Origin of the sequence: Tolypothrix sp. VBCCA 56010 (assembly GCF_050875635.1) — a bacterium.
GTDB lineage: Bacteria > Cyanobacteriota > Cyanobacteriia > Cyanobacteriales > Nostocaceae > Hassallia.
On record NZ_JBPAOH010000059.1, the window covers coordinates 1 to 40,822 of the forward strand.

Genomic DNA, 40,822 nt, shown 5'->3' on the forward strand with positions numbered 1-40,822 from the left:
CGATGCATTAACAATGCAAGCCGATGCATTAACAATGCAAGCCGATGCATTAACAATGCAAGCCGATGCATTAACAATGCAAGTCGATGCATTAACAATGCAAGTCGATGCATTAACAATGCAAGTCGATGCATTAACAATGCAAGTCGATGCATTGCAAAAGCTTGCCCGATTTAAAAACTTTATCTTACTGATAGTTTTTTAGTTGCAATGGGTACATTAAATGTACACTATACCACTGTATACATCTATGACTATCCAAGATACAACACGCCGTTTGCGCCCTCAAACCATTAGTCAAGATATTGACTCATTCCACGGTTTGCAAACCGTCAGCACCTACAACACAACTCGTGCTGATGCCTCTACTGCAAACTTACAAGAAGTTTATCAGGCGATGTTGATTTCTCAACAAACCGAAACCGAGAAACTAGCTTTATACCGTGCTGCTGCCGATGCTGCTCGATTAGCAGAGTGGGAATTTCATAATGCTGTATTAGCGATGAAAGAAGTCGTGCGCGGTCAATATGGGTCAACAAGAAGGGTGTGGGGTTGCATGGTTAGGGTGTAAGGGAGAAGACGGCGCACTTCGGGGCGTATGATTAAGAGACCAACGCAATCGTCTTAAAAGACGGGGCGTATGTTTCCCACTGGTTGTTGGGGCTATCTCTTTCCCTACACCCCACACCCCACACCCTACACCCCGCCCCAACGGGGCTTGGTCAGATAGCGATCAAGCTCAAGCGGTGGGACTGAAGAAAAAATCAGAACGCAAGCGTCCTTCCCGCAAAAAGCCAGTTGCGATGGCGTAACCGCCCGCTGGAAGCGATCGCAAGTTATACCTAGTTGTGTTCAAACATATTAGTTTTGGCAGGCAGGGGAGGCAGTGCGGTCTTGGGGTTTCACCAAGTGGAGCAACTGCCGTGAAGCAGAGGAGCTTTCTAGCAAGGGGAGAAATACCACAGATGATTGCAACTTGGTATTAATCAACTTAATTGAACGTAAGTTCGACCAACACAACGGTAGTACGATCGCGACCGCCTGTAGCTGCCATTAACCAGATATCCGATTGCTTGATGTGGATCGTCCCTAGAATCGGGGTTGCAACTCAGAAGTCAGATATCTCGTTTCACTGTTTACTTTGCGGCTTGCTGTTTGCGCCGACGGATGTAGGCACAAGCGACACCTGCAAGCGCTAGACCTGGAATTGTGGTCGGTTCAGGAACAGCACGCGTGTTCGTTTCATTTGCGGTAGATAATCTCAAGGTAAAATCGACAGGCGATCCATCGCTGACCGTGCGCTCAATGCGAAACACTTGACCAGGGTTGACGCGCGCGCCTGTGAATGTTGCAACGGAGTTGTTTTCAGATAGCGTGACCGTGTAAAGGTTTGAAGTAACAGTGCCAAACTGAGCATCAGGGCTTAACAGACGATACACAATATCACCGACAGAGACATCCAAGTTATTCAGGTTATTGTTAATCCTTAGTGCAGGTCCCGATCCCGTCGTGAGAATAGGACTAACATATGGCAGGGACGTATCTCCTAGCTGGGTGAAAGTGAAGACTGGTTCACCCAAGGGAGGCGCTGGGAGAACGTCTAAGGCTTGATTGACGAGCGAGACTGCTCGTGCAGCCGTTGCAGTGCTAGCTAAGGTAGCTAATGCTATAATAGTCAAGAGTGCGAACTTTTCGGTTTTCACGATTTTGAATGGACTCCTAATTAGAACTACAATCATCAAAGCTAGCCAATTGAACTTGAAGATGCACAGGATGGAAGGGAGGGATTTAATTGGCGGTCATCAGCACAAAATTTCCTACTCAAGGCAGCTGGAAAACTGAGCGATCATTTAAGAAAACCAGATTAATTTTGTAAAGATAACTAGATATCTATGGTTTTCCTACTAATTTACACTCACCACAGCATCCTTAAAAATCACTAGTATCATAATAAATTCACTAAGCTTTTTGTTGTCTTCTTTACTGGCTTCACAAAAACTTTAAATGTGACTTTTTTGCTGATTCTCAATCGTAGCGCTTGCCTGGGTCTCTCCAGTTGAGCACATTCATATCTAGCAACCTTTTTGGGCTTTGTTATCCGTAGAACTCACATCTCATTACTCCGTGACCTTTGCGCCTGGAGTGGTAGCCTGCGGCAAGCCGAAGAAGGCGCGTCTACAATTTTACATAACCCGTGCGTAAGTCCTGTTGAGTTTGGAAATTAGCGATCGCTAATCGTATGATTGAGCTTTTATCGTTTCGGCGTTGCAGTTGATCAGACATGCGATCGCGCAATTCCTTAAAGCTCAACGGCAGCAATTAATCTCTTATGCGGACGTAACTACAGTGATTCCGAGCTAACAGTACCAAATTATACTTTAGTCGTCATCAGCCCTGAGACTTCTACTGATTCGCAAAAGAAACTACAGGATATCATTGCCGCGTATGAACTTCTTGCTCGTACTGGTAATGTAGCGATCGCCGATCGTCTAATTTCGCTTTCATCGTTTGGGCGATCGCATTTTCTATCTACAGCAACTTGTCTAGTGTAATAGGCAAATCGCGGACGCGCTTGCCTGTTGCGTGATAAACTGCGTTGGCGATCGCCGCAGCAGTTCCGGTAATGCCAATTTCACCAATTCCCTTGATGCCAAGCGGGTTAACGTGTGGATCGCGCTCATCGACGAACAACACTTCAATTGCCGGAACGTCTGCATTTACTGGCACATGATATTCAGCTAAATCATGGTTGACAACACGTCCTCGGTTGGGGTCGATGACAGTATGTTCCATTAACGCCATGCCGATGCCGTAGACAATCCCGCCGACGAGTTGACTATGGGCTGTTTTAGCATTCAGCAAGCGTCCAACACCAAAGGCTCCCACCCAGCGCGTTACTCGCACTTCACCCGAATCAGGGTTAACCCGCACTTCTGCAAACTGTGAGCCAAACGAATGCATGGAATACTTCTCTTTTTCCTCTCCAGGCTTGGCATCTGCACGCGCTTCAATCATTTTCATTTTATGCCGTGCCAGAATTGCCCCATAAGTTTCGCTTGCAGACGATTTATTCTTTAAGAAAAGGCTGCCATTCTCGGCAATTATATCCTCGGCATTTGAGCCGTAGAGGGGCGATTTTTGATCGGCAAGTGCCAATTGCATAAGCTTACTGCGAGCTTGAGTTCCCGCCAAATGCACGGACGAGCCTACACTAGCGGCGGTTTGTGAGCCACCGGAAACGGGGGTTTCTGGTAAATTCGTATCACCCAACTCGATGCGGATTTTCTCAACTGGTATACCGAGCGCTTCAGCCGCGACCTGAGTCATTACCGTATAAGTCCCCGTGCCAATATCCTGCGAGCCGGTTCGGACAACGGCTGTACCATCTGCCATAATTTGAGCGATCGCCGATGCCGGAGAACGGTTAGTAGGGTATGTAGCCGTAGCCATCCCCCAACCGATTAAATAATTGCCATCTCGCATCGAACGCGGCGTAGGATTGCGCTTTTGCCAGCCAAACCGCTCTGCTCCTACTTTGTAACACTCTCTGAGTGACTTGCTCGACCAAGGCAGATTTTTACTGGGATCGACTTCAGCATAGTTACGCAGACGCAACTCGACGGGATCGATCTTCAGCGCATAAGCCAGTTCGTCCATTGCCGATTCTAAGGCGAACGAGCCTGAAGCTTCTCCCGGCGCACGCATGAAGGTTGGTGTTCCCGTATCGAGCTGAACTAGACGGTGGCTGGTTTCGATATTCGGGCAAGCATAAATCATGCGTGCGCTTTTACCAACCGGTTCAATAAATTCATCAAAGGTTGAAGTCTGCGAAGTACCAGAGTGTCGCAGTGCGGTTAATTTTCCCTCGCGGGTTGCACCTAGAGAAACTTGTTGAATTGTCTCCGGTCGAAAGCCAACAGGTCCATACATCTGTATCCGTCCCAACACCAGCTTAACCGGGCGCTTAACCTGCCGTGCCGCCATTGCCGCTAAAGGCACATGCGACCAAGCCGACCCTTTGCAGCCAAAGCCACCGCCGACATAGTAAGACATAGTGCGGACATTCGCTGGCTCAATTCCCAATACTCCGGCAACTTTTTCTTGAGCCTGAAAAATCCCCTGAGTTGCGTCATACAGCAGCAATTGATCGCCTTGCCAAACTGCTGTTGTCGCATGAGGCTCCATCGGATTGTGATTTTCCACCGGGGTGGTATAAGTTTGCTCGACGCGGACAGCAGCACTTGCTAGTCCCTGAGTGACATTGCCATGAGACTTATCCGGCGGCTCGTTTCTGGGAATTTTACCCTTAGGCAAGTATGCTTTAGCGAGGTTCTCCCTCATATTTATGGTCGGCTTTTCTTCCTCATAGCGAACTTGCACCAGCGAAGCCGCGTGCATAGCTCGTTCAAAGGTATCCGCAACCACGACACCGATGTGCTGACCGCTATAAAGTACAATGTTATCTTGCAGTACTTGCAGCTTGCGACCGCCTCCTTTATCTCCAAACGCCTTCGGTGCGTTGAGGTGGGTGATTACTGCTAGCACACCCGGTAAGCGCTCCGCTGCTTTTGTATCAATTTGGGCAATCTTACCTTTGGCGATCGTGCTTTGAATCGTTACGCCATAGGCAATTTTTGCTACCGGAAACTCAGCCGCATAGCGTGCGCCGCCAGTCACCTTAAGATGTCCATCGACTCGGTTAAGCGGTTTGCCGACAACTGTATTTTTATCTGCTGTATTCACGCCATCCCTCCCACCGTCGTCAGCGCCTTGACAATTGTGCGTTTAGCTAATTCGACTTTAAACCCGTTGTATTTTTGAGGTTTAGCTGTGGCGATCGCCGCCTTTGCTGCTGCTTCAAACGTTGCTTGGTTTACTGGCTTGTTAAGGAGCAATTTTTCTGCTTCATAAGCACGCCAAGGCTTTGTACCTACACCACCCAGGGCAATACGTGCGGCTCGAATGATCCCATTTTGAATATCTAATGCAGCCGCAACCGATGCCATTGCAAAGGCATAAGAGGCGCGATCGCGGACTTTCAAATAGTGCGATCGCCTAGCAAACGGTGAAGCAGGCAAGTCAACAGCAACAATTAACTCTCCGTGTTGCAGAACCGTTTCCCGTTCAGGTGTATTGCCTGGTACAAGGTGAAAATCGACGAGTGGGATACTACGCGCTCCGTTGGAACCGCGTGTTTGCACAACTGCATCGAGTGCTACCATTGCCACAGCCATGTCAGATGGATGGGTGGCAATGCAGCGATCGCTTCCGCCAAGAATCGCATGAATCCGGTTATAGCCCTCAATCGCCGGACAGCCGGAACCGGGAACGCGCTTGTTACATGGCATGGAAGTATCGCGGAAGTAGTAACAGCGGGTACGTTGTAGCAAATTCCCGCCGACACTTGCCATGTTCCGCAGTTGCGGTGATGCCCCAGATAACAACGCTTCTGATAGCACAGGGTAACGCTCGCGAATCATTGCATCATAAGCAACCTGGCTATTGCGTGCCATTGCGCCAATCCGCACGCCGTTGCCCTGCATTTCTATCTTGGTTAGCGGCAGTAGGTTAATATCAACCAACTCTCTTGGTGTCTGTACATTCAACTTCATCAAATCGATTAAGCTAGTACCACCGGCAAGATACGAGGCTTCAGCATCTGGAGTAACCAATGCCACAGCATTATCCGCTTGTCCTGCTTTCTTATAACTAAACGGCTGCATCTTTTTTTCCTTCTAAGACATCGCGCACAGCATTGACAATATTTGGATAAGCACCGCAACGGCAGATATTACCGCTCATCAATTCCCGAATGTCAGCATCAGATTTAGCGTGTTTTTCGTTCACCAAACCCACCGCCGAACAAATCTGTCCCGGTGTGCAGTAGCCGCATTGAAACGCATCGCGGGCAATAAACGCGGCTTGCATCGGGTGCAGTTTTTCTCCTTGTGCCAGTCCTTCAATGGTTGTAATTGCAGCGTCGGTGTGCATGATAGCAAAAGTCAAGCAGGAATTAATCCGCTGCCCGTCAACCAGCACTGTACAAGCACCGCACTGACCGTGGTCGCAGCCCTTTTTCGAGCCAGTCAGATTCAGACGCTCGCGCAGCACATCAAGTAGTGTCACACGAGGTTCGATTTTCAGCGCGTGTTCTACTCCGTTGATACGCAGTTTGACATCAACAAAACTACTTGGATCGGGGGATATCGCTGATGAAGTATTAGACTGAGGCTTTCGTTGAGCTTGAGTCTTTCTTACACAACTCTCCAATATAGCCCCCAATGAGCTTGCGATCGCAAGCTGACCAAACCGTCGGCGTTTAAACCTCAGCCTCATATCAACAATTTTTAGGTTTAGTAAGTGTAGCTCGAATGGTAGAAAAAATGTATTTGTAAAATACCTATCCCCAGGCTGAAGTTGTGTTGAAGACAAAGTTGTGATCATCATTACCCTAGAGGGTTCCCAAAAGTCAAGTCATTTGTTATACTTTTATATGAAATTTATGATAAATTGTTAGATCAGCTTCAAAAGATTTGCGATCGCATGGGATAAGTGCGTAGGATATGCTTTACTTTCAGAAGGGTGTAAAGACCCACGCGCACTTAACGTGGGATTGAAATAAGGACGCTGTATTTCATCGCACTGCGTGTCTCGATGGACATCTTTTTTTTTACGTGGCTGTTACCCAGAACTAAAGTTTTCTCTCCATCCCCCACACCCCACACCCTGCTTTTGTAATAGACAAGAAATTAAATATGCGTTATCCAGAACCTTTGTAGAAACGTAGCACTGTTACGTCTCTATAAAAGAGAATAGAATTGTTGCATCAAGCGATCGCTTAGGTTTGAGAGAAAGTCGCACACGGCGTTATATATTTAATGAGTACAATAGCGATCGCGCCCTTTTTGTTTGGCACTGTACAGTGCTTTATCGGCTGAAGCGATGAGTGTATCTGGTTTGATGTCGCAAGAGGGTATGACAGAAGTAATACCCAAAGTAACAGTGACGATATCTTTGATATCAGACTGTGCATGGGGAATAGCCAGATCGTGAATTGCTTGCTGAATACTTTGTGCTAGTTTGATCGCTTCTACTAAGTCAGTATTGGGGAGGAGTACCGAAAATTCTTCTCCTCCGTAACGCGCTAATAGATCAGCAGGATGATGAACCATCTGTTGCACTGTTTGCGCTATTCTGATTAGACAATCATCGCCTCCAAGATGACCATAATAGTCGTTGTAAGATTTGAATTTATCAACATCGAATAAAATCAGTGACAGGGGTTGTTGTTCTCGTGCAAGGCGTTTCCATTCTGCTTGCAGCCGTCCATCGAAGCAGCGACGGTTAGCCACCTGAGTCAAACCATCTAGATTTACCAGTTGTTCTAGTTTCTGATTCGCATCTTCTGCTTTTTCTTTAGCAATTACTAACTCTGCTGTTCTCTCGTGTACCCGTTGTTCCAAAGTTTCAAAAGATGTTTGTAACTGAAGTGCCATGTCGTTAAAGGATTTTGCCAGTTGACCTATTTCGTCTTTTGAAGTAATTTTGGCGCGGATATCTAAGTTACCTGCGGTAAACTGGAAAACTATATTGGTAAGGTAAATTATCGGCTTTGTTAGCAGTTGCCCAATCGCAAAAGCGATAATTGTCACTACTGAAGCGATAATTGTAAATAGAAACATTGTGTCACGAATTTGCTTTTTTACAGGTGCTAGGGCAATAGCAAGAGGCTGTGCAAACAACACAGACCAAGGTTTATATTTTAAACGAGCGATCGCAATCAGATTAAGCTGATTACTTGTTACTGACAAAGATGCAATTAAATACGACTGTTTATTATCTAATGCTTGCTTAATTTTCGACTCATTAGTTGCCAATTCTTTGATAGGATAATTCAGCAAACGTCCTTTTTGTTGTAGTCTATTTACAACATCAAAAGGCAGAGGCACAAGTGATTTAAAAATAAGTTGTGGCGCAGTACTATGTGCTAAATAAATATTATGTTTATCTAAAAGAATAGCAAATGATTTTGCCCCAGCCCTTTCAGTTTCTCGATTTACTAACTCCTGGACGACAGTAGCATTGTATGAAACACGCAATACACCCAATATATCTTCCTTGGCATTGCGAACCGGACTGCTAAAAAAGAGGTTAACAAGGTCAGGAATTGTTGGCGATCGCTTCATACTAGAAACAAAGCATAACCCAGTTTGCAGCGGTTTTTTAAAATAATTTTCCACTGATTCATCTTTGCCAATGTTCGATGTACGTGTATCCAATACATTTTTCCCGTTTAAGTCAAGTAAAGCATAGGAGATAATATTGAGCATATCTTTGCGACTGAGACGAATTAATGTTTCTGTCGCCAATTGCATTTCCGGGCTGTCATCTCGCTGTTTTGGAGGTAGGCTGAGGTAGCGTGCCAAACCTGGTAAAATCGCCTCTACGCGCACGGCATTGAGATTTCCATCAATAAAGGCATCTATTCTATTAGCGGTTTCGTTAGCCGCCGCAGATAGGGCTTGTTTTGCGTTTTCAGTTAGTGCTTTTTCAGTTGTCTGTTTGTTAATAAATGCCAAGAATAGCAAAGGAATCAAAGCAACAATGAGAAACGAAGCGATCAACTTTCTACGGATGCCACCCAAAAAATGCTGCTGCATGGCTTTAAACTAGGAGGGAGGATTCAAGAAGGAAGAATTGAACAAACTTTTTAACTCAGGAATGCGCGTCACGTTTCCAGAGCGAATAAAAAAGTCTGCATATATCTTGGCAGCTTTGTAGATGGAGTTAGGGTTGCTAGATTGAAGTAATTTTTGATTTTCAGCTAAATTAGTTAGGTTTACTTTGTCCAGAGAAAGTGTATTGCTAGGAATTTTTAAGGCTTTGCTGATGATCGCGTTTCCTTCTGGAACATTTGCTTTCCAGTAAGCAGCGGCTTGCAGCCATCCTCGCACAAATGCCCGAATGTCTTCGGGGCGATCGCGGATTGTTTCACCGCGAAAGATAATCATATCTAAAATCAAGCCAGGGGTTTGTTTGCTGGTAAATAAAACATGTCCCCCTGATTTAATAGCTTCAGAAAGATAAGGTTCCCAAGTGTGTCCGGCTTGAATAACATTATTTTTCAGACTTTGAGGAATTTCTAAAGCCTCTAATTTAAGCAAGTTTACATCATCGCTGGTTAAGTTGGCACTTTTCAACATCTCAGTCACAAAAACTTCGCTAAAACCGCCTAGATTTGCACCCAGCTTTTTCCCTTTTAAGTCAGCAACGGTTTTAATTTGTGATTGGGCAACTACCACATCTGCTCCTGTTGATTCATCCATAACTATTACGCTTTGTATATCAGGATTTGTGGCACTCAACATTATAAAACTTCCCAAGGATAATGTAATACCATCATATTTACCCGCATTGAAATTTGCTTGTTCCAATTGGATGTATTGTTTATGAATTAGTTCCACATCTACACCTTGGGCTTTGAAGAATCCTTTTTTTTGAGCAATGATACCTGGATACTCCCCAATAAAAGATGCAAATGCTACTTTCAAAGGAGGGTGTTTTAATTCGGTTGGTGGTGAAGCATTACAAGCAAATAGCAAACAGGCAGTAATGAGAAAAATACTAAGGTATCTAAGTAGTTTAAACATAGAATATTTGTCTAATTACCAGCTGTCAAAATCATATAGGAATTCTCCAAAGATTATTGAAAAAATATAAGTATGTGTAAGAAGGCAGTTTTGCGGGAAGAAAATCTACACCGCAAACTGCCTCGAAAATCCACACCCCAAAAGTTTGACTGCTGCTTATGTAGATTTGAGCAGTAGCGATCGCTATACAATGCCAGCTACTACCACAAGTAACCGCTATGATAGTTGAGGTCTGCTATGCTTTGACTAAATGAAAATAGAAGCATAGCGATCGCCAACATTTGAACGTTAACAATTAATCGCTTTGCAACCAGTTGACTTTACCACTCTCACAGCTGCAAGTAGCGAAATCCGCGCTAACTGGCTACCATCACGCTTAGAGCAAGTTTACCAGCGCGATCGCTATACTATTGCTGTGGCATTACGCACCTTGAAACAGCGGGGTTGGCTAGAAATTTCTTGGCATCCTCAAGCTGCTCATATTTGTATTGGCGATCCGCCACCCAGAAAACCTGATACATTTACATTTAGCCAGCAACTAGTACATCAATTGGGTGGTTTGGCGCTGGTAGCAATTGAAGCGATCGCACCTTGGGAACGTGTGATTAATTTACAATTTGCTCGTCGTCCAGGTGAAACTGCTTTATATCATCTGTACGCTGAAATCATGGGCAAATACAGCAACGTCATCCTCACCGATGCCAATAATGAAATAATCACCGCTGCCCATCAAGTTAGTCAGCAACAATCTACCGTCCGTCCGATCCAAACCGGACAATTTTACGAAACTCCACCCAAACTTACTAATACTATCCCCAGTTTGAGCGAATCTCAACAACGCTGGCAAGAACGAGTAAGCTTAGTCCCAGGAGCGATCAAGCGTCAGTTACTCAAAAGTTATAGCGGTTTGAGTGCAGCACTGTTAGATACTATGTTACAGGCAGCTTCGTTAGATCCAGAAGCAGCAACAGATACCCTGCAACCCGACGATTGGCAAAGATTATTTCAGCGCTGGCAAGAATGGCTGCAAGCTTTGGAAACGCAAAAGTTTCACCCAGCTTGGACAAATAATGGATACACTGTAATCGGTTGGGGTGGAGTTACACCAGCTAAAGATATTCAAGAATTACTTTACCGCTATTATACAGACGAGTTAAATAAACAGGTATTTTCTCAACTGCGCCATCAGTTGACTCAGAAGCTAAATAATATTTTGGCAAAATTACGCCTGAAGGCTGATACATTTAAAAAACGCTTGCAACAATCAGAACAAGCGGATGAATATCGCCAAAAAGCTGATTTGTTGATGGCGCATCTGCAAGAATGGGAACCAGGGATGAAGGAAATTACCCTAGCAGACTTTGAAAATAATAAACCTGTAGCGATCGCACTTCAACCCGATAAAAATGCGGTGCAAAATGCCCAAAGCCTTTACAAACAGCATCAAAAACTCAAACGTGTCAAAAGTGCTGTAGAACCGTTGCTGGCAGAAGTGAATGGTGAAATTGCATATTTAGAACAAGTAGAAATGGCGATCGCGCAAATAGACAAGTACCAAACAGTAGAAGATTTAGAAGCTTTAGACGAAATCCGCGACGAACTGATTGGACAAAAGTATCTAGAAGATCCAGAATATCGCAACCGCACTTTCAATGAAACCGCTAGCACTAACTTTCATCGTTACCGCACTCCCAGCGGTTTTGAAATCTTAATCGGTCGCAACAACCGCCAAAATGATTATTTAACCTTTCGTGTAGCCGGCGATTATGACTTGTGGTTTCATGCTCAAGAAATTCCCGGTAGCCATGTTCTACTACGTTTAGAACCCGGTGCGGTGCCAGAAGAAGCAGATTTGCAATTTACCGCCAATCTTGCTGTATATTATAGTCGCGCTCGTCAAACAGATCAAGCGCCAGTAGTGTACACTGAGCCAAAGTATGTTTACAAACCGAAAGGAGCCAAACCAGGAATTGCCATTTACAAACAAGAGCGCATCCTTTGGGGACAACCGCAATTAGTCAATGGGTAATGGGCATTGGGCATTAGGCATTGGGAAAAAAGAATTATTTGCCTCATCCCCCCCACTCCCCCACTCCCCCACTCCCCCTATATCCATTGAACTATTCTTAAAGACAGAGGCTGATTGTATTTTTTCTTATCTTTTTTTATTAAATCGCAATAAAAAAAGTGTGTTGACTGCTACAATATTGTGAAGAAAGATTGCTCGTGAAGTTTTGGGAACGCGCAATTGGGATTAACTCTTTTGAGAAGACAACGTTAAAACATTTTCAAGACCGGCTGTGGGAGGCTGGTCTTTTTTTCTACGACTGCGTTTTGAAGTTGCTATCTCATGCGCTTTGGAAATTCCGCCTTATTGCAGCTTAAACTGAACGAAATTTAGTGCAAATGTACTACACAACGTTTTAAGCCTTGCTTAGTACATTTGCGCTGGGGAAAGTTCAGTTTAGAAGCTGAAGGTAGTTCTCAAGGCACCAATTACAACATCATCGTTATTGTTGTTATGATCTGGTGCGGTTAACCAAATTACTCCTGGGGTGATGGAGATATTGTCACTCACTTGATATTGGTAGAAAGCTTCAATGTGATAGGAAGTATCTCTGTCTCTAGAGATTTCATTGATGCTGGAACTTGTTACTTTTGGTTCCATACCAAATATGATGCCAGCTAAGTTGCCTTTTTTACCGAGGTCTGGGAATCCTAAAGTTACAGCCCAGTTCCAAATATCAAGTTCTCCCCGGTCAACTAATCCTCCTTCTGTGGATAGGTTGCGTGCGTTGGTGTAGCCTACCCAACCACCCAAAACAAATTTATCGCTCAGACCTAAGGATGCTTCTATACCGTAGGAATTACTAGCAAATGGCACATTCACTTCGCCCGGTTCTCCAGTAACAGAAGGAGGAGGGACAAGTTGAGATCCAAGGAATGATATCGGATTTGCCCGATTGCTACCAGTACCTAATTCTTCATTGTAGGAATTGATGTAAGTAAAGCCAATCGTAAAGCGATCGCTTGGTTTAAATGTAAGCTGTGCCAAAGCCCCATAAGGTCCATTGAACAAGCCATTATCTGAGGTGGGGTCATTAGCTGTAGTCCCCAAATATCCTAACGAAAGTGATAATTTATCACCGAACTCTTGATTTATTCCCAACCCCGCACCATCCAGATGGTAATAAATTGGGTTACGCACGCCAAAGCTGGATAAAGCACCAGATCCACCATCTCCATCAAAGATATTGACAGTATTAGTAATATCGTCCGCCGCACCCGCATTGGCAAGAACAATCACCTCTGTCTTTTCGCCAAGGGGGAATTTGTAATACAATGCATCAATTAAAGCATCATTGCTAGCATCTTCACTAGTCTCACCAAAAAACAGGCTACCCTCTGGTGTGAAAAGGTTAGGGCTGACAATATTATTAGTCTGAATTCTGGTGAAAAGTTCATCTTTGCCTGTAAAGCTGGTAGTAAATTCTACACGCGCTCGCGCCCCTAGTGTTGTATTTTCCTCTACAATGTCTTCATCATTAACTCTTCTTCCACCCAAGACATCGCTGACTACAGCCACAACTTCGCCAGTCAGTTTAGTTGTAGTAGAAAATTGATTCGCTTCCAACTCAGCAGCTTTCACTTCCACTGCATCCACACGACCGCGCAGCGTAGCCAATTCCGCACTAAATTGTTCTCGCAGCCTTTGCAATGTGGCTAAATCTTCTTTTGTTACCAAATCAGTTGTAGCTGTAGCGATTAATTCATTAACTCGATCTAAACAAGCATTCAAACCTGCGGCAAACTCATACCTTGTCATCGCCCGATTACCGCGATATGTGCCATTCGGGTATCCGGCAATACAGCCATATCGTTCTACCAACGATTGCAACGCTTGGAATGCCCAGTCTGTAGGTTTCACGTCCGATAGTTGAGAAACTGAGTTCACCTGTGACATTTTTTGGTCTTCGGTGTTACTTTCAGTCACTAGCGGGTCAGTTATTTCCCTAGTGGCTGGAGTTTCTCCTCCCATAGCCCCAGAATTAACAAATAGCATCGCACCGAACACTGCTGGACTAGCCAACAAAGACTTCCATACTGTTTTCATTTTTCTCCTCACACCTACTACAGTCTTTCTCTGACAGCTGATTTTATTAATAAGTCTTCTCAGTTAATTTATCAGAGTTAGCAGACCCTTTAACAGGAAAAACCTATAAATTATCACTAATTAAGTAAAGCTTGAGGAAAAACAGCACCATACTATTGCCAAAATATAGCATATTCTGGTGCGTTAGCCTTTCATGCTTTGGCGGAGCCATCGCTCTTCTAAATATCTTGCAAACATACCGAGAATGAGAATTATTATTCTCATTTTGAGATAGAATAAGTCTCATTGTCAATACGCAAGCATCTTAAGGGGAGAAAACAGTGTTTGGGAATCGTGTAGTAAATAAAACAAAAAGATTAGTTGCTTTATTACTGTTAACAGTTGTCGGATGTAGCCAAGCGAACACGAATCAGGCTACAAATCCGGAACAGTCACCGAAAGTACAAGAGGCTGCATCTTCGGGAACAGGCAAAACTAAGGTAGTGACAACGTTTTTACCGATGTATATATTTACCAAAGCGGTGACTGGAGATGCAGCAGATGTAGAAATATTAGTGCCACCGGGTACAGAGGTGCATGAATACCAGGCTACACCGAATAATGTGAAAGCGATCGCTACTGCAAATGTATTGGTAAAAAACGGCTTGGGTTTAGAAGAATTTCTCGAAAATACAGTAAAAAATGCCCAAAATCCTAAATTAGCTCAAATTGATGCCAGCATTAATATTAAACCTTTAAATGAAATTTCTCCCGTAGAAAAAACCGCGAAAGAAGAACACGAACACGCTGAGGGGAACCCCCATGTTTGGTTAGATCCAGTTTTAGCTAAACAGCAAGTTATCAATATTCGCGATGGTTTAATTGCTGCTGACCCCGCAAATAAGGCTACTTATGAAGCGAATGCAGCCAATTATATCAAAGAATTAGAAAGTTTAAATAACGAATTTGAACAGACTTTAGAAAAAACTCCTAACTGTACTTTTCTCACTTTCCATGATGCATATCCATATCTAGCACAACGCTATAAACTTAAACAGCTTGCTGTAGTAGAAATTCCTGAAGATCAACTTGCACCAGCAGATGTGCAAAATGCAGTTAATGCAGTCAAAAAGTATAAAGTTAAAGCTTTGTTTAGCGAACCGGGAGTAGATAACAAATTGTTAACTAGCCTTTCCAAAGATTTGAATTTGACTTTACGTCCGCTGGATTCTTTGGAAACTGGTAAAACGAATCCGCAATATTATTTTGAAGCGATGAAAGCTAATTTGCAAACTTTAGAAACTGCTTGCAAATAAATTGGATGTTTAAATTAATGATTTATTCTTTGTTTGTTCTTACTCAATTACCAATTACCAATTCGCAATGACCAGTGACCAAGAAGTGACATTCCCCATTTTAAAAGTAGAGGGATTAACTGTATACCAAGGCAAAACAACTGCCGTGAGAGATGTTTCTTTTGAATTATTGCCAGGAACAAATACAGCCATAGTTGGTCCCAATGGTGCGGGTAAAAGTACTTTAGTACAAGCGGTTTTAGATTTGATTCCGCGCAGTAGTGGGACAATTGAAATATTTGGTCGCCCGATTACAAGACTAGGGCATTTACGTCATCAGTTGGGTTATATGCCGCAAAATTTCATATTTGATCGCAGTTTTCCGATTTCTGTTAGTGAGTTGGTAGGACTGGGATGGGTGAATGAAGAGGACAGGGGGGACAGGGGGGACAGGGGAGACAGGGGGACAAGGGGACAAGGAGAAAAGTCATTTTTTCATAGGTTGTGGAAACAAGACTCGGAAAAATCAGTAGCAGTAGCAGAAGCTTTGCGACGAACTGATGCTTACCATGTGCGGAATCAAGCTATTGGGACTCTTAGCGGTGGTCAATTAAAGCGAGTGTTGCTAGCTTATTGCTTGGTGGTATCAAGGAAACTGTTGGTATTAGATGAAGCTTTTGCTGGGGTAGATGTGCAAGGTGCGGCGGATTTTTATGCTTTGTTGAATGAATTAAAGCAGGAAGAGGGTTGGACGGTGTTGCAGATTTCTCATGATATTGATATGGTAAGTCGGCATTGCGATCGCGTTCTTTGTCTCAATCAAACTATTGTTTGTACTGGAAAGCCAGAAATTGCTTTATCACCAGAAAATCTGTTAGCAACATACAGTCCTGTTTTCAGTCGCTACCATCATCACCACTGAGTTAAAAGTTAGGAGGCGCCTTGGCGCGGAGTTAAAAGTCTGGAGTTAAAAGTTTGGAGTTATGATTTTATTTCTCACTCTTAACTCCTCACTCCTCACTCTTAACTCCTCACTCCTCACTCTTAACTCCTCACTCTTCACTTTCATCAAGGTGTTCTGCAACAGCTTGGTAAAGATGGAAAACATGGCTGTCGTGAAGTTGATAGAAGACATTGCGACCTTGTTTGCGATAACTGACTAAGCGCATTGCCCGTAAGTTTCGCAATTGATGAGAAACAGCAGATTAACTCATTTCTAATAATGCGGCTAAATCGCTGACACAAAGTTCTTCTTTGGCTAAAACAGAGAGAATTCGCAAGCGATTAGCATCCCCTAAAAAGCTAAAAAATTCTGCCATGCGTTGGGCTTTATCGCTACTAAGAAGCCATTCTTGTAGGGGTTGGACATTATCATCATTTATCTCGTCTTTTGAGTCGTTGTGTATATCTTTCGTATTGGGAAGAGAATTATTGACAGTATAAGCAACAGTATTTTTGGCTGACATAGCATGAAAAATTAAAGTGCAATTACTTTATGAGTCGAAAAATTATATACTTCCAGTATAACTATTACAAAGTATCAGAAATTACTAATGTATATAAGCGATGATTGCTTGTTGACTTGGCTAGCTGTCATTAATGGTAATGACTTGGTGACGTTGTTAGAATTTCCCTTTATGCAACGTGCGATCGCTGGTGCTGTTTTAATGGGAATACTTGGCGGTGTTTTAGGTAGTTTTGTCACCTTGCGTTCGTTATCTTTTTTCAGCCATGCTGTTGGTCATGCTGCTTTGGTAGGAGTAGCGTTGGGTGTGTTGTTACAGTTAAACCCCACTTGGATGCTACTACCATTTACTTTAGTTTTTGGCGTTGTTGTCCTCTACTTGATTGACAAAACCGATTTAGGTAGCGATAGCGTTCTTAGTATTGTCTTGTCAGGAGCATTAGCTCTAGGCGTAATTCTCACTAGCCTAATTCAAGGATATCGCGGCAACTTGATGAGTGTGCTGTTCGGCGATATTCTCGCCATCAATACCACAGATTTAATTTTGACACTGTTAGTGCTTGTCTTAAGTAGCATATTCTTACTTTCAAGCCTGCGCCAGCAAATTTTGTTGACCCTTAACCCCGCCGTGGCAAAGATTCAAGGCATTCCAGTACAATTGTATCGCTACGCATTTGTAGTATTGCTGTCATTAGCCGTTGCTGTGGCGATTAAAGCCGTCGGCGTTTTACTGGTAAATGCCTTTTTAGTAATTCCTGCCTCGATTGCGAAACTAATAAGTCATAACTTTAGCCGCTTTCTGGTAATGTCAGTTATTTTCGGCTCCACCACCAGCATCGCTGGCATAATCATATCGGGTCTTTTCAACTTTGCTTCTGGTCCAAGTATTGTTCTTGTGCAGTTTATCGTATTCGTAGCTGTTTTTAGCTGGGTGAAGTTGACTATGAAAGCGGCATAAATTTTTCTTTCCTTCAGCTAGTTGACGAACCCTTATTAGTTTGCTAATATTAATAATCGTGGCAAGCAAACGCCGCGCCGGGATAGCTCAGTTGGTAGAGCAGAGGACTGAAAATCCTCGTGTCACCAGTTCAAGTCTGGTTCCTGGCATAGATTATAGCAAAATAATGCTCTTGGCATAAGGCATAAGTGGCATAAATCTGACATAAGCCAATTTGTATCATAATACTGACAAAGGCTTATATGGATTGCACTTGAGAGAATCTGTATTATTACAAAAACAATAAGCAACTCTTATTAGCTACCACGGGATTAGGCAGTTACCTAGTCAGCTTTTTAGATGCCAGAATATATTTCTGGCATAACTGACATAAAAGACTACTCTTGTGCAAAATAGGCGAATATCCACGACTGACTACTCTATTGCTGAAATAGTACAAAATCACTAAATCCTTACTGCCTAGAGAAACGCACGATCGCTCAAAAGCTTTGCCCTCAGTCAGCGAAATATTATCCAGCCAAAGTGGTATTAACCCAAGTTGCTAGTTATTGATTCAGGTGATCGCTTTGTGCAATAAAATCCCCTCCAGATATGAAAAACGGAGGGGAATATGTTAAACGAAATAATTACTGTCTATGCTATTATCGATGACTTGTTAAAGGCGATTAGGCATAGTGAAGACTGTCGCCGAGAGATGAATGACGCAGAAATTATTACAACTGCCATCTGCGCGGCGATGTTCTTTAATGGTAATCAGAGCAAGGCTTGTAGCTATATGAAAGACCATAATTTGATATCTAATATGTTAGAAAAGTCACGATTTAACCGGAGATTACACAGTGTCTCAATGTTAATCAACGACTTGTTTCATCAAATAGGAATGATATTGAAAGAAATTAGTGATTCCACTGAATATCTTTTAGACTCGTTTCCAGTGCCCATCTGTGACAACATCCGGATCTTTAATGTAAAAATAATCCAGTCTGAGGAGTATACAGGTTACATCGCATCGAAAAAACGATATTTTTACGGCGTTCGAGTTCAGTTATTAACAACCAAAAATGGTATTCCTGCGACGGTTCGACGGACAGAATCTTCTGTCCGCCGACACGTCGCGTAGAATTTGTGTTTATGCCTGGTAATGCTAACGATGTACGTGCGCTATTCTGCCTTACCTTTAAATCTCCCAGCTGGTAGTGAACTTTATGGTGATTCAGCTTACACTGATTACACCATTGAGGTGACGAGTGAACAAACAAGTCAAATTTCTTTACAAGTCATGCGGAAAAAGAACTCCAAGCGTCAAGATCAGCCGTGGAATCAATATATTAAACAACATACTCGGCATTATATCGAAACTGTATTTAGTAGTATCACTTGTGTTTTCCCAAAATCAATACATGCAGTCACTTATCAAGGGTTTTTACTTAAGCTACAAGCATTCATTTTTTCTTTTACTCTTCAACAAGCTTTTATTGAATAAGTAATTTATACAACTGAAAATTATTTAAGTAGCTGAACAGTTGTAGCAAGTTAAATGCCCGGTGACGCGTAGCGCCATTGCCACCTTGTTGCAGGCGATCGCATGATTTGTTGTCAGCGATCGCATGAATTGAATGGTAACAAACACACATCCGTCGATAACCCGCAACTTGGGTTATTATTATCACCGAACAAATTTCTGCCGCTACATCTGGAGGATATCAAACTATTGCTGCAAAGGTAGCTTCGGGAGATATTTTGGCAGTCATTTTTTTGAGAGATTTTCAAAAAAGCATCAAAAGTGGCAAATCAAGAAGCGATGTTAAGGGTATGCAATATCAATCAGGTTATGGTTGCTACTAATTTACCTACAGCAGGAGCCATTGTCAGTTATATCCAGTTTTCTGGACGTATGTGAAGGAATTCTTGAAAAAGGCTAGAAACTGTAACTAAATCCTTGGACATCCCTTGACATCTTTTCCTGAATGGAGAACTTTTCAACGCAAGATTGCCGGCTTCTGCACCATGTTTGCTTCGACAAACATTTGCATGGTTTGTTCTGATAGGCGATCGCTTCCTTAAAGTGCAGCATTACCAATCGCCGCCGCGATTTGCAACTATTCTTAATTTTACTTTACCTCCAACGAATGCCTCATTTCATACTTAGTCATGAAATTGACCTTTATTTTTTATGTGCAAGAAATGAGTTATTCCACTTCTTTAAGCTAGTGCAACCTCTGGTCAGTTCTCCAGATTTTGATAAAAGCTTTGCTCGATAAAAGTTAGAAGATATATTTCTTAATAATCTGGCAACACTGTCTAATGATTGAACTTATCACTGTGTTCTCAGCGCGTCTCTACGGTTCACGCTCTAAGAAAAATAAGAAACTCATAGACGGTATAACTCAAGTAGTTAAGGAGGTGTCATAGTGCTATTAGGTTTCAAAACAGAATTGAAACTAAATAACCAACAACGCAAAGCATTGATACAACATTGTGGAGTAGCACGTCACGCTTGGAATTGGGGTCTTGCGTTAACTAAACAAATTCTCGACCATAACAAAGCAAATCCCGACTCTAAGATTAAGTTTCCTACTGCTATTGACCTGCACAAATGGTTGGTAGGATTGGTAAAGTCAGAAAATGAATGGTACTACGAAGTATCTAAATCCACACCACAACAAGCATTAATGGCATTAAGAGAAGCATGGAAACGATGCTTTAATAAAACTGCTGGTGTTCCAAAGTTTAAAAAGAAAGGTAAGCGCGATTCTTTCACACTTGAAGGTACAGTCAAAATATTAGGCAATAATAAGATTCAAGTACCTGTGATTGGTATCCTAAAAACTTATGAACGATTGCCTCAAGTATTAATTAAATATGCAACAATTAGCCGCCAAGCTGATAGATGGTTTATCAGCTTTCGTTTTGAAGTAGATTCTTCAGAATCAAGTCAAACAAGCGTTGTAGGCGTTGATTTAGGAGTCAAAGCATTGGCTACACTCTCAACTGGCGAGGTAATTCTAGGTGCTAAATCCTACAATAAATATGAAGCTAAATTGTCCAGAATGCAATGGTTGAACCGCCATAAAATTATCGGTTCGGCTAATTGGAAAAAAGCGCAATTACAGATTGCTATATTGCACAGGAAGATTGCCAACATCCGTAAAGATACACTCCACAAGCTCACCACATTGCTCGCCAAGAACCACGGCACAGTAGTGATTGAGGACTTGAATATATCAGCAAGTGCGATTCGTTGCTTAGTGAATCACGGTAATCAGCCCGTACATAACTAAGCCAGTGAAATCTAGATAACTAGACACTGAACTCTCAGACTGATGTGGGTGAAAGTCCCACCCGCAAGATTCATGCGTGACTCCTTATCTGCCCACACCGAGTAAGCTCGATTCTTACCGAGTGAAGCTGGGAACAGGGCACAATCAGACTACCGTTATGGGTGGACACTGGTGCTAACAGGGGGTTCCCACGGTGAAACCGAGCCTAGAAAAGTAACCTATACGTAAGCGGGACATATCCCTAGAACCCGACTTTATCAGAGCAAGACCCGCAGCATTGTTTCCTGGATAGCTGCAAGAATCATGGGTTTCTGATGGTTAAAATGGCTACACCTAATGGAACAACCAATCATCTGAGGGAACGAATAAAAACGAATCAAAGGTCTTGGGACGGTCGAATCCCAGGTAGGTAAGACGAGATACGGAACTCCTCTGATTTGGGTAGGATGCGGCGTAATTGCTGCAAGGTATTCAGAAAAACATCTAACGGAGTAGAGCATGATTAGGCACAGTCACCAGACTAGTGAATCTTGGAAGAATCTAAACTGGAAGAAATTCCGACGCGACTTATTTCGCCTGCAATGTAGGGTGTTCAAAGCTATTCGAGAAGGAAACAAGCGTAAAGCCTTGTCACTTCAAAAGCTTATTCTGAAATCCAAAGCAGCTAGATTTTTGGCGATTCGTCAAATATCGCAGCTAAACGCTGGAAAGAAGACAGCAGGAATCGACGGCAAAAAGTCTCTCACCTTTGAGGAACGATTGGAATTAGAGGAACTGCTGAAAGCATCCAGTAATGATTGGTATCACCAAAAGTTACGTAGTATTCCCATCCCTAAAAAGGACGGCAGTACCAGAATGCTAAAAATTCCAACTATTGCAGACCGAGCTTGGCAATGCCTTGTAAAGTTTGCACTAGAACCAGCGCACGAAGCAACATTCCACGAAAGAAGCTATGGCTTTAGACCAGGACGCTCGGCACATGATGCCCAGAAAATTCTGTTCCTAAATCTACGCTCATACAGCAATGGAATCAATAAACGAGTGATTGAACTCGATATTGAAAAATGCTTCGACAGGATAAGCCATACCACAATCATGGAGAACCTTATCGCCCCTAAAGGCATTAAGTCTGGCATATTCCGCTGCCTTAAAGCCGGAGTAAACCCAGAATTCCCCGAACAAGGTACACCACAAGGTGGCGTGGTAAGTCCGCTATTAGCCAACATCGCTCTCAACGGTATCGAAAGTATCCACCGATATCATAAAAACGGGTTCAGGATTACTAAAAATACCCCTGGAAAAAATATCGTAGAACCATCAATCCGCTACGCGGATGATATGGTTATCTTACTCCGACCAGAAGACGATGCAACAGAGATACTTGACAAAATCGACAAATTCCTAGCCAACAAAGGAATGAAGCTTAGTGAAAAGAAGACAAGAATAACCGCCGCGACAGATGGTTTTGACTTCCTTGGCTGGCACTTCAAAGTGCAAAGTAACGGGAAATTTAGAAGTACGCCTTCGGTGGAAAACTTCAAAAAATTCCGTCAGAAGGTAAAAGCTATTGTCAACAACTCGAATTATGGTTCTAAGCTAAAAGCTGAAAAGCTAGCGCCAATAGTTAGAGGATGGAGAAACTACCACCGCTTCTGTAAAATGGACGGGTCAAGGTTCTCACTTTGGCACATCAACAAGAGAACGTGGAAAGTGCTTAATAAGGAAAAAAGGAACGACAAAGAATCAACTACAAAGCTGATAAAAAAAGCGTTCCCTGAAGTTCCTTACTCCGAAAATAAACATGTCAATGTCGAAGGAAACAAATCACCTTTCGACGGAGACATGCCCTACTGGAGCGAACGCAGCAGTAAGTTATATGACGGAGAAACCTCATGAGTAAAAGGGTTATCCCTTAAGAATATCGGGAGCCGTGTGCAGCTTTCGCTGCACGCACGGTTCTAACAGAGAGGGACGGGGAATAATATCCCCTCTCGACTCTAACTGCTGGCTAACCACAAACTAGCCAAAGCGATAGCTGATATGAGTTTCTTTGAGTTCCGTCGCCAATTGACCTATAAGTGCCAGTTGTATGGTTCAAAATTGGTAGTGGTAGACCGATGGTTCCCAAGCTCAAAGACTTGCTCTAACTGTGGAACCAAAAAAGAAACACTCACTTTGAATGAGCGAGTTTTTGAGTGCGGTCATTGTGGATTCAGCCTTGATCGCGATTTAAACGCAGCAATCAATTTAAGTTTGTACGTATCCGGCAGTTAGTCGGTGAGAGCCTGTGGACTGGTGAGTGCCGACACTACCAGAATGAAGCAGGAATTAAACGAAGCTCAAAGTAATAAGCAATGAATATTGTTGATGAGCTTTGAGTAGGTTTTATATAACGGATATGTACCATCGGTTGCGTGGTGACGAACCAGGACTGACGGACTACTTTCCTTTATCCGAAGGCAGCGGCATTACAGCCAAAGACAGGACAAGCAATCCCAACAACGGCAAGATATACAACGCCTCCTGGAGTCAGTCTTTGATACCGATAGTTGACCAGGCAAGCGCTATAGAAAGCCTTACCCACTCTACAGGACTCGAAGATTACGGATACTGGTGGAAGAGAGTGGTAAAAGATTTATTACCTGAGGAGACAAAGATACCCTTCCGTAGGGGTCGGATTTGGCGTTAAGGAGATGACACCTGAGCGTAGTTGAAAATCTTCAGTTGGTGGAAGTCGCACACAAGTGCGATTTTCATGGGGAAAGGCTACGCACGAAACGTCCCAGCAGTCAAAGTATTTTGCGATCGCCTGTTTAAATTTCTCACACAATGAGATGGCGATCGCTCCCTTACCGATACAGTTTTAGTTGCGATAAGCGAAGCTTGCTGCCAAAGGCAGATCGCACTCCCACAGTTTCTCCACTTTTAAAATTCTCACGTTACCGGGTTTCTCTGGCTGAAATGTTTTTCACCAGAGAAATGATACGCCTTATAAATATTTTCTTCAATTTGGCTAACAAAAGTAGGAATAATTTTAATTATTAAGAGAGGTCAAATGATAGTTGACAGCTTTAATTTTCGCTATACTAAAACTATTTACAGGTGATAATTTACAGACTCCTGAACTCACTTTAAACTCAGTAATTGCTATTATCTGGTAACGCAAAGTACAGCGAATTTCATCTTATTTGAATACACGCTTAGGGCACAAAAGTGCTTTACAGCAAATATTGTCTGTATTTTATTAATTGAAAAATGCTGTAATTTGAAACTTGGTAAAGGAAATAAAAAAGCGAGCTAAAATTCAATATTTTTTCAAACATATAAATTAGTATTATTGAAAAATCAAACCAAATAAAAAAATAACCATAAAAAGGGGTTGAAAAGTAAACAATATTTCTCTAAATTAAATAAGGAATAAGGAAACGCCAAACTCTAATTTTGTTAGGGTAAAGCTAACCTGATTCAACGAAAAAAACAAAGGAGTAATATCATAGAAGACAAGAAGAAAAAAATACAGCCTAAAGTGACTGCTCCCGTGGTACGTTCCACTGGAACAAGCGGCATCATCAACTCCCAACCAAATGGCGGGGTAGAAGCTTCTTCTTCTTTATTGCGTAAGCCTGTAATCTTGCCCTAGCATCTTTGCTGGGCATGAAGCTGAGTAGAATCTCCGAAGAGCTACTCTTCTTAAAAAAGGTCAAGATTTTGTTTCTGCTTCTGTCAGGGTTTGATTAGGTGGCTTACTTTAGCTACTAATTGGATTTCTCAGAGCTGGTGCTGTCCTCTAGGGAAAGATTCTCTCAAGGGTGGCTAGGCTAGCAGCTAGTGCAACAGGCAGGACTGAGCGATCGGGTTCGGGTTCAAGTTGGTGACTATCACCAGCTGCCTTTTGCCGATCAAATTTTTGATGTTGTAATTTGTATCGAAACCGTCTTCCACTCCTACAATCCCCAACAGCTGTTTCAGGAGATATATCGAGTCCTGCGTCCTGGGGGAAAACTTTATATCAGGGAGTATTTTGTCATAGAGTCACCGCTATCAGAGCAACAGCAGCAGGATCTAGAAAAATTTCAACAGATTGCTGCTGGCGGTCAATTTCGCCGAATGAGTGAATTAACGGAGATAGCTAGCACAGCTGGTTTTCAGGAACTCCAAACGAGCAATATGACTGGAATTATCCCCAGTGATAGTCTCAGGATGGCGATCCTCTCTACCGAGTTCCCAAACTTGCCACTTTTCTTGGGAGACATTAAGGCTATCAAACCTACAGCCAGCGGGCAAACGTCAGCAGATTCTTCTCAATATCAGCAAACAGTCGCCGATTATTACGACCATAAGGCAGGCGTAGAATCAGAATTAACTGGTCTGACTGGTTCTAGTAACCTTTTCCTCGCCTACCGAGCCGGGATTCAACCAGGAGACTATGTCTTAGATGTGGGCTGTGGTGTAGGTCAGGCGGCTGTTGACATTGCTCAGAGTCTTTGCCGCCCCTCCTCATAGAGCAATTCAGTTGGCACGCTCCGAAGGCTATGAAGCGCAGATGCTACCAGGAATATCTGCCGAAGATTGTCTGTTTGCTGACATAGGAATAGATCCAGCAAGATATGGTTGTCAGAGCTACGAAGCAAATGACTTCGTAATCTATCGACGAGTATTTGATCGGCGAAGTACGCTAGTGCTTTGGCAAGTAGGAGTGGTCGGGCAAGTAGATTATCAAGGCAAGATCTATGATGCCAAGAAAGGGATAGATCTATTAGTAGAAATTCTTTTAGAGTCATATCCTGCCGATTATGAAGCGATCATCTATGAAGCCGCAGTTTTTGGACTATTTTTACCTCGGATTGAGCGAGTGGCGATTGCAAAATTAGGAGAGTCCGTCCTAACCGGTATCTCAACCTTAGTCATTCCCCCAGATCCAAGTTGGTCCATCTGTGATAGGTTAAGAAAACTGTGCGTTTGTCAAGGGGGGTAGAGGAAAAGGTGATAAATCCAGCTTGGGCACAGGCTTTCGGAGTGCTTTGACCACACCTAAGTCTTGATTTTCTTTTGCAGCAAAGTACTTAACTGGGTCTTTGGCTTTGCCCTTGTCGTAGGCAACGCTAAAATGATATAAACCGCGATAAACCATCTCCAAAGAAATGCGAGCAAAACAGAGAGATAATTCGGAGCGCGATCGCATCCCCTAAGTCAACTAAAACAGCATAAAAAAGCCAAGTAGCCCACACCTGTAACTTGATACCATTAATAGAGCCAGTCCACAAATAAGACAATCCTAATAAGCGTTTGACCGTGTGAAAAGCGTCTTCAATCCGCCAGCGTCGCCGATATAAATCAGCGACAACGTAGGTAGGTAAAACATTTGGGTCAAGAACAGAAGTAATGTAAGAATACATAGATTTACCAACTTTAATCTCTATAAAACGTAAAGTAAGGATTGGTGCACCACCTCGACCAGTACCAAGTTGAATCAATTGGTCTTTAACAGAATAATCATAAGTAAATACCTTTAATACTTTAATAGATGCTTTGGCTTTGAATCGAGTAATAAAGTGAATATTTTGATTAATAAGTTTTTCAAAAAATAGGAAATGATAAAATCCTCTGTCCAATAAAATTAGAGTTTTAGCAGTCAGTAAATTGAGAAGTACTGCCTCAAAATTAGTATCACTTGCTGATGGATTAGTATGAAACCAAATCTCGATAGGGAGTCGAGTCACCAAATCAATGACTGTACAAATCTTTCCGGCTAAGTGACCTGTTTTCAAGTCTTCTAGGCTTTTAAGCTTACGGAACAAAGCTTCCAATGTTGTTCCATCAGCTACCCAGATTTGTTCAAAGTTCCTCTGTGCAAACTTAATACTATCTGGTAGTGGACGTTGAGTACGTTGCTGCCAATTCTGTTGTAATTGAGGCAGTAAATCTTTAAAGACTCGTTCAAATAATTCGGCTGGAAAAACTAAAAATCTTTCAGCAAGTGATTGTTGAGCAATTTTAGTAGCACGACACCATAACAAATCTTCTCGTGCCAAAAGACGAGTTAATTCTTGAACAGAAGGAACTTGTCTCCATAGCAGTGTTAGTACTGCTGCTACCATGAAAGACAAATTAATTATACGGTCGCGTAATCCTAATTGCTTATAGTATTTTTGTTGAGTGTCAATTGCTGGAGTTAATAAAGCTTGTAAATGTTGAGCAATGACTTCGTTATTTATGGTGGGAGTATTATGTCGTTTGACATGGTCGGGATTACGCTTTGTTTTTTTAGACATCGTAGTGAGCCAAAAAAGTCATCACTTAGTTTGACATCTTTGTGCAACCTAACAATAACCTATTTATCCTGAAATCGTTTTATTCAAGATTAACGATCGCCCCCACCAAATTGGATTGCTTCCCCACTATTAATAATGATAATCTAAATAAGGGGAGGAGAGCCGAGCAATGCTCGGCTCTCCTCCCCCCGCTCTGAGCGATTATCATTATCAAAATTGTCTTTCTAATTCTTTAGAGGTATTGACAAAATGTAGATAACCTTAACCTATCACAGATGGGCTCGTAGGAATGCGATCGCAGATGCAGCGAAAGCGCTTGGTAAAAGTACTCGAACAATTAAGCGCATGGTAGAGAAGCTTGAAGAGGTAGGGGTTGCTACTCTAGCTGTTGGACGTAAGGATAAGGGACAATATCGTATTTCCCAACAGTGGCATGATTTTATGGGAGCAATGCGATTTTGTTAGATGACCCCAAAGAACATGCGATCGTTGAACGTTCTTTTCAGTACAAAAAAATATTTATGACAATTTTCATAGTATTAATACTTAAAAGCCAATAATGGTCGCTCCGAAGATCATCGGCGATCGTTGATTAGAATATTATGTGCTTGCTTATTGATAATGATAATCGAATAGTCGGGGGTAGAGGCGTCGCTCGCCTCTACCCCTTTCCTGGTGTATGATTATCATTTTCATATAGATTTATTTCTGTACAAGGACATATTGACAAAACGTACATACTTTTAATCTGTCAGGAAGATCACAAAAAAAGGTAGGATTCCCTTTTAGCAATAGTTTTAAGAAAGGAAAGCGCCTACCAATGACAAAAAATATATATGCAAGTTTAGATTTAACCAAATCATTGTCAGATTTTCAAGATGTGGTTACGAAACTTTTAGAATTGAATAATGTTAGTGAATGGGATGGGCGGATTCTTAAAGAAAGAGAAGAAAAAATTAGAGAAGCTGCCCTTATTTTAGCTGGTCAATGTATTGCTATATTGCTGTATAACCTTTCTCAATCTCAATCATTTCTTGATATAGCAATGGCTCAAACTCAAGGATGGTGGCAGTCTAAAACCCAAAGACATGGTTTGAGAAAAAGACAAATATTAACGGTAGGATGCGATTGAGAGTTTAATCAGACAAGTTGTCAATTTAAGAATGAAAGGTAACAGTAAATTTTGGTTAAAAGAGAATGCAGAAATTATGCTGCATCTTCGGTGCCAATGGGTAGCTGGAAGCTGGAATAATTTTTGCGATTCAATTTTAGCTTCTTTGATTAAACCCCAAACAGTTGGATAAATTTTATACTTGAAGCGGATTCGTTCCCGACTTTTTGTCAGAAAAAATACTTCAATCTACGGTTATTCAATTAGACAGTTTATTTAGATAAGAATCAAAATATTACCTATCCTCGCTTTTGGGAATATCTCAAAAGGATAAATTGTAGTGGAAGTATTTAGAAATTTAGTAATTTACTTTACTTGAAGTCTCTGTATCAAAATTAGCGATCGCTTGTTTTTTAGCCGACCTCACAAAATCGCATTGCTCCCTTTTAGAAGTATGAAAAAGAGGCAACAAGCTTATTAGGCAATATTCTCAGTTAAGTTTTATTACTTTACTCAGGCTTTTCAGAGTGCAAGACAAGCTATGCGGTCGGGTTAAGTTGAGACTGTCGGAACGATAAAGTTATGAAATTTTATGCAAACTATATCTTAATAGTACAAATATTCTATATACTGAAGATTAAATAAGTTCTGAGCGTATTAGCATCAGTTCAATTTGAGCAGAAAATAATAGTACATTATTGAATCTTGAAGATTGATAGCATAGTTTTTTGAAATATGCGAGTATGATCTGTAAGCTTTATATAAGGTACTGTCAGAGATACATCAGGCTAACATACTCACTTAATTTATGTGTTTGAGTGCTTTGAGAAATGCCAACTAACATCAGTTAGGTTTTCATTTTAATGTATAAAAAAGTTGTATCAAAATAAACAAATGGCCTTTGGCTAGTAAATTCACGCTTGTCGAGGTAAGTGGAGGATATGAGTACAGGGTTTTCAGCAGGTTCACAGGCACTTGGGTATCTTTTCCAAGCACGCTATGCCCTGTATTTAATTTTAAGCAATAAAGAAGAACTAGAGCTTGCAGTTGAGAGTTTAGATGATATTACGTTTTTTGAGAATGAAAATAATCCTCTAGAACTGTTACAACTGAAGCATCATACAAATGCTCAAGCCTCGTTAACAGACAGTAGTACTGACCTTTGGAAAACAATTCGTGTCTGGAGTACGCAACTGCAAGAAAAGAAAATTTCTTTACCTGATACCTTGCTGACTTTAGTCACAACTGCTGAGGCTCCAGAAAATTCTGCTGCATTTTTTTTGCGCCCTGTTAAAGAAAGAGACTCTAAAGGTGCTTTGCAAAAGCTTCTTGAGGTTGCTAATAAATCAAGTAACAAATCTCTAACTGCGTCTTTTGAAGCATTCAAGGCTCTAGATAATACACAACAAGAACTCCTAATTGACGCTGTTCAAATTATTGACAGTTCTCCAGATATTGTTGATATAACACCAAGAATTAAAGGAAAGTTAATCGCAGTTAGAAGAGAACATCGAGATGCTGTTTATGAACGGCTAGAAGGCTGGTGGTTCGCAAAAATTGTAAAGCATCTTCGTGATAATTCTGTAAATTTTATATCTGGGTTTGAAGTACGAGATAAAATTTGCGAAATTAACGACCAATTTAAACCTGACGCTTTGCCAATAGACTTTTTTGATTTAGAACTTACTGAGCAACCTGATATTTCACAAGACAATAGACGTTTCGTTGCTCAGTTAAAGGAAATTGCTGTTCATAACAAGCGAATTGAAAAAGCCATATCAGATTACTACAAAGCATTCGAGCAACGTTCTCGCTGGGTGCGTGAAGACCTACTTTTTAGTGGGGAAATTGAACAATATGAAAAAAGATTAATAGATGAGTGGGAGCGTTATATGCTTGCGCTCCAAGATGAGATGTCTGATAGTGATGATAATGAGCTTGAGTATCAAAAATTTGGTAAAAAAGTATTTAAATGGATGGAGCAAGAGGCTGACATTCGCATTCGTCCTCAAGTTACAGAACCATACGTAATGCGTGGAAGCTACCACATACTCGCAGACCAAAAACTACCCCGCGTATACTGGCATCCAAAATTTGTAGAGAGACTAACCCAATTACTAGCTACTACATAGGAGAGAAGTTTGTGCAGTCTTGGGAGCAGCGTCCACTTGAATATGCCAATCTTCTAAATCCGGCTTTTTGTTCGATTATGCTTCATAATGCCATCAAGGGCTATCAGAACGAAAAGAAGCAGGGTATGCCATATCCTCTTCTTTTTCTTGTTCTACCACTTGTCCTTCATAATTCAACGAGAAACGCTTTACCTAAAAAAATAGTAACGAAGTTACACATTTGGCTGCAAAGACATCCTGAAGCTCGTGTAGGATTTGGCGATCGCACAAGTAACTTAGTCCTGTATACAAAAGAAGCTTTAGGTTTTGGGATGCAAATTGGTATCATTAACATCTGTGACGATGGAAAATTTACTTGGGTAAATGGTAAATTAAAGCCTATTTCGGCTGTATCATGGTCTAGCGATACGGAACCAGCTATCTGCTACAAAAAAGCCGAATTTATTGGGCGTTGGCTTGCTCAAGCAGGAGAAGTATCAACAATAGATGACTGAATGGGCTAAACGACTACAACTAGAACATAGTGATTCTCCTTACCGATTCGATTTAGATAAATTAACTGTAATCGCAGACAGACCTGAGCGACCAATCCCTATGGGAAGAATGGGAGGAGGAGAAAACTGGCTTGGTTGTCACCTAATTACACTTCTTGCTTTGCACAAACATTTTGTTGATCGTAATCGCCCAGTTCCACGCTTTCTATTTCTGGATCAACCTACTCAAATTTATTTTCCATCAGAAGAAGCGTATCTCAGTTTACAAGGAACATCATCAGACGAAATGATTCGTGCTAATGCTGATATGGCAGCAGTTGAAAGGATGTTTGATTTTCTGTTTGATGTATGTGAAGAATTATCTCCACATTTTCAAATCATCATTATGGAACACGCAAACCTCGGTAATAATGAAAGATTTCAAAATGCTTTAGTAGAAGAACCTTGGACTGATGAAAGGGCATTAGTACCTGAAAATTGGTTATATAGAGGTCGAACTTAATAACTTCCCAGGGGGGAACGGTTCAACTCATCTTTATAGAATCTCCAATTAGGTAAAAACTTATTCATCAAAGCCACAAAGCGATCGCCATGATGACGTTCTAACAAATGTACCATTTCATGAACTACAACATATTCTAGGCAGTGCTTGTCTTTTTTGGCTAGTTCCAGGTTGAGCCAGATGCGTTTGGCTTGAATGTTGCAAGTACCCCATTTAGTTTTCATCAGTTTTATCCCCCAGTCCTCAACCTGAACTCCCATGTTCTTTTGCCACTTGGCGATTAATGAGGGAATTTCCTGTTTTAACTGCTGTCGATACCAGGACATCATCACTTGTTGGCGTTGCGCTTCATTACTTCCTTCTCTTACATAAAGGTCAATATATGTATTATTCCTAACTTCTACTTTGGGATTGCCCTGATAATAAATGACGTTTAGTAAATAGCGTTTACCTTGAAAATAATGGCTTTCACCAGAGACAAATTCTCTTGGTGACTGGCGTTCTTGTGTTTCAAAGCTAGCTTGATGCTTTTTAATCCAGGCTAGTTTGGAGATGGCAAATAAACGCACAGCTTCGTCATCTATGTGTAAAGGTGTGGCAATACGTACTCGACCATCAGGGGGGTACACTGCCAAGTGTAGGTTTTTAATATTTTTTCTGGCAACGTCTATGACCAGTTCCCCGATAGTAATTTGGTGCATTTTAATACTCACTTTGGCTTTTGACTATTTCAAAAATGCGATCGCAATCTTCCGAAGAATCTAAATATTGCTTAATAGCATTTTTTACTTCGCGCTCTTTTATTGTCTTTCCACGCCACCCATCCTTTTTGGTTTTGCGAATCGCGTCATCTATCGCTAGGGATAATTCTTCATCTTGATTAAGGTTGTCGTATAGAGCAATTTTTGCAGCAGAGTTCAATGATTGAGGATACTGTGAGGAGCTACTCGGTTGACCAACTTGTTTACTTAACTCAACAATTTTCTGCAAATAGGCTTTATAGTCTTGGCTGGCTGCTTTCCGTGCTTGGATTAACTCATCCAGCAGTGTGGACATTTTATCAAAATATTTCGGGTTGGTTGGTTGTTGATCGATAATGACTTTGCGTAAGTTGTTTTCGATGGTTTCTGCTACAGCTTTTTGGTTTTGTTTGATGCCTTTGGGTAATGCGTCAACTGCATTTGCACCGCGTTGGACAATCAACTGAATTAGTGTCATATCATCGAAGGTTGAAATTATTTCGCTATCTTCTGCTCCGATGTAGGTATCAATCAAGTGACGCATGGCGGGTTCGTAGGCTTTTAAGTCAATATAATCACCACTGGCTAACTTTACCTCAGCGCGTACTTGTTCGTAATGCGTAACTTCTTGTTTAATAACTTCAGTTTCTGCTGTGCTGTATCCGGCTTCTGCCATATCATTGGATAGATTGGCATAGGCTCGAACTAAAGCTGAAGTGTACTTATAAAGAGCAATGCGCTGTTGTTGATTTTCTTTAATGATGTCTGGGTTTTCAGTATCGGCACCGCAAAAATAGCGAATATAGACATAGGTGTCTTGGGGTTGCTCTACAGGTTCGCACAAGGCTTTGATGCTTTCTCTGGCATTTTTTAGGCGTTCTCTGCCTTTTGCGATTCTGTCACTCAATAATCCATCGATGTCGTCTGGTTCGTAGTCTTCAAATGCTTCGCTGGTATAATCGTTAATTGATTTTTCTAGGCTTTTAAATAGGTCTTTGTAGTCGATGATGTAGCCATATTCTTTATCTTCAGCATCCAAGCGGTTGACGCGACAAATGGCTTGAAATAGTCCGTGGTCGCGCATGGTTTTGTCGATGTAGAGATAAGTCGCAGAAGGTGCATCGAATCCTGTCAGCAACTTATCGACTACAATCAGCAGCTTCATTTGGGCTGGTTCTTCGACAAATTTCTTTTTAACTTCGTCTTCAAATACTTCTGGCGCTTTGCCGTTGAGCATTTTTTGATAAATTTCGTACTGGCGTAATTTTTCCGTCAGTTCCTCTTCTCCCGTACTTTCGCCTTTGATGTCTTTCGGGGAAGGTTTGTAGGATGTGACAATGGCACATTTGGTAAAACGAGCACTTACGAATAACTCGTAATATTTACAAGCTTGGTAAATGCTACCAGAGACGAGTATGGCGTTACCATGACCACTTTGCAAGCGGTCTTTAGTTTCAAAATCTAGCAGAATATCGCTGACAATTCTTTCCAGTCGAGATTTTGAACTGAGAACTTTTTGCAGATTTACCCAGCGTTTCTTGAGTTGGGTTTTGGCGTGTTCTGTTAATCCTCTAGTTTTGGCTTCAAACCACTGGTCAATTTTGGTTTGTGAGGTGATGTTTTGATCAACATTGCGAGCTTCGTAGCGCAAATCAAGGACGACTTTATCAATTACGGCTGTTTTGAATGTGTAAGTGTGAATGTAATCACCAAAAACGTTGATGCTGTTTTGCTTGTCTTTTTTGAGTAGGGGTGTGCCAGTAAAGCCTATGAATACAGCATTGGGTAGGATTTCTTTCATCGCGTCGTGCAGCGTGCCTGTTTGGGTGCGGTGGCATTCATCCACAAATACATAAATATCGCCTTTGGCGCTGAAATCGCTGGGCAGGCTACGCTTCAGTTCTTCAATGTAGCTGTTATAGTCTGCGTCGTCTGCTTTGTCTTTCTTGCCAAATTTGTGGATTAGGGAGCAGAGTAACCAGGGAATGGTGCTGTTGAGTTTGTTAATCAGGTCTTGCCCGCTTGTAGTGCGGTAAATGGCTTCGTTGACTCCCTTAAAAACATTCTCAATTTGCTTGTCTAGTTCATCTCGATCGGTAATTATCAGGACACGAGCATCAGTGATGTTTTCCCGAATCCATTTAGTTAGCCAAACCATTGTCAGGCTTTTACCACTGCCTTGAGTGTGCCAGATAATACCCCCTCCCCGGCGACGAAGGTAAGATTGGGCAGCATTAACCCCAAAATACTGATTATGGCGGCAGACTTTTTTAATACCCCGGTCAAAAACAATAAAGTCGTGAATTAACTCTAAAAAGCGTTCTTTGGTGCAGAGTTGCAGCAGGTGTTTATCTAAAAGGTCGGCGATGTCACTGTTAGTATCTTCTTTCCAGGTGAGGAAGTATTTTTCTGGGGTTTCTATGGTGGCGTAGCGGAGTCCTTCGGTGTCGTTACCTGCCATGACAAACTGCATGGTGGTGAAGAAGGACTTAATAAATATGGATTTTTGGTTATCGAGGTTTTGGCGGATGCCTTCAGAGACGGAAATGGTGCTGCGTTTAAGTTCGAGTACACCGATCGCAATACCATTAACATAAAGTACCATATCTGGGCGTTTGGTGTTTTCGCCTTTGACTGTGACTTCTTCGGCGATCGCAAAGTCATTTTCTAGAGGTTCTTCCCAGTTGATCAGCCAAACGGTTTGGGTGTTTTCGCCGACTTCTTCTTTGACTTTGACCCCATAGCGCAGGAGGCTATAAACTTCTTTGTTGATGTCATAAAGGCTTTTGCTTTGGTCGCCTGCGACTTTGTTGAGTTCATACAAGGCTTTAGTGATGAGGCTGTTGCTATAGCCTTGTTTGTCGCAAAGGAAGGTGCTGAGGATTTCCGTTTCAATGTTGCTGTTGTTAGGTCGGTCGTGCCAATCACCCAGATAGCGATAGTTTAATTGTTGCTGGAATAGTTGCACAATACGATTTTGGGTTATGCGTTCGCGTTGTCCGACCTGGCTCATAGCAACCCTCTCACTGTAATAATCACGGTTTTACTCAGATTCAAATATGACACTGTTTATCAAACTATGTCATCTTTATTTGTGTCATCCGTGAATTTTCTGTCTAGCTTAATGTTTGTAACCAGGAAGTACCTGTGAGATTGGTATCGACTGTAGCTAATGTTAACTGGTGGTAAACTGCGGTAGCTGCAATAAAGCGATCGCCTGGATCTTGATGTGGTAGCTCAATCTAACGGCTTAAAATAGCGATGTGGCGGTTAAGTGGAGCTTCACGAATTTCTAGGGTATTTAAGGCTAAATCGACCCATGCAACTGGATTAGGCTGTAAAGATAGTCGTCCTTTTTCTGCTAAGATTAGCGTTTCCCAGATACTAATTGGACTGAGCCAAAGTTCGGTTGTTGTTGCTGCAATAGTGGTTTGAAGCTGAGAAGATAGCCGTTCGTTACCAAGCAAATACCAAAGCCAGATGTGGGTATCAAGTAAGAGCTTCACTGGAGTGCTTCCCATGTGGTAGCAGGGATTACTGGAGCAATCACGTCTCCTAATATTTCGCCGCTACCCTTCATGGCTCCAAATGCTGGGCGCTGGGGTTGAGGGGTGGCAGGATAAATAATTACTAAGGGTTCCCCGTCATGTGTGACGGTTAAGGGTGTTTTGGTGCGTTGTATTTCTGCAAATATTTGTTGGAGCGTTTCGGGTAATTCGCTGGTAGCAATGTGTTCCATAGTACGGTTTAGCTCTTGTTCTTGCTTCTATTTTAGAGACTGGCGGTTGAAACCTTGCCGTTGATTAATAACTGCCAATTAGTCTCGTCTTCCCGGTTAATAATTCTTGCATCATGCCCTGTTTGCGGTTTTGGGTTTGGCGTTCGTGTTGTCCGACTTGACTCATTTATATTCCTCTGGTTTTAAGCAACGCCAAACCCTATGTAGGGACTCTTTTTTAATACTTGTGTTCTTATTATCGTTATTCAGTTTTTTTTCGTTTAACATAGTCACGAAAGTCTTCAATTGTGAGTTGATCGAGCCATTGATGACGTTCTTTGGTATAGTCACCATAACCCACACCTAATTGCTGCAAAAATCTCAGTGTACCTGCCACCCCTAAAGCATTAATTAGGGCTTTGTATCCTTGCTGTCTAATTTCCGTCAGTTTCATGGTTTTCCTCTTCTGTTTGCAAAATAGTCATTAACCAAATGGTAGGATTTTCGACTTCTATTTTTAAGGTAGTTTGATAGTGTTTTGCTTTTTTCAGAAGTCGATCGTCAGTCGTTAAGAATATATCTGCATCTCCTGCTTCGGCAAAGGCTAAATGTAAAGCATCTTGAAATTGAAAACTCAATCTCATTAATTCTTCTGCCCTCAATTCAATCTCTTCGCTTGATTGAATGTAGATGTTTGCTACACTCAGAATTGAGTTGACTTGTTCTTTTTTTGATGAATCTGGGTGTTGACTAACTTCAAATTCAATAACATCACTATTTATCAATATCCACTTGCCATTTTCGCAAGTTTGAATAATCTCCGTCACTGCCTCAGCCTCTAAGCGAATTCGAGATTGTTCTAAATCGTCTAAGGTTCGATTCAGGCAGCAAACATCCAGATAAATTTTGTAAATTTTACTCATGCTATTTACCTGCCTGGTGTTTATATTCTATCGCTATCAACTAACCTTGTCTTTCCGGTTAATAATTCTTGCATCATGCCCTGTTTTATGGCTTTGTATTTATCGCGCTTTTGTTCTAAGGCGGCGATTTCTGTATCCATGTCACTGAGGATTTGCGCGATCGCTTTTTGTTCGGGAAGAGGAGGCAGGGAAATAGAAAATTCTTTGACGATTTGAACATTTAGGTTCTGAACTCCCCCACCTGCAAACTGACCATTTTTGGCTATGGATTTATAAGTAGGGCTATTTAAAAGATGAAGTAAAAAATAATTATGTAATTGATTTTTGTCTGTTCTTATGAGTGTCAAACTAACATAAATCCCAAATTCAAAATTATCTTCGATTACACCAGCTTCACCAATACCTGCTCCTACCCTCGTATAAAGTAAATCACCTTTTTGTGGTTTGCTATATTTGGTTATTTGGTCAAAGAGTTCATAACTTATGAATCTATAGTTATCGTAAACAACTTTGCCATTTCGCACGTTTTGAGCCGATAAAAAGGGTTTTCCTATTTCCTCTCGTACATATTTCGGAGTTGCTGCCAGTCCACAAGTTATTAATTTGGTAAGGTTATCAAACTTCTTCACCTCCCACTCACCGCTAAAACCGGGCAGGCGTTTTTTGCCCGTGAGGAGTTCCTGCATCGTGCCTTGCTTGGTGTTGCGCTTTTTGGTGATGATGCGATCGCACTCTGTAATCAGGGCATCGACATCGCTGAGGGATTGGGCGATCGCTTTTTGTTCAGTAACCGGAGGATGATAAACTATAACTTTTGCTAATTCCGATCCTCTAATACCTTTTTGTCCTGCACCTGTAATAATTGACTGAATACCTAAACGACCAGTAGGTGAGCGGAAGTAATAATAATAAAACAGAGGAAGGCAGTGATTTTTGTTTAATCTAACTCTAATAATTGAAGATTCAAATACTATTGGGCTTTTTTTATGTTCTACTACTAAAACACATTTACCAGAACCCTCTTCAACCAATGACCTTCTTGCAAATAACAAGTCACCTGTTTGTAATCCAAATTTATTTAATTCAGTATCAGTCACGTCTAAAAGCTGCATTTCTTGCTCTCCGATCAAGGGAAATGCAAATAATTCTTTCATGTTAACAATACGAATTACTGTCCCATGAAATTCTTTGGATTTATATAATCCGTTACGAGATGATTCAGCATAGAGGTTTTGAAATTCAATTGTCTTCCATTCCATTACCACACCAACCCCATCCGTTTTAAATGCCCTTCAACCCGACTCGTCAACTCCTCAACCTTACTCGTCAATTGCGGCAAAGGCGTATCATATCGTTCCACCAATTCCTTAATCCTCTGCGTCAATCATTCAAAAATCTTAATTACCCTTTCTATCTCTAATCCGCTTAAGGTCTTCCCAAAACTCTTCTCTTGTCACTTTATCTAAAGTTTCCTTTCTTTCTTGTGTATAGTCACCGCTTCCCCATCCGGCTTGTTGTAAAAAACGAATAGCGTCAACTTGTCCTAAATGTTCTACTAAAATTTGATAACCTTTTTTTCTCAATTCAATTGGTGTCATCATTTATTTATCCTCCTAATTCAAAAAAGTTTTCATCAACCAAGTTACAAGATTATCCACAGACACTTTTAACAAACCTTGATGTCGTAGTGAGTTCTTCAGTAGCCGATCATCAGTAGAAAGTAAAACATCTGCCTGAGCGACTTCTGCACAAGCAATATGAAAAGAATCATAAAGACCAAAACCTAATTCTTCCAATTGCTGCGAGCGAGAATCCACCTCTTCATCTATGTTGATACTAATCACAGCAAATTCCAATAATTTTAATATATTCTCCAATTTGTCGAGATTACGCATTTTCTCTAACTCCACACTGATGGCTTCGCTAGTAACAAGCTGCCATTCTCTAGTGCGAATGCGTTCCATAATGCTAAGAATAGCTTCCCCTTCTAAACGGATTCGCTCTTGTGTCCAGTCGTCAAAAGGACGATTTAGACAACAAACATCAAGATAAATTTTATAGTTTCCTTCCTGTTTATCCGTTACCACACCAACCCCATCCTCTGCAAATGCGCCTCAACCTTAGCCGTCAACTCCTCAACCTTACTGGTCAACTCCGGCAAAGGCGTATCATACCGTTCAGCCAACTCCTGAATTCGCTGCGTCAACCGTTGCGAAATCCGATCCATCTCTGAAGCGATCGCCTGTCGCAGCGTCGGCATCCACTTATCATCTACCACCAGCGTTTTTATCTCGTCCTCGGTTAAATCCCCGTATTTTGTTAACACATAATTATCCAAAAATTGAGTCAATACTTTAATTTGTTTACTAATTTCCGCTTCTTGCTCAATCAGCTTTAAATAAGCCTTTAACATCTTTCCCCTATATCTTTCTGTCCTTTCAGGGCAACAATGTCCTGGAAGCTTCCACCTTCAGGCACTTCAATCAGCGCATCTGCGACACCCGCATATTTATCAGATACATATTTAACAAACAATAAAACTAGTACATAATCTTTATACTGCGAGGCATCCATGCCACCCCGCAGTTCATCACAGCTTTTCCATAACGAACTATAAAGTTCACTTTTTTTAATTGCCATTTTGTGTTGCCTTTAAAAGACCTCCCCTAGTTAACATTGTCAGACGTTCTCAAGCCCGTCTGACACTTTGCCTTGAAGCTTGTACATCTTATAAAGAACCAATAACATACAGCGCAAAAAGACTTCGCTCATCTAGTGGCTGAGGATATATCGTATACCAGGAATCCGCAAATTGTCTTCATCTGCTACAGCTACATATTATTGCGGCGGATTCTGCTGCTTTTCGCGCTCCTCTACCGCTTTACTCACAATCCGCACAACAAGATTACTGATGGGACGGTCTTCTTCCTCAGCCCATCTCACCAAAGCCTCGTGGATATCTTTGGGGAAATATATCGAAGTTTGTACGCGATCGCTCTGACTCATCAACACTACAAAGATTTGTTGCCAGTTCATCATACTCCCGTAACCTTGGAACAAGGCTCAATAATGTTTAACAATGTGTGACAATGTTTTGTGGTAAATTAAAAGCATTATTGAACAAGTGCGACAATGCCGAGGTTTTTGGATGGCGATCGGGTCAAGGGGCGATCGTTATCTGGCGAAGACGAATAAGTAATTAGTTCTAATTACACAAACAAAAAATTATTGATTTGGTGGAGATGTTGTCACCATGAGTAGCGATCGTAAGAAGAAATCCACGATTCCAGTCCATAGAACCATACGATGCCATCTAGATGCTAGTGAAGATATACTTCGCCAAGTATGGGAAGAAATGACTCAAAAAAACACTCCTCTGATTGTCGAATTATTAAAGAGTGTAAGCGAACAACCAGAATTTGAAGCTAATAAAGAAAAGGGAGAAATAACTAAGAAAGAAATCACAGAATTACGTAAATCTCTGACAAAAGATTCAGACTTGGAGAAGCAGTCAGGTCGTCTTGGCTCATCAGCAGACTCTTTGGTAAAAGAGGTTTATTCTTCATGGCTTACTCTATACAAAAAACGAAAAAGACAGAAAGAGGATAAAGAGTACTTTCTCAACAACATACTTAAAAGTGATGTTGAACTTGTAAAAGAAAGTAATTGTGATTTGCAAACTATACGTTCTAAAGCAGAGGAAATCCTTACTCAGCCAGAAAAAGTTATAAAGCAAATTACTCTTGATAACGCGAAGGACACGCAAACAAAGTTAACTCGAAAAAAAGCTAGAAAAGATAGTAATAATAAAAAGAGCAATACCAAAAAAAATGTAAATGAAGATAATTCAAAATCCTTGACTGAAATTCTATATGAGATCCACAAAAAAACAGAAGACATTCCAACACGCTGTGCGGTTGCTTACTTGATAAAAAACCACAATAAAATTAGTGAGCTAGACGAAGACATCAAGAAATTACAAAAGCGTCGTACTCAAAAAGAAGTGGAGATTAAACGTTTAGAGAAGCAGATCCAAGATAATCGATTACCTAATGGTAGAGATATAACAGGAGAAAGATATAGTGCAATACGGTTCAGTTAAGCCTCAAAGCGTTATAAACTAGGTGTTGTTTCCGAAAATGGAAATCAAGTAAGGTGCATCTCAAAGAATTCTGCTTGGTGTCTCCC

36 protein-coding genes, 1 tRNA gene and 5 pseudogenes are annotated in these 40,822 nt (G+C 41.6%); 20 read left to right on the forward strand and 22 right to left on the reverse strand.

Annotated features, from left to right (window positions below; all coding sequences use genetic code 11):
- Both AABK37_RS20095 and AABK37_RS20100 read left to right on the forward strand, forming a co-directional pair.
- The coding region (locus AABK37_RS20095; protein WP_432553306.1) for a hypothetical protein at positions 1-205 on the forward strand (205 nt) is incomplete at its 5' end.
- Positions 206-250: 45 nt separating this feature from the next.
- Positions 251-571 (forward strand): hypothetical protein, encoded by a 321-nt coding sequence (locus AABK37_RS20100; RefSeq protein WP_432553307.1) that lies wholly within the window; start codon positions 251-253, stop codon positions 569-571.
- A gap of 565 nt (positions 572-1,136) precedes the next feature.
- Here the strand turns inward: AABK37_RS20100 and AABK37_RS20105 are convergent.
- The 6 genes from AABK37_RS20105 to AABK37_RS20130 all read right to left on the reverse strand — a co-directional run bounded on the left by AABK37_RS20105 (position 1,137) and on the right by AABK37_RS20130 (position 9,650).
- The gene (locus tag AABK37_RS20105; RefSeq protein WP_432553308.1) at positions 1,137-1,703 is read right to left on the reverse strand and encodes a PEP-CTERM sorting domain-containing protein; all 567 of its coding nucleotides are present in this window, start codon (positions 1,701-1,703) and stop codon (positions 1,137-1,139) included.
- Positions 1,704-2,529: 826 nt separating this feature from the next.
- Positions 2,530-4,743 (reverse strand): xanthine dehydrogenase family protein molybdopterin-binding subunit, encoded by a 2,214-nt coding sequence (locus tag AABK37_RS20110; RefSeq protein ID WP_432553309.1) that lies wholly within the window; start codon positions 4,741-4,743, stop codon positions 2,530-2,532.
- Positions 4,740-5,723 carry an FAD binding domain-containing protein gene (locus AABK37_RS20115; protein ID WP_432553310.1) on the reverse strand — a complete coding sequence of 328 codons (984 nt, stop codon included), beginning with the start codon at positions 5,721-5,723 and terminating at the stop codon, positions 4,740-4,742. The genes AABK37_RS20110 and AABK37_RS20115 overlap by 4 nt, the downstream gene beginning before the upstream one ends.
- On the reverse strand, positions 5,710-6,336 hold the full coding sequence (locus AABK37_RS20120) for a (2Fe-2S)-binding protein (protein WP_432553311.1): 627 nt from the start codon (positions 6,334-6,336) through the stop codon (positions 5,710-5,712). The genes AABK37_RS20115 and AABK37_RS20120 overlap by 14 nt, the downstream gene beginning before the upstream one ends.
- Before the next feature lie 539 nt (positions 6,337-6,875).
- On the reverse strand, positions 6,876-8,660 hold the full coding sequence (locus AABK37_RS20125) for a diguanylate cyclase domain-containing protein (RefSeq protein ID WP_432553312.1): 1,785 nt from the start codon (positions 8,658-8,660) through the stop codon (positions 6,876-6,878).
- A 9-nt stretch (positions 8,661-8,669) separates the two neighbouring features.
- Positions 8,670-9,650, reverse strand: a complete 981-nt coding sequence (locus tag AABK37_RS20130; RefSeq protein WP_432553313.1) for an ABC transporter substrate-binding protein — start codon at positions 9,648-9,650, stop codon at positions 8,670-8,672.
- Positions 9,651-9,954: 304 nt separating this feature from the next.
- Here AABK37_RS20130 and AABK37_RS20135 point away from each other — a divergent pair, with 304 nt between their 5' ends.
- A complete protein-coding gene (locus AABK37_RS20135; protein WP_432553314.1) occupies positions 9,955-11,679 on the forward strand; it encodes an Rqc2 family fibronectin-binding protein in 1,725 nt (574 codons plus the stop codon).
- A 435-nt stretch (positions 11,680-12,114) separates the two neighbouring features.
- On the opposite strand, the gene AABK37_RS20140 is transcribed toward AABK37_RS20135, so the two are convergent.
- On the reverse strand, positions 12,115-13,764 hold the full coding sequence (locus AABK37_RS20140) for an iron uptake porin (protein ID WP_432553315.1): 1,650 nt from the start codon (positions 13,762-13,764) through the stop codon (positions 12,115-12,117).
- Positions 13,765-14,135: 371 nt separating this feature from the next.
- Here AABK37_RS20140 and AABK37_RS20145 point away from each other — a divergent pair, with 371 nt between their 5' ends.
- Both AABK37_RS20145 and AABK37_RS20150 read left to right on the forward strand, forming a co-directional pair.
- Positions 14,136-15,059: a metal ABC transporter substrate-binding protein gene (locus AABK37_RS20145; RefSeq protein ID WP_432553338.1), complete on the forward strand. Its 924-nt coding sequence runs from the start codon at positions 14,136-14,138 to the stop codon at positions 15,057-15,059.
- Positions 15,060-15,144: 85 nt separating this feature from the next.
- Complete coding sequence (locus tag AABK37_RS20150; RefSeq protein WP_432553339.1) at positions 15,145-15,960, forward strand: metal ABC transporter ATP-binding protein; 816 nt, start codon at positions 15,145-15,147, stop codon at positions 15,958-15,960.
- Between the two features lie 130 nt (positions 15,961-16,090).
- Here the strand turns inward: AABK37_RS20150 and AABK37_RS20155 are convergent.
- Positions 16,091-16,357 (reverse strand): annotated as a pseudogene (locus AABK37_RS20155) (ArsR/SmtB family transcription factor).
- 234 nt (positions 16,358-16,591) lie between these two features.
- Between AABK37_RS20155 and AABK37_RS20160 the strand changes: the two are divergent.
- The 3 genes and pseudogenes from AABK37_RS20160 to AABK37_RS20170 all read left to right on the forward strand — a co-directional run bounded on the left by AABK37_RS20160 (position 16,592) and on the right by AABK37_RS20170 (position 18,944).
- Complete coding sequence (locus tag AABK37_RS20160) at positions 16,592-17,461, forward strand: metal ABC transporter permease (protein ID WP_432553316.1); 870 nt, start codon at positions 16,592-16,594, stop codon at positions 17,459-17,461.
- A gap of 76 nt (positions 17,462-17,537) precedes the next feature.
- Positions 17,538-17,610, forward strand: a tRNA-Phe gene (locus AABK37_RS20165).
- A gap of 461 nt (positions 17,611-18,071) precedes the next feature.
- Positions 18,072-18,944, forward strand: a pseudogene (locus AABK37_RS20170) (IS982 family transposase).
- Positions 18,945-18,968: 24 nt separating this feature from the next.
- On the opposite strand, the gene AABK37_RS20175 reads toward AABK37_RS20170, so the two are convergent.
- On the reverse strand, positions 18,969-19,091 hold the full coding sequence (locus AABK37_RS20175; RefSeq protein WP_432553317.1) for a hypothetical protein: 123 nt from the start codon (positions 19,089-19,091) through the stop codon (positions 18,969-18,971).
- Between the two features lie 674 nt (positions 19,092-19,765).
- On the opposite strand from AABK37_RS20175, the pseudogene AABK37_RS20180 reads away from it, so the two are divergent.
- From AABK37_RS20180 to AABK37_RS20210, 7 genes and pseudogenes are all read left to right on the forward strand, one after another.
- Positions 19,766-19,873, forward strand: a pseudogene (locus AABK37_RS20180) (IS607 family transposase); the annotation flags it as partial.
- Positions 19,873-20,742, forward strand: a complete 870-nt coding sequence (locus tag AABK37_RS20185) for an RNA-guided endonuclease InsQ/TnpB family protein (RefSeq protein ID WP_432553318.1) — start codon at positions 19,873-19,875, stop codon at positions 20,740-20,742. The pseudogene AABK37_RS20180 and the gene AABK37_RS20185, both read left to right, overlap by 1 nt.
- Positions 20,743-21,240: 498 nt before the next feature.
- Positions 21,241-22,638, forward strand: a complete 1,398-nt coding sequence (locus AABK37_RS20190) for a reverse transcriptase domain-containing protein (protein WP_432553319.1) — start codon at positions 21,241-21,243, stop codon at positions 22,636-22,638.
- Positions 22,639-22,746: 108 nt separating this feature from the next.
- Positions 22,747-23,016, forward strand: a complete 270-nt coding sequence (locus AABK37_RS20195; protein ID WP_432553340.1) for an RNA-guided endonuclease InsQ/TnpB family protein — start codon at positions 22,747-22,749, stop codon at positions 23,014-23,016.
- A 124-nt stretch (positions 23,017-23,140) separates the two neighbouring features.
- Positions 23,141-23,431, forward strand: a complete 291-nt coding sequence (locus AABK37_RS20200; protein WP_432553320.1) for a cyanobactin biosynthesis PatC/TenC/TruC family protein — start codon at positions 23,141-23,143, stop codon at positions 23,429-23,431.
- 1,139 nt (positions 23,432-24,570) lie between these two features.
- A complete protein-coding gene (locus tag AABK37_RS20205) occupies positions 24,571-25,245 on the forward strand; it encodes a methyltransferase domain-containing protein (protein WP_432553321.1) in 675 nt (224 codons plus the stop codon).
- 10 nt (positions 25,246-25,255) lie between these two features.
- Complete coding sequence (locus AABK37_RS20210; RefSeq protein WP_432553322.1) at positions 25,256-25,717, forward strand: hypothetical protein; 462 nt, start codon at positions 25,256-25,258, stop codon at positions 25,715-25,717.
- Here AABK37_RS20210 and AABK37_RS20215 read toward each other — a convergent pair.
- Positions 25,718-27,014, reverse strand: a pseudogene (locus AABK37_RS20215) (IS4 family transposase); the annotation flags it as partial.
- An 820-nt stretch (positions 27,015-27,834) separates the two neighbouring features.
- On the opposite strand from AABK37_RS20215, the pseudogene AABK37_RS20220 reads away from it, so the two are divergent.
- The 4 genes and pseudogenes from AABK37_RS20220 to AABK37_RS20235 form a co-directional block, all read left to right on the forward strand.
- Positions 27,835-28,137, forward strand: a pseudogene (locus tag AABK37_RS20220) (ISLre2-like element ISCst1 family transposase); the annotation flags it as partial.
- A 929-nt stretch (positions 28,138-29,066) separates the two neighbouring features.
- Complete coding sequence (locus AABK37_RS20225) at positions 29,067-30,257, forward strand: ABC-three component system protein (protein WP_432553323.1); 1,191 nt, start codon at positions 29,067-29,069, stop codon at positions 30,255-30,257.
- Between the two features lie 11 nt (positions 30,258-30,268).
- Positions 30,269-30,751, forward strand: a complete 483-nt coding sequence (locus AABK37_RS20230) for a three component ABC system middle component (RefSeq protein WP_432553324.1) — start codon at positions 30,269-30,271, stop codon at positions 30,749-30,751.
- On the forward strand, positions 30,744-31,253 hold the full coding sequence (locus tag AABK37_RS20235; protein WP_432553325.1) for a DUF3732 domain-containing protein: 510 nt from the start codon (positions 30,744-30,746) through the stop codon (positions 31,251-31,253). Before AABK37_RS20230 ends, AABK37_RS20235 begins: the two co-directional genes overlap by 8 nt.
- Here AABK37_RS20235 and AABK37_RS20240 read toward each other — a convergent pair.
- From AABK37_RS20240 to AABK37_RS20295, 12 genes are all read right to left on the reverse strand, one after another.
- Positions 31,250-31,954: a M48 family metallopeptidase gene (locus tag AABK37_RS20240; protein ID WP_432553326.1), complete on the reverse strand. Its 705-nt coding sequence runs from the start codon at positions 31,952-31,954 to the stop codon at positions 31,250-31,252. The two genes, AABK37_RS20235 and AABK37_RS20240, sit on opposite strands and share 4 nt — an antisense overlap.
- Position 31,955: 1 nt before the next feature.
- Positions 31,956-35,006 carry a type I restriction endonuclease subunit R gene (locus tag AABK37_RS20245; RefSeq protein WP_432553327.1) on the reverse strand — a complete coding sequence of 1,017 codons (3,051 nt, stop codon included), beginning with the start codon at positions 35,004-35,006 and terminating at the stop codon, positions 31,956-31,958.
- 229 nt (positions 35,007-35,235) lie between these two features.
- Entirely contained in the window at positions 35,236-35,499 is a 264-nt protein-coding gene (locus tag AABK37_RS20250; protein WP_432553328.1) for a type II toxin-antitoxin system VapC family toxin, read from the reverse strand.
- Positions 35,496-35,732, reverse strand: a complete 237-nt coding sequence (locus AABK37_RS20255; protein WP_096566875.1) for a type II toxin-antitoxin system Phd/YefM family antitoxin — start codon at positions 35,730-35,732, stop codon at positions 35,496-35,498. The genes AABK37_RS20250 and AABK37_RS20255 overlap by 4 nt, the downstream gene beginning before the upstream one ends.
- 241 nt (positions 35,733-35,973) lie before the next feature.
- A complete protein-coding gene (locus AABK37_RS20260; protein ID WP_432553329.1) occupies positions 35,974-36,165 on the reverse strand; it encodes a hypothetical protein in 192 nt (63 codons plus the stop codon).
- A complete protein-coding gene (locus tag AABK37_RS20265) occupies positions 36,146-36,634 on the reverse strand; it encodes a PIN domain-containing protein (RefSeq protein ID WP_432553330.1) in 489 nt (162 codons plus the stop codon). Before AABK37_RS20265 ends, AABK37_RS20260 begins: the two co-directional genes overlap by 20 nt.
- A 20-nt stretch (positions 36,635-36,654) precedes the next feature.
- On the reverse strand, positions 36,655-37,893 hold the full coding sequence (locus AABK37_RS20270) for a restriction endonuclease subunit S (protein ID WP_432553331.1): 1,239 nt from the start codon (positions 37,891-37,893) through the stop codon (positions 36,655-36,657).
- 138 nt (positions 37,894-38,031) lie between these two features.
- Entirely contained in the window at positions 38,032-38,235 is a 204-nt protein-coding gene (locus AABK37_RS20275) for a hypothetical protein (protein ID WP_432553332.1), read from the reverse strand.
- 12 nt (positions 38,236-38,247) lie between these two features.
- Positions 38,248-38,721: a hypothetical protein gene (locus AABK37_RS20280; protein ID WP_432553333.1), complete on the reverse strand. Its 474-nt coding sequence runs from the start codon at positions 38,719-38,721 to the stop codon at positions 38,248-38,250.
- Positions 38,715-39,047 (reverse strand): hypothetical protein, encoded by a 333-nt coding sequence (locus AABK37_RS20285; RefSeq protein WP_432553334.1) that lies wholly within the window; start codon positions 39,045-39,047, stop codon positions 38,715-38,717. The genes AABK37_RS20280 and AABK37_RS20285 overlap by 7 nt, the downstream gene beginning before the upstream one ends.
- A complete protein-coding gene (locus AABK37_RS20290) occupies positions 39,041-39,274 on the reverse strand; it encodes a type I restriction-modification system subunit M N-terminal domain-containing protein (RefSeq protein WP_432553335.1) in 234 nt (77 codons plus the stop codon). The genes AABK37_RS20285 and AABK37_RS20290 overlap by 7 nt, the downstream gene beginning before the upstream one ends.
- Before the next feature lie 198 nt (positions 39,275-39,472).
- Positions 39,473-39,673, reverse strand: a complete 201-nt coding sequence (locus tag AABK37_RS20295) for a ribbon-helix-helix domain-containing protein (RefSeq protein WP_432553336.1) — start codon at positions 39,671-39,673, stop codon at positions 39,473-39,475.
- A 214-nt stretch (positions 39,674-39,887) separates the two neighbouring features.
- Here AABK37_RS20295 and cas12k point away from each other — a divergent pair, with 214 nt between their 5' ends.
- Entirely contained in the window at positions 39,888-40,736 is an 849-nt protein-coding gene (cas12k, locus tag AABK37_RS20300; RefSeq protein ID WP_432553337.1) for a type V CRISPR-associated protein Cas12k, read from the forward strand.
- Positions 40,737-40,822 lie beyond the last annotated feature (86 nt).

Coding starts and splice junctions, on each gene's coding strand:
- AABK37_RS20100 (WP_432553307.1), top strand. CDS start 251: ATGACTATCCAAGATACAACACGCCGTTTGCGCCCTCAAACCATTAGT.
- AABK37_RS20115 (WP_432553310.1), bottom strand. CDS start 5,723: ATGCAGCCGTTTAGTTATAAGAAAGCAGGACAAGCGGATAATGCTGTG.
- AABK37_RS20120 (WP_432553311.1), bottom strand. CDS start 6,336: ATGAGGCTGAGGTTTAAACGCCGACGGTTTGGTCAGCTTGCGATCGCA.
- AABK37_RS20125 (WP_432553312.1), bottom strand. CDS start 8,660: ATGCAGCAGCATTTTTTGGGTGGCATCCGTAGAAAGTTGATCGCTTCG.
- AABK37_RS20130 (WP_432553313.1), bottom strand. CDS start 9,650: ATGTTTAAACTACTTAGATACCTTAGTATTTTTCTCATTACTGCCTGT.
- AABK37_RS20140 (WP_432553315.1), bottom strand. CDS start 13,764: ATGAAAACAGTATGGAAGTCTTTGTTGGCTAGTCCAGCAGTGTTCGGT.
- AABK37_RS20160 (WP_432553316.1), top strand. CDS start 16,592: ATGTATATAAGCGATGATTGCTTGTTGACTTGGCTAGCTGTCATTAAT.
- AABK37_RS20190 (WP_432553319.1), top strand. CDS start 21,241: ATGATTAGGCACAGTCACCAGACTAGTGAATCTTGGAAGAATCTAAAC.
- AABK37_RS20200 (WP_432553320.1), top strand. CDS start 23,141: ATGTACCATCGGTTGCGTGGTGACGAACCAGGACTGACGGACTACTTT.
- AABK37_RS20225 (WP_432553323.1), top strand. CDS start 29,067: ATGAGTACAGGGTTTTCAGCAGGTTCACAGGCACTTGGGTATCTTTTC.
- AABK37_RS20235 (WP_432553325.1), top strand. CDS start 30,744: ATGACTGAATGGGCTAAACGACTACAACTAGAACATAGTGATTCTCCT.
- AABK37_RS20240 (WP_432553326.1), bottom strand. CDS start 31,954: ATGCACCAAATTACTATCGGGGAACTGGTCATAGACGTTGCCAGAAAA.
- AABK37_RS20245 (WP_432553327.1), bottom strand. CDS start 35,006: ATGAGCCAGGTCGGACAACGCGAACGCATAACCCAAAATCGTATTGTG.
- AABK37_RS20255 (WP_096566875.1), bottom strand. CDS start 35,732: ATGGAACACATTGCTACCAGCGAATTACCCGAAACGCTCCAACAAATA.
- AABK37_RS20260 (WP_432553329.1), bottom strand. CDS start 36,165: ATGAAACTGACGGAAATTAGACAGCAAGGATACAAAGCCCTAATTAAT.
- AABK37_RS20265 (WP_432553330.1), bottom strand. CDS start 36,634: ATGAGTAAAATTTACAAAATTTATCTGGATGTTTGCTGCCTGAATCGA.
- AABK37_RS20270 (WP_432553331.1), bottom strand. CDS start 37,893: ATGGAATGGAAGACAATTGAATTTCAAAACCTCTATGCTGAATCATCT.
- AABK37_RS20275 (WP_432553332.1), bottom strand. CDS start 38,235: ATGATGACACCAATTGAATTGAGAAAAAAAGGTTATCAAATTTTAGTA.
- AABK37_RS20285 (WP_432553334.1), bottom strand. CDS start 39,047: ATGTTAAAGGCTTATTTAAAGCTGATTGAGCAAGAAGCGGAAATTAGT.
- AABK37_RS20290 (WP_432553335.1), bottom strand. CDS start 39,274: ATGGCAATTAAAAAAAGTGAACTTTATAGTTCGTTATGGAAAAGCTGT.
- AABK37_RS20295 (WP_432553336.1), bottom strand. CDS start 39,673: ATGATGAACTGGCAACAAATCTTTGTAGTGTTGATGAGTCAGAGCGAT.
- cas12k (WP_432553337.1), top strand. CDS start 39,888: ATGAGTAGCGATCGTAAGAAGAAATCCACGATTCCAGTCCATAGAACC.